This is a genomic window from Hydrogenibacillus schlegelii, assembly GCF_001653195.1.
GTDB lineage: Bacteria > Bacillota > Bacilli > Thermicanales > DSM-22653 > Hydrogenibacillus > Hydrogenibacillus schlegelii.
Genome location: NZ_JXBB01000009.1, coordinates 1 through 48,687, shown reverse-complemented (window position 1 = coordinate 48,687; position 48,687 = coordinate 1). Strand labels below are relative to the sequence as shown.

The 48,687-nt window shown below is 66.7% G+C and carries 41 protein-coding genes and 2 pseudogenes; 29 read left to right on the top strand and 14 right to left on the bottom strand.

Going from position 1 to position 48,687, the window contains the following annotated elements; genetic code table 11:
• Positions 1–115: 115 nt before the first annotated feature.
• The 16 genes and pseudogenes from SA87_RS03880 to SA87_RS03810 all read left to right on the top strand — a co-directional run bounded on the left by SA87_RS03880 (position 116) and on the right by SA87_RS03810 (position 18,256).
• Positions 116–964 carry a 2-keto-4-pentenoate hydratase gene (locus SA87_RS03880; protein ID WP_082910465.1) on the top strand — a complete coding sequence of 283 codons (849 nt, stop codon included), beginning with the start codon at positions 116–118 and terminating at the stop codon, positions 962–964.
• Positions 961–1,758 (top strand): 2-keto-4-pentenoate hydratase, encoded by a 798-nt coding sequence (locus SA87_RS03875; protein ID WP_066199488.1) that lies wholly within the window; start codon positions 961–963, stop codon positions 1,756–1,758. Before SA87_RS03880 ends, SA87_RS03875 begins: the two co-directional genes overlap by 4 nt.
• A 138-nt stretch (positions 1,759–1,896) precedes the next feature.
• On the top strand, positions 1,897–2,205 hold the full coding sequence (locus SA87_RS14285) for a 2-hydroxymuconate tautomerase (protein ID WP_066199482.1): 309 nt from the start codon (positions 1,897–1,899) through the stop codon (positions 2,203–2,205).
• A gap of 47 nt (positions 2,206–2,252) precedes the next feature.
• Complete coding sequence (locus SA87_RS03865) at positions 2,253–2,735, top strand: flavin reductase family protein (RefSeq protein ID WP_066199480.1); 483 nt, start codon at positions 2,253–2,255, stop codon at positions 2,733–2,735.
• Between the two features lie 575 nt (positions 2,736–3,310).
• Positions 3,311–5,143, top strand: coding sequence for an acyl-CoA dehydrogenase family protein (locus SA87_RS14220; protein WP_066199477.1), 1,833 nt, complete (start codon positions 3,311–3,313; stop codon positions 5,141–5,143).
• A 63-nt stretch (positions 5,144–5,206) separates the two neighbouring features.
• Positions 5,207–6,094, top strand: coding sequence for an NAD(P)-dependent oxidoreductase (locus SA87_RS03855; protein WP_066199474.1), 888 nt, complete (start codon positions 5,207–5,209; stop codon positions 6,092–6,094).
• Between the two features lie 5 nt (positions 6,095–6,099).
• Positions 6,100–7,560, top strand: a complete 1,461-nt coding sequence (locus SA87_RS03850; protein ID WP_066199472.1) for a CoA-acylating methylmalonate-semialdehyde dehydrogenase — start codon at positions 6,100–6,102, stop codon at positions 7,558–7,560.
• Positions 7,561–7,903: 343 nt separating this feature from the next.
• Positions 7,904–8,686 carry an enoyl-CoA hydratase-related protein gene (locus SA87_RS03845; RefSeq protein WP_066199501.1) on the top strand — a complete coding sequence of 261 codons (783 nt, stop codon included), beginning with the start codon at positions 7,904–7,906 and terminating at the stop codon, positions 8,684–8,686.
• A complete protein-coding gene (locus SA87_RS03840; RefSeq protein ID WP_245637640.1) occupies positions 8,683–9,942 on the top strand; it encodes an enoyl-CoA hydratase/isomerase family protein in 1,260 nt (419 codons plus the stop codon). Before SA87_RS03845 ends, SA87_RS03840 begins: the two co-directional genes overlap by 4 nt.
• Before the next feature lie 151 nt (positions 9,943–10,093).
• Positions 10,094–11,746, top strand: coding sequence for an acetate--CoA ligase (locus tag SA87_RS03835; RefSeq protein WP_066199469.1), 1,653 nt, complete (start codon positions 10,094–10,096; stop codon positions 11,744–11,746).
• A 201-nt stretch (positions 11,747–11,947) separates the two neighbouring features.
• Complete coding sequence (locus tag SA87_RS13035) at positions 11,948–12,151, top strand: hypothetical protein (protein ID WP_156423490.1); 204 nt, start codon at positions 11,948–11,950, stop codon at positions 12,149–12,151.
• 69 nt (positions 12,152–12,220) lie between these two features.
• Positions 12,221–14,035 carry a peptide ABC transporter substrate-binding protein gene (locus tag SA87_RS03830; protein ID WP_066199466.1) on the top strand — a complete coding sequence of 605 codons (1,815 nt, stop codon included), beginning with the start codon at positions 12,221–12,223 and terminating at the stop codon, positions 14,033–14,035.
• Between the two features lie 176 nt (positions 14,036–14,211).
• A complete protein-coding gene (locus SA87_RS03825; protein WP_066199463.1) occupies positions 14,212–15,141 on the top strand; it encodes an ABC transporter permease in 930 nt (309 codons plus the stop codon).
• 9 nt (positions 15,142–15,150) lie between these two features.
• Positions 15,151–16,068 carry an ABC transporter permease gene (locus SA87_RS03820; protein ID WP_066199458.1) on the top strand — a complete coding sequence of 306 codons (918 nt, stop codon included), beginning with the start codon at positions 15,151–15,153 and terminating at the stop codon, positions 16,066–16,068.
• Between the two features lie 71 nt (positions 16,069–16,139).
• A pseudogene (locus SA87_RS03815) lies at positions 16,140–17,302 on the top strand (ABC transporter ATP-binding protein).
• Positions 17,295–18,256 (top strand): annotated as a pseudogene (locus SA87_RS03810) (ABC transporter ATP-binding protein). The pseudogenes SA87_RS03815 and SA87_RS03810 overlap by 8 nt, the downstream one beginning before the upstream one ends.
• Positions 18,257–18,477: 221 nt before the next feature.
• Here the strand turns inward: SA87_RS03810 and SA87_RS03805 are convergent.
• Positions 18,478–18,984, bottom strand: a complete 507-nt coding sequence (locus tag SA87_RS03805; RefSeq protein WP_066199453.1) for a hypothetical protein — start codon at positions 18,982–18,984, stop codon at positions 18,478–18,480.
• A gap of 234 nt (positions 18,985–19,218) precedes the next feature.
• On the opposite strand from SA87_RS03805, the gene SA87_RS03800 reads away from it, so the two are divergent.
• From SA87_RS03800 to SA87_RS03765, 8 genes are all read left to right on the top strand, one after another.
• Positions 19,219–19,626, top strand: coding sequence for a DUF6385 domain-containing protein (locus SA87_RS03800; RefSeq protein ID WP_066199450.1), 408 nt, complete (start codon positions 19,219–19,221; stop codon positions 19,624–19,626).
• A 97-nt stretch (positions 19,627–19,723) separates the two neighbouring features.
• On the top strand, positions 19,724–20,449 hold the full coding sequence (locus tag SA87_RS03795) for a DUF6385 domain-containing protein (protein ID WP_066199446.1): 726 nt from the start codon (positions 19,724–19,726) through the stop codon (positions 20,447–20,449).
• Between the two features lie 53 nt (positions 20,450–20,502).
• Positions 20,503–22,380, top strand: coding sequence for a glycosyltransferase (locus tag SA87_RS14215; RefSeq protein ID WP_066199441.1), 1,878 nt, complete (start codon positions 20,503–20,505; stop codon positions 22,378–22,380).
• A 311-nt stretch (positions 22,381–22,691) separates the two neighbouring features.
• On the top strand, positions 22,692–24,302 hold the full coding sequence (locus SA87_RS13660) for a glycosyltransferase family 2 protein (protein ID WP_066199439.1): 1,611 nt from the start codon (positions 22,692–22,694) through the stop codon (positions 24,300–24,302).
• Positions 24,262–25,665 carry a tetratricopeptide repeat-containing glycosyltransferase family 2 protein gene (locus SA87_RS03780; RefSeq protein WP_066199436.1) on the top strand — a complete coding sequence of 468 codons (1,404 nt, stop codon included), beginning with the start codon at positions 24,262–24,264 and terminating at the stop codon, positions 25,663–25,665. Before SA87_RS13660 ends, SA87_RS03780 begins: the two co-directional genes overlap by 41 nt.
• Positions 25,647–26,465 (top strand): GDSL-type esterase/lipase family protein, encoded by an 819-nt coding sequence (locus tag SA87_RS03775; protein WP_082718358.1) that lies wholly within the window; start codon positions 25,647–25,649, stop codon positions 26,463–26,465. The genes SA87_RS03780 and SA87_RS03775 overlap by 19 nt, the downstream gene beginning before the upstream one ends.
• A 181-nt stretch (positions 26,466–26,646) precedes the next feature.
• Positions 26,647–27,675 (top strand): ABC transporter ATP-binding protein, encoded by a 1,029-nt coding sequence (locus SA87_RS03770; RefSeq protein WP_169793314.1) that lies wholly within the window; start codon positions 26,647–26,649, stop codon positions 27,673–27,675.
• The gene (locus SA87_RS03765) at positions 27,672–28,658 is read left to right on the top strand and encodes an ABC transporter permease (RefSeq protein ID WP_066199431.1); all 987 of its coding nucleotides are present in this window, start codon (positions 27,672–27,674) and stop codon (positions 28,656–28,658) included. Before SA87_RS03770 ends, SA87_RS03765 begins: the two co-directional genes overlap by 4 nt.
• 18 nt (positions 28,659–28,676) lie before the next feature.
• Here the strand turns inward: SA87_RS03765 and SA87_RS03760 are convergent, their stop codons facing one another.
• Complete coding sequence (locus tag SA87_RS03760) at positions 28,677–31,073, bottom strand: bifunctional diguanylate cyclase/phosphodiesterase (protein ID WP_066199426.1); 2,397 nt, start codon at positions 31,071–31,073, stop codon at positions 28,677–28,679.
• A gap of 401 nt (positions 31,074–31,474) precedes the next feature.
• Here SA87_RS03760 and rarD point away from each other — a divergent pair, with 401 nt between their 5' ends.
• On the top strand, positions 31,475–32,350 hold the full coding sequence (gene rarD / locus SA87_RS03755; RefSeq protein WP_245637639.1) for an EamA family transporter RarD: 876 nt from the start codon (positions 31,475–31,477) through the stop codon (positions 32,348–32,350).
• Between the two features lie 134 nt (positions 32,351–32,484).
• Complete coding sequence (gene murJ, locus SA87_RS03750; protein WP_066199422.1) at positions 32,485–34,038, top strand: murein biosynthesis integral membrane protein MurJ; 1,554 nt, start codon at positions 32,485–32,487, stop codon at positions 34,036–34,038.
• A 232-nt stretch (positions 34,039–34,270) separates the two neighbouring features.
• Here murJ and SA87_RS03745 read toward each other — a convergent pair whose 3' ends face one another.
• From SA87_RS03745 to SA87_RS03735, 3 genes are all read right to left on the bottom strand, one after another.
• Positions 34,271–35,674 (bottom strand): GH1 family beta-glucosidase, encoded by a 1,404-nt coding sequence (locus SA87_RS03745; protein ID WP_066199417.1) that lies wholly within the window; start codon positions 35,672–35,674, stop codon positions 34,271–34,273.
• Positions 35,675–35,817: 143 nt separating this feature from the next.
• Entirely contained in the window at positions 35,818–36,303 is a 486-nt protein-coding gene (locus SA87_RS03740; RefSeq protein WP_066199415.1) for an NUDIX domain-containing protein, read from the bottom strand.
• A gap of 36 nt (positions 36,304–36,339) precedes the next feature.
• Positions 36,340–37,470 carry an NAD(P)/FAD-dependent oxidoreductase gene (locus SA87_RS03735; RefSeq protein ID WP_169816897.1) on the bottom strand — a complete coding sequence of 377 codons (1,131 nt, stop codon included), beginning with the start codon at positions 37,468–37,470 and terminating at the stop codon, positions 36,340–36,342.
• A 13-nt stretch (positions 37,471–37,483) separates the two neighbouring features.
• Between SA87_RS03735 and SA87_RS03730 the strand changes: the two genes are divergently transcribed.
• Complete coding sequence (locus tag SA87_RS03730; RefSeq protein ID WP_066199411.1) at positions 37,484–37,876, top strand: hypothetical protein; 393 nt, start codon at positions 37,484–37,486, stop codon at positions 37,874–37,876.
• A gap of 151 nt (positions 37,877–38,027) precedes the next feature.
• Here SA87_RS03730 and SA87_RS03725 read toward each other — a convergent pair whose 3' ends face one another.
• The gene (locus tag SA87_RS03725) at positions 38,028–38,243 is read right to left on the bottom strand and encodes a hypothetical protein (protein ID WP_066199409.1); all 216 of its coding nucleotides are present in this window, start codon (positions 38,241–38,243) and stop codon (positions 38,028–38,030) included.
• 175 nt (positions 38,244–38,418) lie between these two features.
• On the opposite strand from SA87_RS03725, the gene SA87_RS03720 reads away from it, so the two are divergent.
• Positions 38,419–39,267 (top strand): Cof-type HAD-IIB family hydrolase, encoded by an 849-nt coding sequence (locus SA87_RS03720; protein WP_169793315.1) that lies wholly within the window; start codon positions 38,419–38,421, stop codon positions 39,265–39,267.
• A 36-nt stretch (positions 39,268–39,303) separates the two neighbouring features.
• Positions 39,304–40,398, top strand: a complete 1,095-nt coding sequence (locus tag SA87_RS03715; RefSeq protein ID WP_066199493.1) for a glycoside hydrolase family 130 protein — start codon at positions 39,304–39,306, stop codon at positions 40,396–40,398.
• Here SA87_RS03715 and SA87_RS03710 read toward each other — a convergent pair.
• From SA87_RS03710 to SA87_RS03675, 8 genes are all read right to left on the bottom strand, one after another.
• On the bottom strand, positions 40,359–41,393 hold the full coding sequence (locus SA87_RS03710; RefSeq protein WP_066199404.1) for an ABC transporter ATP-binding protein: 1,035 nt from the start codon (positions 41,391–41,393) through the stop codon (positions 40,359–40,361). The genes SA87_RS03715 and SA87_RS03710 overlap by 40 nt on opposite strands.
• Before the next feature lie 129 nt (positions 41,394–41,522).
• The gene (locus SA87_RS03705; protein ID WP_066199402.1) at positions 41,523–42,533 is read right to left on the bottom strand and encodes an ABC transporter ATP-binding protein; all 1,011 of its coding nucleotides are present in this window, start codon (positions 42,531–42,533) and stop codon (positions 41,523–41,525) included.
• A 78-nt stretch (positions 42,534–42,611) separates the two neighbouring features.
• Positions 42,612–43,865, bottom strand: coding sequence for an NAD(P)/FAD-dependent oxidoreductase (locus SA87_RS03700; protein ID WP_211264147.1), 1,254 nt, complete (start codon positions 43,863–43,865; stop codon positions 42,612–42,614).
• Positions 43,866–43,888: 23 nt separating this feature from the next.
• A complete protein-coding gene (locus SA87_RS03695; protein WP_066441845.1) occupies positions 43,889–44,434 on the bottom strand; it encodes a helix-turn-helix domain-containing protein in 546 nt (181 codons plus the stop codon).
• Positions 44,435–44,557: 123 nt separating this feature from the next.
• Complete coding sequence (locus SA87_RS03690; protein ID WP_245637638.1) at positions 44,558–45,217, bottom strand: ABC transporter permease; 660 nt, start codon at positions 45,215–45,217, stop codon at positions 44,558–44,560.
• Between the two features lie 129 nt (positions 45,218–45,346).
• Positions 45,347–46,348, bottom strand: a complete 1,002-nt coding sequence (locus SA87_RS03685; protein ID WP_066199396.1) for an ABC transporter permease — start codon at positions 46,346–46,348, stop codon at positions 45,347–45,349.
• A gap of 26 nt (positions 46,349–46,374) precedes the next feature.
• The gene (locus tag SA87_RS03680; protein ID WP_066199392.1) at positions 46,375–47,997 is read right to left on the bottom strand and encodes an ABC transporter substrate-binding protein; all 1,623 of its coding nucleotides are present in this window, start codon (positions 47,995–47,997) and stop codon (positions 46,375–46,377) included.
• Positions 47,981–48,547: a M15 family metallopeptidase gene (locus SA87_RS03675; RefSeq protein ID WP_082718363.1), complete on the bottom strand. Its 567-nt coding sequence runs from the start codon at positions 48,545–48,547 to the stop codon at positions 47,981–47,983. Before SA87_RS03675 ends, SA87_RS03680 begins: the two co-directional genes overlap by 17 nt.
• Between the last annotated feature and the right edge of the window lie 140 nt (positions 48,548–48,687).

The window sequence follows — 48,687 nt, the reverse complement described above, 5'->3', positions numbered from 1 at the left end:
GGCGGCCAGGAAGACATGATCCTCGACGTCGCCCTGGCGCTCAAAAAACAAAAAGAAGCCGCCGCCGCCCGCTGAGGGCGGCGGATGAGTTCCCGCGGCCGATGGAGGGGAACCGATGACCGACCTTAAAGCCCTCGCCGATCGCCTGTGGGAGGCCGAGCGAACGAAGACGGCGATCCCGCCGCTTACGGCCGACCATCCCGAGCTTACGCCCGACGACGCCTACCGCATCCAGCTCCTCAACATCGGGCGCAAAACGGCCTTAGGCGCCCGCGTCGTCGGGAAGAAGATCGGGCTCACCTCCAAAGCGATGCAGAACCTCCTGGGCGTGGACGAACCGGACTACGGCCACCTCCTCGACACGATGCAGGTGGTCGCCGGATCGCCGGTGCCGTGGGCGCCGCTCTTTCAACCGAAGGTCGAAGGCGAGATCGCCTTCATCATGAAACGGACGCTGAAGGGTCCGGGCGTGACGTATCTGGACGTTCTCGACGCCGTCGAGGCGGCCGTCCCGGCGATCGAGATCGTCGACAGCCGCATCCGGGACTGGAAGATCAAGCTCCAAGACACGATCGCCGACAACGCCTCGTCGGGGCTCTTTCTTCTCGGGCGGGCGGCCCGGCGGGTGGAAGACGTCGATCTGGCGGCGGTGGGCATGGCGCTTTACAAAAACGGGACGCTCGTCAACACCGGCGTCGGCGCCGCGGCCCTGGGGCATCCGCTTTATAGCGTGGCGTGGCTGGCGAACTTTCTCGGCCGCTTCGACATCGCCCTGGAAGCCGGGGAGATCGTCCTGTCGGGGGCGCTCTCGGCGGCGGTGGACGCCGCCCCGGGCGACCGGTTCACCGTCGCTTTCGACGGATGGGAGACGCTGGAGATGACATTTGCTCCGGCGGAGGAAGGAGCCCCTTCCGGTGCCGGAGCCGCGGCGGCCGAGGGGGGCGAAGGGAGGCGCGGCGGATGACCGAAGCGTGGACCGAAGAGGGCGGCGCGGCACGGGCGGTTGAGCATCTGCGGGCGGCGGTCCTCCGGCGACGGCCGATTCCGCGCCTTACCGAAACGATGGCGCTCTCGCTGGATCAGGCCTATGAGATTCAAAAGCGGTTGATCGAGGTCGATCTCGCCGCAGGCGCCCGCCGGATCGGCTATAAGATGGGGCTGACGAGCCCGGCGAAGATGAAGCAGATGAACGTCGACGTTCCGGTGTTCGGGCAGCTTCTCGACCGGATGCTCCTTCAGGACGGGGCTCCTTTGCGAAGGGAGGAGCTCATTCACCCGCGGGTGGAGCTCGAAGTGGCGGTCATCCTCGGCGATGGGGTGGACCCGGACCGGGTGAAGACCGTCGACGACGTCGCTTCGCGCATCCGGGCGATGGCCGTCGCGCTGGAAGTCATCGACAGCCGCTACGAGGGATTTCGCTTTACCCTGCCGGACGTCGTGGCCGACAACGCTTCGGCGGCCCGGTTCGTCCTCGGTTCGGCCTTCGTTCGGCCTTCGAAGGACGTCCATCTCTGGGGGGCGCGGCTTTTTAAGAACGGCGAAGCCGTCGGATTCGGTACGCCGGCCAACGTCCTCGGACATCCGTTTGCGGCGGTGCTGGCGCTGGCGCGGCTTCTGGCCGAACGCGGCTTTCCGCCGCTCGCCGCCGGCGACGTCGTCCTCACCGGGGCGATCGGCGAGGCCGTTCCGGTGGAGGCCGGTGACGTGGTGGAAGGCGTGCTGGATCACGCCGGAAGCGTGCACCTTCGCCTCGTCTGATCGGGCCGGGGGCGGTTTCAGACGGGCCGTGCCTCCTTTAGGCGAGCCGTGCAGGGGGCTCCGCGGGGCGCGGTCGGGAAGATCCGGGTTCGGGTCGCGAGGCTGTTGAGGATAGAATCGGAGGGGAGCGTTCAAACGATGCCGCTTATTCAGATCACCTTGCTGGAAGGGCGCACGGAAGCCCAGAAGGCGGCGCTCATCAAGGCGGTGACGAAGGCCGTCGTCGAGGCGATCGGCGCGCCGCCGGAAAGCGTTCGCATCGCGCTGTACGAGCTTCCCCGCACCCACTGGGCGGTCGGTGGCGTCACCAAAGCCGAGCTCGAGGCCAGAGCCCAGGCGGCCGATGCCGTCCCCGGCGGGGCGGAAGGCGAACGGGCGGATCGGTTGCGGGCGGGGGCCGGCGAAGCACTCCCGGACGCCGACGAGGCGCTCCCCGCCCGCCGCTGAAGCGGTTCGAGCAGGAGCTTCGTGATCTTCGAAAGGATGGATGGCCCATGTTCGATACGCGCGATCTCCGATACGCTTTCGGCCGCTTTGCCACCGGCATCACGGTCGTCACCTATCGGACGGACGACGGTCCCCGGGGGTTTACGGCCAATTCTTTCACGTCCGTCTCGTTGGATCCACCGCTGCTTCTCATTTCCGTCGACCGGAAGATCCAGGCGGCCCGGTACCTGCCGGAGACGCCGTTTGCGGTCAACATTTTAAAGGCCGAGCAAAAGGCGCTGTCGGATCAGTTCGCCGGCCGCGCCCGCGAGCCGGTCGCCGTTCCGTGGACCGAAGGGGCGTGGGCGCCCCATTTGAGCGAAGCGCTGGCGGTGTTTGAGTGCACGCCGTGGCAGACGTACGACGGCGGGGATCATCTGCTCGTCGTCGGCGAAATCCGCCGCTACGCCTACGGCGATGGGGACGCCCTGACGTACTTCTGCGGCCGCTACGGAACGCTCCCTCAGCCGGAAGAGGCCCGAAAGGGGTAGGCGCGCGTCGATCTTTTCGATTTGCGCTTCTCCGCCGACCGATCTCCGCGGGAGAAACGGACGGCGGTTTTTTGCGCTTGCGGTCGAGCGAGCGCTCGTATACAATCGTTAATGAAGAAATGTCAAATGAGTTCGGCGCCGCACGAGGCGTTGCGAGCGCGATCGGTGACGAAGCGAGGGGTGGCGATGTGACGGGAGGGAGAGGGGCGGGGTCCATCCCGTTGATCGAGCGAGCGCTCGGTTGCCGATGCCGGCGGAGGCCGGGGCTTGCGCCCGACCGTCCGATGCGGACGCGCCGGGACGCCCGCCGCTCCGGCAGCCGATCCTTGCGTCGGAGGAATGCACCGGCGTGAGCCGGAACGTTTGGCGTTCGTGGAAGCGTTCGTAAACGGGGTTGCGAAAGCGTTCGGGCAAACGTCCGCGACAACGTTCGCCGAATCGTTACCAGAGGGTTCGCCGAAGCGGTTGCGGGCGTCTCACAGCAGACGTCCCGCCGCGGGAAGCGCTCCTTCCGGAGGGCATCTGCGCCGCCGGAGCGACCGGACGGCCGCCGGCGGCCGAAAGGGGGAGAGATGATGGTGCAGGCGTCGCTTTCCGGACCGGTTCACCCGCTCGTCCGCTCGATCCTCATCCCGGAGGCGAAGACGTCGGAGCACCAGCTCATCGAAACGACGGCCCGGTCCTTCGTCGAAGAGCGCGTGCTTCCGCACCTTCCGGCGCTCGAAGCCCACGACGACGCCCTTTTGAAAGCGCTTTATCGGGAGGCCGGCGAGCTCGGCCTTGCCGGCGTCGACGTGCCGGAGGCGTACGGCGGCCTCGAGCTCGACGCCCTGTCCGTCCTCCTCGTCACCGAAGCCCTCGGCGAGGCCGGCGGCTTCGGCGTCTCCTTCAACATCCACAGCGGCGTCGGCACCCAGCCGATTCTCTTTTTCGGCACGGAAGAGCAGCGGCGCCGCTACGTCCCCGATCTCGCCGCCGGGGTGCGCATCGGCGCTTACGCCCTCACCGAGCCGAACGCCGGCTCCGACGCCTTAAGCGGCCGCACCCGGACCCGCTGGGATCCGGCGGCCGGCGTCTTTCGGCTGAGCGGCGAAAAGCAGTGGATCTCGAACGCCCGGGTGGCGGACGTGTTCATCGTCTTCGCCCGGCTGGAGGGGGAAGGCCTCACGGCGTTTATCGTCGAGCGGGGGAGCCCGGGGCTTTCCGTCGGGCCGGAGGAGCGGAAGATGGGCATTCATGCGAGCCCGACGGCGTCCCTCATCCTCGACGAGGTGCCGGTGCCGGAGGCGGGCCTCCTTGGCGCCCCCGGCGAGGGGCACCGGGTCGCCCTGTCGGTTCTGAACCTCGCCCGGCACAAGATGGCCGTCTACGCCCTCGGCCAGAGCCGTCGGGCGCTCCGCTTCGCCGTCCGTTTTGCCAAAGAACGAAAGCAGTTCGGCCGGCCGATCGCCGAGTTCGGCCTCATCCGGGAAAAACTGGCCGAGATGTTCCTCCGGCACGCGATCGCCGAAAGCATGGTCTACCGCACCGGCGGCGAGCTCGACGGCGACAAGAAGGCGATCGTCGCGGATCTTTCGGCCGACGGCGGCGCGCCTCCGTCGTCGGGCACCCCCCTGCCTGAGGGCGTCCGTCCATCGGAAGCGGACCGGGCGGCCGTCGTCCGGCGCCGGGCGGCGACGCTGTCGCAGCGGATTGCCGCCTGCGCCTTGAACAAAGTGCTGGCCACCGAAGCGCAGGGTGAGAACGTCGACGAAGCGGTGCAGATCCACGGCGGTTACGGTTACATGGCGGAGTACGAAGTCGAGCGCCTCTACCGGGATGCCCGCATCACCCGAATCTTTGAAGGGACGAACGAGATCAACCGCCTGGCGGCGGTGCGGGATCTCATCGGCAAAGACGGGGCGCCCAAGCCGTGGCCGTCGCCGGAGACGGCGGCCGCCGCCGCAGGGGACCGGCGGCCGTTTGCTGATCCGGCGCTCGCTTCAGCGGTGCGGGAGGGGGCGGCGGTCGCCGAGGCGGTGCTCTATACCGGCTCGGCACGGTTTTCCGCGCTCTTCGAGGCGGCCCGGCGCCGCTTTGGACCCGCGCTCCCGGAGGCGCAGGCCGTTGTCCGGCGCCTCGCCGACGCCCAGGCGGCCCTTTACGCCCTCGAGTCGACCCTCGCCCGAACGGTGAGGGCCCAGGCGGCCGGGGCCGGCCTTCCGGCGGATGCTGCCGGAGCGCTTCTCGCCCTCGCCGGGGCGTGGGCAAGCCGGACGCTCCGGACGAATATGGATGAACTGGAGCGGCACCTGGGCGCATCATCCGCGGCCCCGCCTCCCGCATCCGGCGGCGAGGGGACGGCGCCGGTCGACGTCATCCGGGCGGCCGAGACGCTGGCCGACTACGTCCTTTCGGCCCGGCTGTGAACGCAAGCGAGGGTGCGACTCTCCGTTGAGGGATGCGACATTTACTCTGAAGGAGGCTTCGCCATGGAAAAGCCGACGATCGGCTTCATCGGCCTCGGCAAGATGGGTCGGCCGATGAGCTCGAACCTCGTCGAAAGCGGCTACACCGTCACCGGCTACGACGTCGTGCCGGCGGCGATTCAGGCCCTCGTCGACGCTGGCGGCCGCGGCGCCGGGAGCATCGCGGAGGCGGCACAGGCGAGCGACGTCATCCTCACCAGCCTCCCGTCGCCGGTCGAGGTCGAGGCGGTTTACCTCGGCGAAGGGGGCGTCCTCGCCCACGCCCGCCCCGGCACCCTCGCCGTCGACTTCAGCACCGTCTCGCCGAAGGTCTACCACCGGGTGGCGGAGGCGCTCCGGGAGCGGGGGATCGATTTTCTCGGCGCGCCGGTCTCCGGCGGCGTGGAACGGGCCGTCGACCGGTCGCTCACGATCATGGTCGGCGGGCCGAAGGCGGCCTTCGAGCGGGGGAAACCGATCTTCGAGGCCCTCGGCCAGAACATCTTCCACATCGGCGAAGACGTCGGCCTCGGCGCCGTGGTGAAGCTCACGAACAACTACTTCATCGGCTATTACACGCTGGCGGTGGCCGAAGCCCTCACCCTCGCCGGCGAGGTGGGCATGGATCTCGATCAGCTCTTTGAAATCATGAAGGTGAGCTACGGCCAAAGCCGCATCTACGAGCGGAATTACGGCCTGTTTATCGCCAAGAACCGGTACGAACCCGGCTTTACGACGAAACTCCTCGTCAAGGACCTCAAGCTCGCCAAGGCGATGGCCGAGGAGGCGGGCCTCAAGCTCCCGATGACCGACGTCCTCATCGCGCAGTACGAGCGGGCGATCGAGGCCGGTTACGGCGATCTGGACATGGCGGCGATGTACCGGTATATTCAAGACATTACAAAGGGATGAGGACCATGACGATGGTGCATGAAAAGACGGTCCTGAAAAACTTCATCGGCGGCCGCTGGGTCGACGCCGAGGCGGCGGGGACGGCGCCGGTGTACAACCCGGCGACCGGCGAGGTGATCGCCGAGACGCCCCTTTCGACCGCCGCCGACGTCGCCAGGGCCGTCGAAGCCGCCAAGGCGGCGTACGAGCGCTGGCGGAAGGTGCCGGTCATCAAGCGGGCGCGGCTTCTTTACGCTTACCTGGAACGGCTTCGCCGGGAACGGGAGGCCCTCGCCCGGATGATCACGACCGAGCACGGCAAAAGCCTCGCCGATGCCCTTGCCGAGGTTGACCGGGGCATCGAGAGCGTCGAGCACGCGACGGCGGCGCCGACGCTCATGATGGGCGATGCCCTCGCCGAGGTGGCGGAGGGGCTGGAGCAGACGACGTACCGCTACCCCCTCGGGGTGGTGGCGAGCATTACGCCGTTCAACTTCCCGGCGATGATCCCCCTCTGGGTCATCCCGTGGGCGGTGGTGACCGGCAACGCCCTCATCTTAAAGCCGTCGGAGCAGACGCCGATGACGACGCTCCGGCTCGTCGAACTCCTGCACGAGGTCGGCCTGCCGGACGGCGTCGTGAACGTCGTCAACGGCGCCAAAGAAGCCGTGGACGCCCTCCTCGCCCATCCGGACATCGTCGCCGTGAACTTCACCGGCTCCCAGAAGACGGCCGCCTACGTCTACGAGACGGCGGCCCGCTACGGCAAGCGAGTGCAGGCCTTCTCCGGCGCGAAAAACCACGCCGTCGTCCTCGAGGACGCGGTGCTCGCGCCGACGATCGACGGCATCCTCCGGGCGGCCTTCGGGAACGGCGGGCAGCGCTGCATGGCGACGAGCGTCGTCGTGGCGGTCGAGGGGATCGCCGACGACCTCGTCGAACGCCTCGCCGACGGCGCCCGGAAGCTCAAGGTGGGAAGCGGCTTCGAAGAAGGGGTGGAGCTCACCCCGCTCATCCGGGAGGAGCACCGCCGGCGGGTGCTTTCGTACATCGAAGAAGGAGAAAAACAGGCCCGCCTCGTCGTCGACGGCCGGGAGGCGATGTCCCGCTTTCCGCGAGGCTTTTACCTCGGGGCGACGGTCTTCGACCGCGTGACGCCGGAGATGCGCCTCTGGCAGGAGGAGATCTTCGGGCCGGTCCTTTCCGTCGTCCGGGTGCGGGATCTCGACGAGGCGATCGCCGTCACCAACCGCTCCCGCTACGCCAACGGCGCCATCCTCTACACTCAAAGCGGCAAGGCCGCCCGCCGCTTCCGGGAGGAGATCGACGCCGGGATGGTCGGCATCAACGTCAACATCCCGCTCCCGGTCGCTTTCTTCCCGTTTGGCGGCCACAAAGATTCGTTCTACGGCGTCATCGGCGAAAACGGCAAGGACATCGTCCAGTTCTTCACCCGGAAAAAGACCGTCTCGAGCCGGTGGTTCTGAGCGGACGGTCCGGGGCGCCGTCGGCCCGCGGCGGAAAGGGCCGCTTTGGGTCGCCTCTGCCGGCGAAGGCGCGCGTTCGTCGGCGGAGGACGCCGTCGGCCGTGGGCGGGCCCGGTTGGGGCCGGAGCCGGAGACTGGACGTCGCGGCTCCGACGGATGGGAGGCGGCGACGCCGACGGATGGACGACGTCGACGGATGGGGGGTGACGCCCACGGCGGCGCTGAAGCGGTTCGACCCCAACCGACGCGATTCGGAGGGCGATTCGGGATCCGGGGAAACGCGAACCAGGGAAAGGAGGTGACGCCCTGCGGAGCCGCCGGACGGCGGACCGCAGGGCGGACGGTGAGCGAGGGGCTTCGCATCGAACGGGACGGCCGGGTGGCGATCGTGACGATCGACCGCCCGCCGGCGAACGCGCTGTCGCAGGGGCTTTTGCAGGAGCTCGACGAAGCGTTTCAAGAGCTCGCGGCCGACCCGGCGGTGAAGGCGGTCGTCGTCACGGGAAGGGGGAAGTTTTTCTCCGCCGGAGCGGACCTCAAGGAGATGCAGGGCGCTTTGGGCGACGCCACCCGGGGTCGGGCCCTCGCCGAGCGGGGCCAGCGAACGTTTGATCAGATCGAAGGCCTCCCGAAGCCGGTCGTTGCCGCCGTGAACGGCTTTGCGCTGGGCGGCGGCATGGAGCTTCTTCTCGCCTGCCACGTCCGCTTCGCCGCCGCGTCGGCGAAGGTCGGGCTTCCCGAGACGAACCTCGGTCTCATCCCGGGCTACGGCGGCACCCAGCGCCTCGCCCGGACGGTCGGCGCCGCCACCGCCCTCGATCTCATCCTGACGGGGCGGATGATCGACGCCGCCGAGGCGCACCGCCTCGGCATCGTCCAGCGGGTCGTCCCGGACGAGGCGCTTCGGGACGAAGCGCTCGCCTATGCCCGGGCCCTCGCCGAAGCAAAAAGCGCCGTCTCCCTCGCTCGGGCGCTTCGGGCGGTCCTGGCCGGCCGGGAGCGGCCGCTTGCCGAAGGGCTCGCCCTGGAGGCGGCGCTGTTCGGCGAACTGTTTGCTTCGGCGGACGCCCGGGAAGGGGTCGGCGCCTTCGTAGAGAAGCGAAAACCCACCTTCCAGGACCGATGAGCTTTCGAATCGAGGGGAAGAAAATCCGCGATGCGGAAGGCCCCGACGTCCAGGCCGCTTGGGCGATCGAGGACGAAGCGAGACGGAAGGGTGAGCGGATCGAGATGGCGGAGACGAACGCCCATCCCATCGCGACGGACGACGTGCGGGCGGAAATCGCGGACGGCATCGGTTGGATCACCCTCAACCGGCCGAAGCAGCTCAATGCCCTCAACCTCCCCATGATCCGGGCGATCCGCACGGCCCTGGAAGCCTTCGAGGCGGATGAGGCGGTGCGCCTCGTCGTGTTTGAAGGGGCCGGCGAGCGGGGATTTTGCGCCGGGGGCGACATCCGGGCGCTGTACGCGGCGCGGGAGGAGCCGGATCGGGCGACCGCCCGGACGTTTTTCGCCGAGGAGTACGCCGTCGATCACTACGTCCTGACCTATGCGAAGCCCGTCGTTGCCTTCCTCGACGGCATCGTCATGGGGGGCGGGGTGGGGCTTTCGTACGGGGCGACGGTGAAGATCGTGACCGAACGCACCCGCTGGGCGATGCCGGAGGCAGGGATCGGCTTTTTTCCCGACGTCGGGGCGTCGTATTTTTTAAGCCGCCTGCCGCACCACGCCGGCCGCTACCTCGCCCTGACCGGCGAGGCGGTCGGCGCGGACGTCCTCCTTCGGTTGGGGCTTGCCGACTGCTTCCTTCCGTCGGCGGCGTGGCCGGCGGTCAAGGCGGCGCTTCGGGAAGCGGGCGCCGCCGGCGCCGACGCGCCGGCCATCCTGACGGCGCTCCGGGAGCGATGCCGCCGGAGTCCGGGCGAGGCCGGAGCGGGTCCGGTCGGCGGGGCGCCGGCCGAGGGCGCCGGCAGCGGGTCTCAGGACGTGGATGGGCTCTTCGAGCGGACGGCGCGGTATTTCGCCGGCGAGAGCGTCCCGGCGATCGTGGATGCCCTCGAGGCCGGCGCCGAGGCGGGGGACGCGTGGGCCCGGGAGACGCTGGCGGTGCTCAGGGGCCGTTCGCCGACGTCGCTTTTGGTCATCTTCGAAACGCTCCGGCGGGGGCGGACGAGCACGTACAAGGAGGCGCTCGTCCGGGATCTCGGCGTCGCGGATGCCTTTTTGGCGCACGGCGATTTTTACGAAGGCATCCGGGCCCAGGTCGTCGACAAAGACCGCCGCCCCCGCTGGCGGCCGGCGTCCCTCGCCGAGGTGACGCCGGAGGCGGTCGCGGCGTTTTTCCGCGACCCGCCCCGTCCGATCCCGTTCGTCCGCTGACGAGCCCGGCCGGTGGAGCGCTTCGCTTCCGGAAGGTGCAGGTTTTTGAAAAGTCCCGATCCCGTTCGTCCGCTGGCGAGAGGGCGCCGCCCCGCCCTTTTCTCCGCCCAAGGTTTAGAAAACGATGAAAAATAATTCATGAAGCGGAGGGATGACGATGACGGACGCCTTTCGGGCGCTCCTCGCCCCGGAGCGGTTCAACATCGCCGAGGCGCTCCTCGCCCACGATCCGGCGAAGCCGGCGCTCCTTTGGGAAAACGACGCCGGCGACACCCGGCGGGTGACCTACGGCGAACTCCGGGACCTTTCGGACCGCCTGGCCCGGGCGCTTGAGGAGCTTGAACTCGTCAAAGGCGACCGGGTGATGGTCCTCATGCCGCGGCTTCCGGAGACGTATGTCGTCTACCTCGCCCTCCTCAAAAACGGCCTCGTCGTTCTCCCGGGGTCGGAGCTCCTCATGCCGGCGGACCTCGACTACCGGCTGAACCATGCCGAGGCCCGGGCGGTGATCGCCCACGAGACGCTCGCCGAGCGGGTCGACGCGGTGGCGGAGAAGACGCCGAGCCTCGCCGTCCGGATCGTCGTCGGCGGGCCGCGGCCCGGCTGGATGACCCTCGCCTCCCTCGTCGAAGACGCCGTCGGGGCGCCGGAGCCGGTCGAGACGTCGCGGGACGACCTCGCCTTCCTCTCGTACACGTCCGGGACGACCGGCTACCCGAAGGGCGTCATGCACACCCACGGCTGGGCGTACGCCCATTTTACGATCGCCGCCAAGCGCTGGCTCGACATCCGGCCGGACGACGTCGTGTGGGCGACGGCGGCGCCGGGGTGGGCGAAGTGGATCTGGAGCCCCCTCGTGGCGACGCTCATGAGCGGCGCGACGGGCTTCCACTACCTCGGCCGCTTCGATCCGGAGCGGTATCTCGACCTTTTGGAAAAGTACCGCATCAACGTCCTCTGCGCCACGCCGACGGAGTACCGGATGATGGCCAAAGTCGACGGCCTGGAGCGGATTCGGCTCGATGCGCTCCGGAGCGCGGTCAGCGCCGGAGAGCCCTTAAACCGCGAGGTGATCGACACGTTCCGGCGCGTCTTCGGCGTCACCGTCCGGGACGGCTACGGCCAGACGGAAAACACCCTCCTTGTGGCGACGACAATCGACGTCGAGCTCCGGCCGGGGTCGATGGGGCGGCCGACCGTCCCCGGGGCGGTGGAGATCGTCGACGAGTTCGGCCGCATCGTGCCGCCGGGCGTCGTCGGCGACATCGCCGTGCGGCGGGATTTTCCGCCCCTGTTCAAAGGGTACTTCCGGGACCCGGAGCGGACCGAGGCGGCCTTCCGGGGCGAATGGTACATCACCGGCGACCGGGCGAAAAAGGACGACGACGGTTACTTCTGGTTCGAGGGCCGCGCCGACGACATCATCATCTCGAGCGGGTACACGATCGGGCCGTTCGAAGTGGAAGACGCCCTCGTCAAGCACCCGGCGGTCAAAGAAAGCGCCGTCGTCGCGAGTCCGGACGAAGTCCGGGGTGCGATCGTGAAGGCGTTCGTCGTCCTGAAAGACCCGGCGCTCCTCGAGGCGGTCCGCGCCGACGCGGCCCGGCGGGAGGCCCTCGTCGCCGAACTGCAGGAGCACGTCAAGCGCATCACCGCCCCGTACAAGTACCCCCGGGCGATCGAATTCGTCGACGATCTTCCCAAGACGGTCTCCGGCAAGATCCGCCGGGTCGAGCTTCGGCAGCGGGAGTGGGCGAAGGTGAAGGAAGTGGGACGATCGGCGGAAGACTCCGCGTCAAACTAAAAATACAAAAAAAGAACGTTTTGCAGCGCCGGATTTGCTCCGGCGTTTTTATTTTGCGTTGCGGTGCGGCTTGTTCGGTTTATTGGCGGCACGATCGAATTCAGCATACTGACTTACGGCACCACCCTTTGTGTGGACAGGTGTTGGTGCATTACATTCGTTTAGTCGACGTTTTCCCCACGAAGGAGAATCTAACCGGACGTGCAAAGCGGCTTATTTACCAATCAAGCTGAAAATAGATATGTTCGTGCAGTTCTTTTACGGCCTTTGAAAATCATTGTTCGACTGACAGATTTGGATCGCATGAGCGGACCCTTTTGCGAGCAAAAGAAAAACGAAAATAAAAACGAACACATAAAACACGGAAAGGTATATCAAGCAAATATTACATTGGGGATCAGTTGAAAAAGACACAAATTCAATTTATGATTATCTCGATTTAGATCGCTCAGCGTGAGAGAAGGGGGTAACTGCATGCAGCGGCGCTTCCGGGGCGTGTCGCTCGCCCTTGCCGTCGTCTTCGCGCTGTCGATGGCGCTTTCGGCGTGCGGCGGCGGAAAGAGCGAGAACACGCCGTCGAATCAGCCGGCGGCCGGCGGGGCCGCCCAGGAACTTCACCTCATGATCGGCGACGAGCCTCCGGCGCTGGACGCCCAGATCACGACCGACAACATCTCCATCCTCATCCTGAACGCCGTGCAGGAAGGGCTCGTCCGCCTCAATCCGGACGGGTCGATCGGGCCCGGCATGGCGGAGTCGTGGGACGTGAAGGACGACGGCAAGACGTACGTCTTCCACCTCCGGAAGGACGCGGTCTGGTCCGACGGCACGCCCGTGACGGCGCAGCAGTTCAGCGACGCCTGGGAGCGGGCGGCAAACGGTGAGACTGCCTCCCAGTACGCCAACCTCATCACCGACTACATCCAGGGTGCCGAGGAATACTACCGGTATACGAGCTACCTCGCGGCGAAGAAACTCTATGAGACGGACAAAAAGGCGTATGAAGAGGCGTACAAGAAGGAAGACGGCACCGTGCCGCCACCGGATGTGGCCGTCTACGGCAAGCCGATGTCCGACATCAAGCCGGTGACGTGGGACGACGTCGGCGTGAAGGTGATCGACGACCACACGCTGGAAGTCCGCCTGAAGCAGGCGGTGCCGTACTGGCTGGAGCTCACGCAGTTCCCGACGTATCTCCCGTTCGTGAAGGAGTTCTACGAGAAGAACAAGGACAGCTACGCGACGGAGCCGGATAAGCTCCTCTACAACGGCCCCTTCATCATCGACCAGTGGCTCCACGACGCGAAGGTCGTCCTGAAGAAGAACCCGAATTACTGGGACAAGGACACGGTCAAACTCGAGACGATCACCCTCGACGTCGTGAAGGACTCGAACACGGCGCTCAACCTCTACCTCGCCGGCGAGGTCGACCGGACGGGGCTGGCGCGGGAGCAGGTGCCGCAGTACAAGAACGATCCGAACTTCCACACCTTCCCGGATTTTTCCGTCTTCTACCTCGAATTCAATACGACGAAGAAGCCGTTTGACAACCCGAAGGTCCGGAAAGCCCTCTCGATCGCCCTCGACCGGAAGGCGTACGTCGACACGGTCCTGAACAACGGCTCGATGCCGGCGTACGGGCTCATCCCGCCGGGGTTCAGCGCTTACTCCGGTTCGACGAAGACGTTCCGGGAAGTCTCGAAGGAGCTCTTTGGGGAACCGCTCTTTCAGGACAACCGGCCGGATGAGGCGGCGAAGCTTCTCAAGGAGGGCCTCGAGGAAAGCGGCATCCACCCGAACGGCTGGACGTTCCGCCTCCTCGGCGACGACTCCGACACCGCCCGCAAGGGGAACGAATTCCTGAAGGCGATGTGGGAGCAGGCGTTCAAAGACCTCGGCGTCAAGGTCGAGCTCGACCAGGTGCCGTTCAAGGAACGCCTGAAGCGGTCCCGGAGCGGCGACTTTGAGGTCGTCATGGCCGGCTGGGGTCCGGACTACAACGATCCGGACACCTATATGTTCGTCTTCGAGACCGGCGGCGCCTACAACGACGGCAAGTGGTCCAATCCGGAGTACGACCGGCTCGTGAAAGAAGCCCGGGCGGCGACGAACCTGGACGAGCGGGCGAAGAAGTTCGCCGAGGCGGAGAAGGTCCTCGTCGACGACACGGGCGTCGCGCCGATGTACTGGCGGGTGATCGCTTATCTCCAGCAGCCCTACGTCAAGGGCCTGGTCGAACGGGGCATCGGCGCCTCCCTCGAGTTCAAGTGGGCTTCCGTCGAGAAGTGATGACATCGAACCGTAAGCCCGACGAACCTTGGGAGCGAACGGCCCCGATGATCGTCGGGTGCGATTCCGCGGATCCGACGGCATCCTGATCGGGATGCAAAAAACAAGGATGTGGCGGCGTCCACACGCCGCCCTCCTTGTTTTTTTGAGTTTCGGGCTGAAAAGGAGGGGCCCCGGTGCTCCGGTATGTTTTGGAAAAATTCTTCCTCATGCTGTTTACCCTTTTCGTCATCGCGACGCTGACCTTTTTCATGGCCCGCGCCCTCCCCGGCGGTCCGTACCAGAACCCGGAAAAGCTCACGCCGCAGGTGAAGGCCCTCTTCGACATGAAGTACGGCTTGAGCGATCCCCTGCCGATCCAGTACCTCCGCTACTTGAACAACCTCCTTCACGGGGACCTCGGCCATTCGTTCAAATACCTCAACCAGTCCGTCAACGGCATCATCGCCCAGACGTTCCCGGTTTCGGCCCGCCTCGGGCTGCAGGCGCTTCTCTTTGCCCTGCCGCTCGGCCTCGCCTTCGGCATCGTCGCCGCCCTGTTCCGGGGCCGGCTGCCGGATTACGTCCTCGTCTTCATCGCCGTCCTCGGCGTCTCGATCCCGAACTTCGTCCTCGCCGGATTTATGCAGTACTGGCTCGGCGTGCAGTGGAAAGTGCTGCCGGTTGCCCGCTGGGGGACGTTTCAGCATACGATCATGCCGAGCCTGGCCCTCGGCATCGGCATCCTCGCCCTCATCACCCGCCTCATGCGGACGTCGATGCTGGACGTCCTCGGCTCGGACTATTTGCGGACGGCCCGAGCCAAGGGCCTGAGCCCGACGGCGGTCGTCGTCCGCCACGGCATCCGAAACGCGCTTCTTCCCATCATCACCATCGTCGGCGTGCTGATGGTCGACCTCATCACCGGCTCGATCATCATCGAGCAGATCTTCGTCATCCCCGGCATGGGGAAGCACTATGTGAATTCGATCAACACGAACGACTACATGCTCATCATGGGGCTGACGATCTTCTACAGCGCGCTTCTGGTCCTGGCCATCTTCATCACCGACGTCCTCTATGGGGTCGTCGATCCTCGCATCCGCGTGGCCGGACGAAAGGAGTGAGCGTTTGCCGTGCAGGGGGAGCTGACCGAACGGGATTTTTTGCCGCTCCGGGAAAAAGAAGAAGCGGAGCGGATTGCCGGCGAGAGCCTTTCGTTCTGGCGCGACGTCTTTCGGCGACTTCGGAAAAACCCGGTGGCGATGGGGGCGCTCGTCTTCCTCCTCGTCATGACGGCGCTCGCGATCTTGGCGCCCATCCTGAGCCCCTACGCCTACGACGAGCCGAACCTTACGGATGCGAACATGCCCCCGGGAGCCAAGCACTGGTTCGGCACCGATGAGTTCGGCCGGGATCTCTGGGTGCGGGTGTGGATCGGAGCCCGGATCTCCCTCTTCATCGCCCTGATGGCCGCCCTCATCGATCTCGTCATCGGGGTCGTCCTCGGCGTGCTCGCCGGCTACAAGGGCGGCTGGGTCGACAACGTCATCATGCGGACGATCGAGATCCTCTCCGGCATCCCCTGGCTCATCATGGTCATCCTGCTCATCATCGTCATGGGCAGCGGCATGGCCACCCTGATCATCGCCATGGCCATCACCGGCTGGGTGGGCATGGCCCGCCTCGTCCGGGGTCAGGTGATGCAGCTGAAGGTGCAGGAATTCGTGCTTGCCGCTCGAACGCTCGGCGCCGGGACGTGGCGGATCATGTGGAAACATCTGATCCCGAACGTCCTCGGCATCGTCATCGTCCGGCTGACGATGAACATCCCAGCGATCATCTTCACCGAGGCGGTGCTGAGCTTTCTCGGCATCGGCCTCAAGCCGCCGCTCGCCTCGTGGGGCGTCCTCGTCAACGACGGGTACAAAATGCTCGGGTCGTTCCCGTGGAACTTCTGGTTTCCGGCGCTGGCCATCAGCCTGACGACGCTGGCCTTCAACCTGCTCGGCGACGGCCTTCGGGACGCCATCGATCCGCGGCTTCGGCGCTGAGCCCGTAAGGCGCCGTTCGTCCGCCGGCGCTTCAGTTCAAGTTCGGATGGGGTCAGAAAGGAGGTCGATCGATGGCCGAACGGCTCCTCGAGGTGGAAGACCTCGTCGTTTCGTTCCGGACGTATGCCGGCAAAGTGCACGCCGTGCGGGGCGTGTCGTTTGCGTCGATGCCGGCGAGACGCTGGCGATCGTCGGCGAATCGGGGAGCGGAAAAAGCGTCACCGTTCAGGCGGTGATGCGGCTGCTTACGACGCCGCCGGCGGTCATCGAACGCGGCCGCATCCGCTACGGCGGCCGAGATCTCCTCGCCTTAAGCGAGCGGGAGATGCAGGACGTCCGCGGCCGGGAGATCGGCATGATCTTCCAGGATCCCATGACGTCGCTGAACCCGACGATGACCGTCGGCCGTCAGATTGCCGAAGGGGTCATCCGGCACCAGAAGCTTTCCCGATCGGCAGCGCTCGAGGAAGCCGTCCGCCTTCTGGGGGAGGTCGGCATTCCGAACCCGGAGGTGCGGATCAAGCAGTATCCGCATCAGTTTTCAGGCGGGATGCGCCAGCGGGCGATGATCGCGATGGCGATCGCCAACCGGCCGAAAATCGTCATCGCCGACGAACCGACGACGGCCCTCGACGTGACGATTCAGGCGCAGATCCTCGAACTGCTCGTCGAACTGCAGCGGACGCACGGGATGGCGATCATCCTCATCACCCATGACCTCGGCGTCGTGGCGAAGATGGCCCACCGGGTGGCGGTCATGTACGCCGGGCAGATCCTCGAGGCCGGGTCGGTGGACGACCTCTTTTATCGTCCTCGGCATCCGTACACCTGGGGGCTTCTCAACTCCATCCCGCGGATCGACGCCGGGGAGCGAAAGCCCCTCGTCTCCATCCCGGGTTCGCCGCCCAATCTGATCGATCCGCCGAAGGGCTGCCCGTTTGCGCCTCGCTGCCCGTATGCGATGGAGATCTGCGTTCGCCGGATGCCGAAGGAGACGCCGGTGCCGCCGTCCGGCGTGCCGCTTTCGAAGGCGGGAGCCCCTGAAACGGTCGGCAGGACGGCCGCCGATGCCAGGTCGTCGGGCGATGCCGATGCCTCCGACCGCCCGACGGCCGTCCGAAAAACCGGCCGGTCGGCTGCCGGCGCAGGGCACACCGTCCGCTGCTGGCTGATGCACCCGATGGCGCCGAAGGTCGAACCGCCGATCGCGGCGGGGAGGGAATCCCGTGTCTAAACCCACACCGATCCTCGAAGCGGAACGTCTGAGCAAACACTTTCGTCTTCGCGGCGGCGCCGTCGTCCGGGCCGTGGAGGACGTGAGCTTTGTCGTCTACGAAGGAGAGACCTTCGGTCTGGTCGGAGAGTCCGGCTCCGGGAAATCGACCCTCGGCCGGACGCTCATCCGGCTGTACGAACCGACGTCGGGCCGGGTCCGCTTCCTCGGTGAAGACGTTCATCGCCTGCGGGGGCCGGCGCTCCGGCGATTTCACCGGCAGATGCAGATGATCTTCCAGGACCCGTACGCCTCGCTGAACCCGCGGATGACGGTGGCGGACATCGTCGCCGAGGGAATCGACATCCACGGCCTGGCCAGATCCAAAAAGGAACGCATGGAACGGGTCTACGCCCTCCTCGAGACGGTCGGGCTTCTGCCCGAGCATGCCGGCCGTTTTCCGCACGAGTTTTCCGGCGGGCAGCGGCAGCGGATCGGGATCGCCCGGGCGCTGGCGGTCGAACCGAAACTCGTCATCGCCGATGAGCCGATCTCGGCGCTGGACGTCTCGATTCAGGCGCAGGTCGTCAACCTCTTGAAAAAACTCCAGCAGGAAAAAAGCTCACCTACCTCTTCATCGCCCACGACCTGTCGATGGTGCGCTACATTTCCGACCGCATCGGGGTGATGTACCTCGGTCAGCTGGTGGAGCTCGCCGGCAGCGACGAGATCTACGCGCGTCCGCTCCATCCGTACACGCAGGCGCTCCTTTCGGCGGTGCCGATTCCCGACCCGGCGAAAGAGCGCACCCGGGAGCGGATCGTCCTCGCCGGCGACATCCCGTCCCCGATCAACCCGCCGAGCGGCTGCCGGTTCCGCACCCGCTGTCCGCACGCGATGGACGTCTGCGCGGCGCAGGTGCCGGAATGGAAGGAAGTCGAACCGGGGCACCATGTCGCGTGCCATCTGTACTGAATTCTGTCCTCTGCAATTGTGGGTACGAAACGGCGAAAACGGCCATCCATCCGGCCGCGTTCCGACGGGAACGGCGGCGATCATTCGATTCGGTCAGATGACAACGGGCGGGCCGGCCGCATTTGCGGCCGGCGTTTTCATGCCGCGCTCTGTGAGCCGCGTTTTTTGCCATGTTCTTCCGTGGTCGTAATTTTTCCGGTCTGAGGACAAATGGCGACCGTTTAAGGTTCGAGCGCGGTGAGGGCGAGGAGGAGCGACAGCAAAAAGGCCCATGCTCCGGCGAGCATAAGGCGGATCGCCAGCCGTTCGTTGGCGCGCCGGCGGTCTTGGGCGGCCTTGTCGTCGTCTTCGTCGACGGCTTCGCGGCGGGTGACGCCGGAGGGGGGGCCGGTCGTCTTTTCGCAGGCCGGATGGCCGGCGACCCTTTGGCGCCCGGCGCTCGGCAGGCCGAGGCGCTTTTCGTGCGGCGGGGTCGTCGGGTGAAACAGCCCTTGAAAGGCGAAGACGATGAGGTCGAAAACGCCCCGGGCGGCGATCCAGATGACGGCGCCGAGGAGGAACACGCCGAGGCCGGCCATGGCGAGCCGATCGACGATCGACCGAAGGGGATCGTCGATGTCCGGCCCGAGCACGGTCCAGGCGATGACGATCAGGGCGATGAGGCCGGAGAAGGCGAAGCCTTGGGCCAGCAGTCGAACCGCGCGCCGGAGATTCGCGTTCGGAATCATCGCGACCTCCTGAGAAAGGTGAGATTTCCTGGGAAAGATGAGATTTTCACAGCATCGGTGCGGGTCGTCGGTCGGGGCCGTTTGGCCAAAAGAGGGATCGCCGGACGAACGCGGACGGGGTTCGCCCTTTTTTGATTTTTAGCGACGGAAGGGAGACAAACATCCCGGACAGGCCGGTGTGCGGCTCATACAGATAGTATCGCAAGGCCGATGCGGCCGGAAGGGGGTGAGGCGATGGGGGCATGTCGGAAACCGAAACCGTGCCGGCCCGTCCGGCGGGTCCGACAGGTGAAGATCATCGTCTGCATGCCGAGCCGGGCGCCGGTATTTACCGAGGCGGTGTACCGAAACGTGCGGGTGAGGGGTCAGCCGATGGCGCTTCCTCGGCAGAACACGGCGCGCCTGCAGAGGTATTCGTACGCCGTCGTGAACGCCGGGCCGGCGGAAGTCGAGGTCCGCCTCGAGGTGAGCCCGGACGGCGTGCATTACGCGCCGGATGCGTCGATGCGGGTGGAAAGCGGGAAGACCGGCGTCATCGTGCCGAACCGCTATCTTCGGTACACGCGGCCTACGCTTCGGACCGTCGAGGCCGGCGCCACGGCGACGGTGGACGTTTTCTTCCAGGCGCAGTCGGCCGGCTGAAGCAGGCGATGGATCACGGGGACGGGGATCAGAACGAAGATCGATGGGCGGAACCGACCACGAGGATCGGTCCGCGGAAAAGGGGAGGTAAAAACGGATGCCGAACTACTCGGTGTTTCAGGCCAATCCGGAAGAACTGAAAGCGCTCATTTTCGGTTCGGACGGAACGACGGCGCGGCCGCTGGCGGTGAATGCCAGCGCCGAGCTCCTCGTCGGCGGCGCAACGGTGACCGGCGGGACGCTGGATGCGGTGTCGGCGGCGACGATCGCGGGCGGGACGCTGGACGCGGTGTCGGCGGCGACGATCGCCGGCGGGACGCTGGATGCGGTATCGGCGGCGACGATCGCCGGCGGGACGCTGGATGCGGTATCGGCGGCGACGATCGCCGGCGGGACGCTGGATGCGGTATCGGCGGCGACGATCGCCGGCGGGACGCTGGATGCGGTATCGGCGGCGACGATCGCCGGCGGAACGCTGGACAGCGTCACGTCGATCTCGCAGCGGAGTTTTCTCGAGATCGCCAACACGGATGTCGCCACCGGGGATACGCTGACGGCCCTGCCGGCGGTGACGACGGCCGTCCTCGGACATTATTCGTATTTCATTTACAATGCCGGCGCCAACGACGCGGTGGCCCAGGTGGAAATCAGCGCCGACGGGACGCACTGGTACACGGATATTCCTTCGACGACGGTCGCGTCTGGTTCGGTGGCGGTGCTCGTGCCGACGCGCTTTTTGAAGTACACCCGGCTGGCGTACGCTTCGGCGGTGGTCGGCGCCGCGACGACGATCGACGTGTACTTCAACGCGCAGGGGACATAACCGCCGGGGACGGGCGTTGATCGACCGGCGGTCGAGAAAGGAGACGGTCGGCGATGGAGGATCGACCGCGACGCTCCGGTGCCATGCTCTTGGGAGTGCACATTTTGGCGAAGAATGAGGCCGCGCGGCTTCCGGCGGCTCTCGAAAGCGTACGGGAGATCGCCGACGAGATCATCGTCATCGACACGGGTTCGACGGACGGGACGCCGGAGGTGGCCCGCGCCTTCGGGGCGCGGGTCCTTTTTGTGCCGTGGCAGGACGATTTTGCGGCGGCCCGAAATGCGGGGCTTGAGGCGGCCCGGACGGACTGGGTGCTCGTCCTCGACGCCGATGAGCGGGTCGTCGCCGGGCGGAGGGTTCTGCGGTCGCTCATTCGGGAGACGGAAAATGAGGCTTTCACGGTCGAAATTCAAAATGCGATCGGTTCCGATCCGTGGGCGCGCGTCGTCTTTCGCCCGGTGCGCCTGTTTCGGCCGTCCGCCTTCGGCGGCCTTCGCTTCTTAGGTCGCATTCACGAACAGCTCGTCACCCCGGACGGCCGCCCGGCGCCGTTTCGGCCGGCGGCGTCGCCGCTCGTGATCGAGCACGTCGGCTACCGGCCCGACGTGCTCCGGGAAAAGGGGACGGCGGAGCGAAATGCTCGCCTCCTCGCGCGATGTCTGGAGGAGCGACCGGACGACCCGTTTTACCGCTACCACCGGGGTATCACGTTGGTGCAGCTCCGGCGGCTTCGGGAGGCGGCCGCCGAACTCGAACGGGCGCTTGAAACCGCTCCGAAGTCGGCGCCGTATCGCCCGTCGCTCGTTCGGACGCTGTCGCTTGTGTATGAAGGGTTGGGGCGGCCGGAGCGGGCGCGGACGCTGCTTCAGGCGGAGGCCCCCGACGTCGAAGGACAGCCGGAGCTTTGGCATCTTTTGGGGGAATCGTTTCTGGCGGCGGGCTGGGTCAGGCCGGCCGAAGCGGCCTTTCGGGCGGCCCTTGCCGCGGCCTTAAGGGCCGATCCAAGCGACGACAACGTCCGGACGTTCGGCGTCGGCGGCTTTCGGACGCGGACCCGCCTGACGGAGGCGCTTGCCCGGCAGGGGCGGTGGGCGGAGGCGATGGAGGCGCTGCGGGCGGCCCTTCTGGAGCGGCCGGATTTTGCTCCGGCGCGCCGGCTGCTTGAGGCGCTGGTCGAACCGCCGGCGTTGCCGAGCCGGCCGGCGGATCGGGCGTCTCAAGGGGGGCGGAGGGAGCAGGACGCGGCGCCGGAGGCGGCCCGGGCCTCGCCGGCGCCGGAGGCGGCGGGACGAAGGCCGAAGACGGCGGCGGAGGCGTGGGCGATGTATCGGGCGGGGGCGGTTCGGCCGGCGGCGGAGTTTTTCCTCGAATCCCTCGGGGACGGCACCCTTACGGCGGAAGGGGCGTATGCCCTCGGTGAACTGCTTTACGAACGGGGGCACGGGGCGGCGGCCGAAGCGATGTTTGTCCGGGCGATCGCCCTGGCGGAGGCGGCCGAAGGGCGGAGGCGCGTTCTTCAGGCGGACGAAAGCGGGGGTGACGTTCCGCCGGCGGCGGACAAAGGGCCGGGCGGTGCCGGCGAGGGGGCGTTCGGCCCGGCGGGGCTTTCGGATCGGGCGCGCGTCGGCGCGGCGCTTTCGCGACTGGACGATCTTCTGGCCGGCGTGGCGCGCGCGCTTCGGCGGGCGGACGAAAGAGCGGCGTCGGCGGTTCGGCGGGTCGAAGAGGGTCGGGACGGGCCATCCCCTGGCCCGGCGGCGGTCGTCCGCCGGTGGACGGCGGCCGAAGCGGCGCTCCGACGGATGCACCATCGCCTCGCGGAGGCGCGAACGGCGCTTGCCGGACTGCCCTGGAGGGTTCGGATGATCGGAGACCGCGGAGGAAGCGGGGAAGGGACTCGGAGGACGGAAGGAGCGGAAGGGGCGGATTGAGCGGCTCGGGGGAAGGAAGCGGCGGATGGGACGGCTCGGGCGGCTCAGGGAACGGAGGCGGCGAAGGAGGCGGCTCGGACGGCTCAGCGTACGGAGGGGGAGAGGGCAAATCGGCGCCGGAGACGCCGGAGGGGCCGGTGGGACGGCGGAAGCGGCGGCGGGGAAGGGGCGGACGGAGGAGAGGAAGAAGGCCGTTCAGGCGATGGGGAAGGAAAGGGCGTTTCAGGGGGGACGGGCGGCGGAAGCGATCGAGGGTCGTCTCGGACGACGGAGGAGGCGAAAAAGAACGATGGAAAGGAGGAGCGGCGGGGATGGTGCGGCTTACGCTGGCGATGATCGTGCGCAATGAAGCCGGGCGGCTTTCGCGGGCGCTTCAAAGCGTCCGGGACGTCGTCGACGAGATGATCGTCGTCGACACCGGCTCGACGGACGGGACGCCGGAGATCGCCCGGGCGCACGGGGCGCGGGTCGTCGCCGTGCCGTGGCAGGACGACTTTTCCGCCGCAAGGAATGCCGGGCTCGAGTTCGCGCGGGGAGACTGGGTGTTCGTCCTCGATGCGGACGAATGGCTGGAGCCGGCCGATCGCGGGCGGCTGAAGGCGCTTCTTTGGTCGCCGGCGCTGGCCGCCTATGAGGGGGGGTTCGTCCAGATCTGGAACCGGCTTGGCGACGGCCGGGAGGGGGTGGCGGTGCATCCGGCGCTCCGACTTTTCCGCAACCGGCCGGAGCACCGGTTTTCCGGCCGGGTGCATGAACAGATCGCGGCGGCGATTTTCCGGCGGAAGCCCGATGCGGCGTTATTCGTGAGCGACATCCGGGTGCATCACGACGGATATCTCCGGGACGTCGTGCGGCTCAGGGGAAAAATCGAGCGCAATGAGCGGCTCCTCCGCCAGGCGCTCCTGGCGGCGCCGGACGATCCGTTTCTCTGGTACAACCTCGGCGTCGAGGCGCTTCGGCGGGGAGCGGCCGCGGAGGCGGCGCAGGCGTTTGTTCGCGCTCGGGAAACGATGGCGCCGGCGGTGAGCTTTGCGCCGCTCGTGTACAAATACGAGGCGCTGGCCCGGCGGCTGGCCGGCGATCCGGACGGGGCCCGGGCGGTGCTCGAAGCGGGGTGCCGGCGGTACCCGCATCATCCGGACCTCTGGCATCTTTGGGGCGAGATCGAGGCGGCGGTCGGGCGACTCTGGGCGGCGGAGGCGGCCTATGCGACGGCGTATGCCCTCGGACCGGCGCCGCCGGGGGTGCCCACCGAGGCGGGCGTCGGCGGCGCCCGGACGGCGGCGGCGCTTGCCCGCCTTCGGGCGGCGCTGGGGGACCTCGCTGGCGCCCGGCGCTGGGCGGGGGAGGCGCTCCGGCAGGCGCCGGGGGACGGGCGGGCGCTCGGGCTTCTCATTCGCCTGGCGGTCGTCGCCGGTGGGGAGCGGGAGGCGGTCCGGACGGCCGTCCGCCTGCTTCGGGTGCGGGACGCTCAGGCGGCGGAGCGGGTGGCCGGGGCGCTCCGGGCCGCCGGAGCCCCCCGGGCGGCGGCCGTCTACGTCCGCTATGTTCGGCGCTTCGGTTCGCCGGCGGTGCAGGGCGCACGGCCACCGGTCGGTCGGCCGCCCGGCGGCCGGCTGTGGGCGGTGGAACGGTGGCTGGCCGGCGTGCGGCACCCGGCTTGGCGGACGGGGACGGTGCTGGCGGCGCGGCTTTCGCTGTTCGACGGGGCGACGCCTTGGATCGAGGGGGCGCATGGGGCCGAGGATTCGCCGGTTGCCGGCGGGCCTCCGTCCGGGGAGGATCGGTCCGGCGGGCTCCCTTTGTCCGGACGGGTTGCATGGGACGGCGGGCGGCCGGGCGTTCCGGCGGCGGGCGTGCGGAAAGAAGGGGGGATGGGCGGTGCGGCCGACGATTTCGCTCGCGATGATCGCGCGGGATGAGGCGGCGTCGATCGGGCGGGCGATCCGGTCGGCGGCGCCGATCGTCGACGAAGTCGTCGTCGGCGATACGGGTTCGACGGACGGGACGCCGGCGGTGGCCCGGGCGCACGGGGCGCGGGTCATCGCCGTGCCGTGGCAGGATGATTTTGCCGCCGCCCGCAATGCGGTGCTCGAGGCGGTTCGGGGAACGTGGGTGTTCGTCCTCGACGCCGACGAGGGGGTGGTGTCGGTCGACCGCCCGGCGCTGGAGGCGATGCTCGAGCGCCCGGACGTCTTCGGCGGGGTGGTCGAGATCCGGCACCACCTGGGGGCCCGGCCGGGGGCGATGCTGGCGACGGATGCGGTGCTCCGGTTGTTTCGCCGGGACCCGCGGATCCGCTATCGGGGCCGCATCCACGAAGACGTCACGCCGTCGATCACCGCCCTCCCCGGCGCTCGCATCGTCCGGGCGCCGGTGGTGCTGGAGCACTTCGGCTACCTCGAGCCGGCGGTGGCGGCGAAGCGGAAAAACGAGCGGAACCTCGCCCTCGTGCTCCGGGCGATCGCCGACGCGGGGGACGATCCGCGCCTCTGGTATGCCCTCGGCACGGAGTGGTTTCAGCGGGGAGACGTCGTCCGAGCCGCGGCCGCGCTCGAGCGCGCGTTCCGGATGGCGCCGCCCGCGGCCGGGTATGGGCCGGATCTGGCGATGAAGCTTTTGTTTTCGCTGCGGCAGGCGGGACGGCTGGAGGAGGCGCTCCGGCTCACAGGCGAAGTGCTGGCCCGCTATCCGGGATCGCCGGAGCTTTGGGCGCTTGCGGCGGAGCTATTGCTTTCCGCCGGCCGGCCGGCGGCGGCGCTTCGGGCGGTTCGGGCCGCCCGCGAGGCCGAAGCGGCGCATCGGTCGGCGGAATCGGTCGGCGGGTGGTCGGCCGGGCGGATGGTCGGAAGCGGGACGTTTGTGAGCGATGTGCTGGCCGGTCAGGCGTGGGAGGCGCTCGGTCGGCCGTCGTGCGCGCTCCGGCACTACCTTCGGGCCGTCCGGGAAAACCCGCGGTTTTTGCCGGCGTGGGGGCGCTTCGCGGCGTTCGGTGTCCGGATGGGGCGCGTGGGGCCGCTCGTGCGGGCGATCCGCCGTTACCGGGATCGATGGGCGCCGGAAGACGGAATTCCGTCCGCGATCCTCGCCGCCTGCCGGACGGCGGCCGGGACCGATCCGGCGGCGTACGCCGCGATTCGGCAGGCGCTCGGAAAAGCGCTGGGGGAGCCGGCGGAGGCTCCGGAAGAACCGACGCCGAAGGGGAACCGGGGATTCGCTGAAGGGAAGGGCGGGGCCACGGTCGGGGAAAAGGCTATAATGAGAGCATGGGACGAAGATGGGTGATCGGGTGGATGGCGCTGGCGGCGCTCGTGAGCGCCGTCTGGCTCGTCGGGTTCGTCGCGGCGGCCATGGAGCTCCTCGGACCGGGCCGGACAGGCCCGGCGTCGCCCGCTCGGCCGGGGACGGTGACCGACGAGGCGGGACCTTCCCGGGGGCCGGAGGCCGGACCGCTTCGCCTCGTCGGCCTCGGCGATTCGATCCTGCGGGGGATCGGCGACGGCGAAGGCGGCGGCGTCTTCCGGCGGTTCGGGGAAAGGCTGGCGGCGGCCGATCCGGGCCGGCGGCCGCCGGTGATGGTGAATCTGGCGGTGGCCGGCGACACAAGCGCCGATCTTGGGCGCCGCCTCGCGCTCCCCGAATTTCGGACGGCGGTCCGGGCGGCGGACGGGATCGTCCTTTCGATCGGCGGAAACGATGCGTTTCCGAGCGTCGATGTATTGAAGCGGCCGGCGGCGTACGCCGATCCGGAAGCGATCTCCGCCTTTCAGGCGACGATGGAAACGGTTTTGCGCGCCTTCCGGCAGGACAACCCGAAGGCGCCGATTCTCTGGCTCGGGCTGTACGATCCGTTTTCCGATGTGCCGGGGCTTTCCGGGGCGGCGGAGGCGGCCCTCGACCGGTGGAACGCGGCGATCCACGCGGCGGCCCGGAGCGCGCCGGGGGTGATCGTCGTGCCGACGAACGACCTCCGGCAGGCGGCGGGGGCGGCGTTTCTCGCGGGGGATCATTTTCACCCGAGCGCGGTCGGCCATGCGCTCCTTGCCGGGCGGCTGGCGGAGGTGTGGGCGGCGCTCCGGCGGTAAGGGGAGGCCCGGGCGAGGCGAGGTCGGGAGCGGGGAAAAAGGCGGTGTCGATGGCCGGGGCCGCGCCAAAACCGGGTTGAGGGCCTCGGAGCGTCTGCGGCGAGAACCGCGGCGAGAACCGATGAAGATTCATGATGGTGGGATGGTCGGGCACGGAAAACGACGGCCGGGAGGGGTGGCCGTGAGCGGCGAAAAAGCATCGGACGAAGCGGCGCCCGAGGGAGCGGCGACCGGCGGAGCGGGGTTCGGCAGGGCGGAGGCGCCGGCGCTCGCGGTGCGGGGGCTCACGGTGCGCGCCGGCGGCCGGGTGCTCGTCGAGGACGTGACGTTTGCCGTCCGGCCGGGGGAGGTGTTCGCCCTTCTCGGGCCGAACGGCGCCGGGAAGACGACGACGCTCCGGGCCGTCCTCGGCCTGATCCGGCCGGCCGCCGGCGAGGTGTGGCTTGCCGGGCGGAAGCTCTGGCCCGGCCGGCCCTCGGCGCTTCGGGCGGTCGGCGGGCTGATCGAGGCGCCGGCGGTCTATCCTTACCTGACCGGGTGGGATCATTTGAAACACGTGGGGCGGATGCGGGGGGTGTTCGATCCGGCGGCGCTTTATGCCCTCGCCGAGCGGACCGGCATCGCGCCGCATCTTTCGGCCCGGGTGGCGACGTATTCCCTCGGCATGCGGCAGCGGCTGGCCCTCGCCCTCGCCCTCGTCGGCCGGCCGGCGGTCGTCGTGTTGGACGAGCCGATGAACGGCCTCGACCCGCCGGGGATGCGGGATTTTCGGATGTTCATCCGGGAGCTGGCGGCGGAAGGACAGGCGGTGCTTTTTTCCAGCCACCTCCTCGCCGAGGTGGAGGCGGTGGCGGATCGGATCGGGCTCATGGCCGGCGGCCGGCTCCTCTGGTCGCGATCGGTCGCCGATGTCCGGCGGGCCGCCGGCCGGCGGTACCGGATGGTTCTCCGGCCGCCGGAGGCGGGGGAGGCGCTCCTTCGGGCGGCGCCGGAGGTGGTGCGCCTGGAGCCGGTGCCGGACGCACCGCCGGGGACGGTCTGGGTGTGGCTCGCGGACGAAACGAAGGCGCCGGCGCTCATCGCCCGCCTCGCCGGCGCCGGCGTCGAGGTCCGGGCGGCGGCGCCGGATGTGCCGCCGCTTCAGGAGTTGTTTTTCGCCTGGACGGAGGCGGACGGGCAAGCGTATCCGAGGGGACGGGCGGAGCGATGACGGCGTGGTTCTGGCTCGTCTATAACGAAGTGGAAAAACTTCTTTTCCGCCGCCGGATGGCGGTGGTGGTGGGCCTCCTCGCGGTGCTCATCCCGCTTTTTGTCTACGCCCAGCACAAGCAGCTCGAGACCGTTCGGGCGCGAATGGGGACGGACGACTGGCGGCTCTGGACGGCGCAGCTCATCGCCGACAACGAAAACCGCCTCGCCGCCTCCCGCCTGCCGGAGGAGTGGCGCCGGTGGCTCCTCGTCCGCAACGAACAGCTCCGGGCGTATCTCGCCGCCGGCGTCGACCCGAACGCGCCGGGGGCGGCGGGGTTTCTTCGGAGCTTCATGGAGGCGGGGATGCCGCTTTTCGTGCCGCTCTTTGCCTTGATCGTCGGGAGCGACATCATCTCCGGCGAGCGGTCGGCGGGGACGCTCCGGCTCCTTCTTTCGCAGCCGGTCGGGCGGCTCCGGCTCGCACTGGCCAAAGTGGCGGCGCTTTGGCTTTCGGTCGGGATGATTTTTTTCTGGATCGCCGTGCTGGGGACGCTCGTTTCGGGGCCGGTGTTCGGCTTCGGCGGCTTTCAGGTGCCTCAGCTCGTCGGCTTTCGCGTAAGCGGCGAGACGCTCGATCTCGGCGGCGTTCGGCTCATCCCGATGTGGCAGTATCTGCTCATGCTGTTCGGCCTCGGCTGGTACGCGAGCACGGTCGTGGCGCTCTGGACGTTTTTCGCGTCCAGCGTCGCCCGCTCGACGGCGGCGGGGATGGGGGCGGGCTTCGCCTTTCTGCTCGCGGGGAGCGTGCTGGCCAATTACGCGAGCGGCTGGCGGGGGGCCAAGTGGGTGGCCAGCACGAACCTCGATCTCGGGCCGTACCTTGCGGGGCTCAGGCCGCCGATCGAGGGGCTTACGCCGGCGTTCGCCCTCGGCTACCTCGGCGCAACCGGCGCTTTGGCGCTCGGGCTTGCCCTCTGGCGTTTGACCCGGGATGTGGCGTAAACGGCGTTCGACCGGCGCCTAAAACGGCGCGATGAGGGAGGCGCTCCCCGGCCGGCGCTTGACTTCCCGCTTCAGGGCGGCGGCCCGTTCGGCGAGCGTCTCGGTCGAAAGGCCCCGGGGATCGCGGACGATGACGACGGCGACGGAGACGCTGACGCGCTCCGCCAAGGAGGCGGAAGCGGCCTCCGACCGGGGAAGCCCGTCGGACGGTGCGTCAGACGGCACCTCGGGCGGCGCGGACGCCGCCGGAATTTCGGGCGGGATGGGCGTCCGGTCGAGGCCTTCCGGCGCTTCGCGCTCCGGCGGATCGATCGGTGATGCCGCGTCGCTCCGGTGACGTGTCGTGCCGCCGTCCCGGCCGGAGGCCATCGGCGCCGGCGCCTCCTGGCAGTAGAAGCCGATGCCCCGGTCGAACGCCGCGACGATGTCGAAGGCGAGGGGCTCGGCGGCGTCCGGCGGGGCGACGAGGACGAAGTCGTCGCCGCCGATGTGGCCGACAAAGACGTCCGCCTCCGGCCGCCGGGCGGCGGCGTCCTTGAGCACGTCGGCGAGGAAGCGGATGACCTGATCGCCCCGCTGGTAGCCGTATCGGTCGTTATACTGTTTAAAACGATCGAGGTCGACGTACAGGAGGGCGAAGGGGAGGTTTTTTTCGATCTTTTCCCGCACGGCCAGGTCGATGGCGTGGTTCCCCGGAAGGCCGGTGAGGGGGTTCGCCAGCCGGACGGCTTCCATCTTGACGTTGGCCAGGTAATTCAAGATCGCTTCGATGGAGACGACGCCGATGAGGCGGCCTTCGTCGGCGACGATGATGTAGTCGTACGCCTTGTCCGCCGGCCGGGCCATCGCCAGCCGGGCGACGACGTCGATCGGGGTCTTCGGGTCGACGACCAGCGGGTCGAAATCGGTGACCAGACCGATCGGCCGGCGGCTGTAGAGGGAGGCGCCGTACTGGGTGGCGAGCACCTGCAGGAGCTTCTCCCGCATGACGAGGCCAACGATCCGGCCGCCGTCGGTGATGACGACGCCGCCGTCTTTCGTTTCTTCGAGGTACTGCCGGACGAGGGCGGTGATCGTCCGGCGGTCGAAGGTGTGCGCCGGGGCGGTGATGAGCTCGACGGCGTCTTCCTGCCGCCGCTGGAGGGCGAGGATGCGCCGGTGGCGGAGGATGGCTTCGACGGCGTCTTTCGGTGGGGTGTCCGGCGGCCGGCGCGTGGGGCGGGCGAGGTAAAAGCCCTGGGCGGCGTATACGCCGAGGCGGATGAGCTGGACGAGCTCGCCGGCGGTCTCGACCCCTTCGGCGATGATGCGGCTTCCGACCTTGGTGGCGAAGAAGACGAAACTTTCGAGGAGGCTCTGCTTGACCGGGTCGGCGTCGAGCCCGGCGATGAGCGAGCGATCGACCTTGATGAACTCCGGCCGGAGGGCGAGGATCGTCTGAAAGGAGGCGTACCCGGCGCCGGCGTCGTCGACGGCGATGCGGAAGCCCTGGCGGCGGTAGTGGTCGATGATCTCCCGGAAGCGGCGAAAATCGTCGATCGCCTGCTGCTCGGTCACCTCGAAGACGGTATCCGAGACGGAAAGCCCTCGCGCTTCGAGAAGCCGCCGCGTGTGGCCGGGGTGAAAGGCGGGGTCGTGGACGACGGCGGGGCTGACGTTCAGAAAGAGCTTTTCGCCCGGCCGGAGAAAGCCGGCGCCGGCGATGGCCGTTTCCCGGGCCAGTTTCTCCAGGAGATAGAGGAGGCCCTCTTCTTCCGCCCGGGTGAAGAGTTTAAGCGGCGAGTGCAGCGGGCTTCCCTCCGGCCCGCGGGTGAGGGCCTCGTAGCCGACCACGGAACCGTCGGCGAGGGAAAAAATCGGCTGGTAGACGACGGAAAGCTCCCGCCGGGACAGGAGGCGAAGGAGCGCCTCCCGCTCGGCGAGGTCTTCCGGCGCCGGACGGCGCTTGGCGAGCTTCAGGGCGAGCTTGATCGCCCGGTAAAACTGCCGCTCCGCTTCCTCGCTTCGTTCCGGGAGGGTGACGGCGCTCAGATGAAAGGCGAACCGGTCGACGAGGGACGGGAGGGCCGCTTCGGCGGCCGCGACGAGGCGTTTTAACATTCTCCCGCCTCGGGCATAAGCCAGCGGCGGGATGTGCTCCGGCGCCGCGGCGTCCAGCCGCAAGAAGACGAGATAGTCGTCGCCGAAGGCCCGGCCGGCGGCAAGCACGTCCGGTTCGAGGGTGACCAGCTCGGCGACGGCCCGGTCGAGGGCGTCGAGAACGCGCCGGGCGGCTTCCTCGCCGTACCGCATTTCTATTTCAGTAAAATTCTGTATATCGAAAAAGAGCATCGCGTTGGCGCCCCGCTCGAGGAGGTCGGCAAAGCGGGCCGGCCACCGTTCGGTCGAAGGGCCAAAGGTTCGGCGTTCCGACATGAGGCCTCCTCCTTTGCCTCGATTCCTTCGCCGTCCGGGAGCGCCTCGCCCGAGGGCCGCCTTCGGGACCGTCCCGGAGCTTCGATGCCGTCTTGGTGGGGCCGCCGCTCTCCCGAGGCCGGAAGCGCAGCCGGGCGGCGGTTCGGAGAACGGAGCTGTGCCGGCGTCGACCGGTCCCCCCACCGTCGCCGCCGGCGACGCGCTTCGACACGATCGGACGGGTACCTCGAGTTTACCGTTTTTTGTCACGCGGAAGGTAAAGGCGACGTTAAGAAACCGTAAAAATTTGATGAATAAAGAAGCAAACGCGATGCAACATCGAAATTTCCGCAATCCAAGCCGATCATTTGAGCCTCGAAAGAAACGGCGGTAAAATGGAGCGAGGAAAGGGGTCGGCTGGAATGGGCTATGCGCTGGCGGCGTTTTTGCTCTGGGGGCTTCTTCCCCTCTACTGGAAACACCTGGCCGGCATCCCGGCGCTGGAACTGCTCGCCCATCGGTTTCTCTGGTCGTTCGTCTTCGTCGCCGGCTGGCTCGGCGTCCGCCGGCGCCTCGGCGAGCTCGGCGCGGTGTTTGCCGACCCCCGCCGGCGGCGGCCGCTTTTTCTCGCCGCCGTGCTGATCGCCGTCAACTGGGGGGTGTACGTCTGGGCGGTCACCGGCGATCACCTCATCGAGGCGAGCCTCGGCTATTACATCAATCCGCTGGTGAGTGTCGCCCTCGGCGTCCTCGTCCTCGGCGAGCGGCTCGGGCGGCGGCAGTGGGCGGCGGTGGGGTTGGCGGCGGCGGGGGTCGTGCTCTTTGCGCTGGAGGTGCGGGGGCTGCCCTGGATCTCGCTGGCTCTCGCGTTTTCGTTCGGCTTTTACGGACTGGTGAAAAAAACGCTCCATCTCGACGCCCTGACCGGTCTGGCGGCGGAGACGGGGATGCTGGTGCTTCCGGCGGCCCTCACCCTCGCCTGGATCGAAAGCGCCCGGGGCTGGCCGGCGCTCGGGTACACCGCCGAGGTGTGGCTCCTTTTGCTCGGCGCCGGAGTGGTGACGGCGCTCCCGCTCCTCTGGTTTGCCGAGGCGGTGCGGCGGGCGGCGCTCTCGACGGTCGGCCTCATCCAGTACGTGACGCCGACGATGAAGCTTTTGTTCGGCGTGTTTTTGTATCATGAACCGTTTACGCCGGCCCACCTCGCGAGCTTTGCCCTCATCTGGGCCGCGCTGGGGCTGTATACGACCACCTTCTTTCGCCGCGCCGGCGCCGCACCGGCGACGGTGGAAAAGTAGTCTGAGAGGCCGAAACGCGCGTCCGGGTGGGGCTTCAAGGAGAAGCCGCACCGGCGGGGGAAAAGAGTCACAGAGGCTTCTCCGAGGCGCCGTCCGGAGGAAGCGCATCGCCGGGCGGAAGAAAGGAGCCGGTTATGCAGCGCGGTGTGGTCTTTACGACGGCGGCCATCATGGCCATCACGCTCTTAAGCCGCCTCCTCGGCTTTGTCCGGGAGACGGCCATCGCCGCTTATTTCGGGGCGAGCGTCGAGTCGGACGCGTATTTTATCGCCTACTCGATCCCGGGCGTCCTGTTTGCGGCGATGGCGGCGGCGATCGGGACGACGTTCATCCCGGTCTACCAGCGGCTGGAAGGCGCCGAGCGGGAGCGGTTTATGCATAATGCGACGACGGTCATCGGGCTCGTTTCGCTCGTGACGAGCGCCGTCGCCTTCGTCTTTGCGCCGGGGCTTGTCCGGCTGTTCGCTCCCGGTTTCGGGCCGGAGGCGGCGGCGCTCACCGCCGATCTGAGCCGCATTTTGCTTTGGATGATCGTTTTTTTGACGCTCAATGCGATCTTCACCGCGTACCTTCAGAGCCGGGGCCGCTTTCTTGCCCCGGCGGCGGTCGGCATCCCGTTTAACGTCGTCGTCGTCGGCTACCTCCTCATCTTCGGCCGGTCCCTCGGCATCGCCGGGTTTACGTGGGTGACGCTTCTGGCGGTGGCGGTGCAGGTCGTCTTTCTCCTGCCGTCGATGGTCCGGGAAGGGTACCGCTACCGCGTCGTCTTCGATCTCAAGGAGCCGGGGATCCGACAGGTCGTCGGCCTTATCGGCCCGGTGATGATCGGGACGGTGGCGGCGCAGCTCAACATCGTCGTCGACCGGATGCTCGCCTCCGGCCTGAGCGAGGGCAGCATCTCGGCTTTGAACTACAGCAACAAGGTCGTCCAGCTCGCCTACGGCATCGTCGTCCTCTCGGTCCTTTCGGTGCTTTATCCGCGCTTTTCCCGTCAGGCGGCCGACGGCGACCTTGGGGCGCTCCGGGAAAGCGTCGCCCGGTCCTTTGCCGCCCTCATGCTCATCCTCGTTCCGATCACCGTCGGAAGCCTCCTCCTCGCCCGGCCGATCATCGCCGTCCTCTTCGAGCGCGGCGCTTTTGACGCCCGGGCGACGGAGCTTACGGCCGGCGCCTTTTTCTTTTTCAGCCTCGGCCTCATCGGCCTTGGGACGCGGGAGCTCTGGACGAAGGCGTTTTACGCGCTGCAGGACACCCGGACGCCGATGCTAAACGGCGTCATCGCCATCGTCCTCAACATCGCCTTGAATCTCCTCCTCGTCGGGCCGATGCAGCACCTCGGCCTCGCCCTGGCGACGTCGATCGCGCTCACGGTCGCCAGCCTCATGCAGTATGTCTCGCTTCGGCGGCGGATCGGCGGCGTCGGTCTGCCGGCCGTGCGGAAGTCCCTCGCTCGCTCGGCCCTGGCCTCCGCCGGGATGGGAGCGGCGCTCTGGCCGATCGCCGGGAGCCCGCTCCTCGGCGAAGGCTCGGCCGTCTGGCGGGCGCTCGTCCTCACGGCCGTCATCGCCGGCGGGGGGCTTTTGTACGCCGGGCTCCTGTCCCTCTTCCGGGAACCGCTCTGGCTGGAGGCGCTCGCTCGGGCGCGCGGCGCCTTTCGCCGGCGGGTGGCCGCGCTCCGGCGCTCGTAGCCGGCCTCCGGCGCTCACGGCGCGATTTGCTTCGAACTTTTTTCGGGCGTCTAACGTCGGGGGCGCGGCGCCTCTCGCCGATGGCCGCCGGTCTTCCGGCGGCCGCAGCGGCTTTCGGCCGTCGACGTTTGCACCGCTGGCGCGGTGCTTTTTGCCGCCGCTGCGGCGCTTGCGTCGATGGTCGGCGGCCTTCCGGCGGCACGAAACCGGCCCGGCCGGAGCCGGGCACGGTTTATGGGCCGCGGCGGGCGGCGATCAGGTCCCGGTACGCGTAGAAGCTCGCCTTCGGCGTCCGCCGCTGGGTGCCGTAGTCGACGTAGAGGAGGCCGAAGCGCTTCGTGTAGCCGTGGGCCCATTCGAAGTTGTCGAGGAGCGACCAGTAAAAGTAGCCGGACACCGGGACGCCGCCCTCGATGGCCTGCCGGACGGCGTCGACGTGGGCTTCGAGGTAGCGGATGCGGGCGGGATCGTCGATGCGGCCATCGGGCTGGGGCGCATCGTCGTAGGCGGCGCCGTTTTCGGTGATGACGATCCTTTCTGGCCGGTAGCGCTCCTTGAGGTCCCGGAGGACCGCGATCAGGCCGTCCGGAGCCACTTCCCAGCCCATCGCCGTCCGCTCGACGCCCGGCGGTTCGACGAAGTCGAGGAAGTCGAGGCCGCCCCGCGGGCCGCCCGCCCGAAAGGCGATCCGGGTCGGGAAGTAGTAGTTGACGCCAATGAAGTCCGGGGGCCGCACCCACCGGGTCGCTTCGGCCTGCATCGCCTCCAGCGCCGCCTTCGGATCGCCGGCCTCGGGGGGCCAAAGGGCGGCGGGAAGGAGGGAAAGGAGCGTCACCGGCTCCTCCGGGTAGCGGCCGAAATAAAACGGATCGAGAAACCAGCCGTTTTGCAGCCGCTCGAAGGCGGTCGCGAGGGCGACGTCGAGGTCGGCGTTTTGGCTCGGGGTGACTTTGGTCATCAGGTTGGTCAGGCCCACCCGGGCGTTTCGGGTTTCGGCCCGGATGGCCTGGTCGGCTTCGAAATGGGCGAGGTTCAGGTGATGGGCGACCCGAAAGGCAAGCCGAACATCCTTCAGGCCCGGCGCGTGTTCGCCGGTGAGGTGGCCCATCACGGTGACGACCCACGGTTCGTTTAAGGTGATCCACCAGCGAACGGCGTCGCCGAGGCGCCGGACGACGGCCGCTGCGTATTCGGCGAACCGGTGGGCGGTGTCGCGATTCGCCCATCCCCCCGCCTCCTGCAGGGCGAGGGGGAGGTCCCAGTGATAAAGGGTGACGACCGGGGTGATCCCGGCCTGAAGGAGGCGTTCGATCAGCCGGGCGTAGAAGGCGAGGCCCCGCTCGTTGAGGGGGCCGCGTCCCTCGGGAAAAAGGCGCGGCCAGGCGACGGAAAATCGATAGGCGTTCACGCCGAGGATCTCCATCCAGCGGACGTCTTCTTCCCACCGGTGATAGTGGTCGCAGGCGACGTCGCCGGTGTCGCCGCCGGCGACGGCGCCGGGTCGGCGGACGAATGCGTCCCAGATGGACGGCCCCCGGCCGTCTTCGGCCGCCGCTCCTTCGATTTGATAGGCCGACGTCGCCACACCCCAGAGAAAATCTCTCGGAAAGGCGGCCATCGCCATCGCCCTTTCCATAATCTTTAAGCGCAAAGCTCTTTAAGCTCAAAGCGCGACGCGAGAGAACGCAGGCACGATCCGTTCGGCCGACGTCCCGCTCAAGCCGCGTCGACCGGACCGGCGGCCAGGCGCCTCCGGGTTCGAGGGCTCGGCCGGGACCTCTACGCCTGCCGCCGTTCGCCGAGGAGCCCGAGGACTTCCAGCAGGCGGGGATAGACGTCGTCCTGCATGTAGGGGGAAAACCGGGGATCGTCCCGCACTTCGACCGGAAGGACGTCGAAGAGCACCGGCCCTTCGGTGTCGGTCGTAAATGGCCGAGGTTCCAGGGCTTCGACGTCGGCCCGGTAGATCGACTTGACGAGGCGGCCGCCGTCCGGATCGTCGACGACGTACTGGCCAATGAGGGCGATCGATCGGAGGCGGGCCCCGGTTTCTTCGTACGCTTCCCGGACGGCGGCCTGAAGCGGCGTCTCGCCGGGCTCCACCTTGCCGCCGGGAAGTTCGATCCCCCGCTCCCGGTGGCGGGTAAAGACGATCCGGCCCCGGTAAAACGGCACGACGAGAACGTGGCCGGCCGGGAGAAAATCGGCCGGATCGAAGGTCAGGCGGACCGTCCGGCCCAATCGATCGCGAAAGACTTCGTGCATCGCGTTTCGACTCCTTTGGTTCTCCTTCGGTTCGCGTCAACCGCCGGCCTCGGGGGCGTCCGCTTCGGAGAGAATCTCCTGCGCTTCCAGCCAGAGGACGGCCCGCTTCGCCGCTTGCATGCCGCTGCCGACGGCGGCGGCGACGCTCCGCTCGCTGGCCGGAAGCGCCGCGTCGCCGGCGATCCAGATGCCTTCCGGCACGGTCTTCTCCGGCATCGCTTCGTCGGCCGCCCAAAAAACGTCCTCGGCCTGCGCTCGGCCGGGCTCGGAGGCCTCCGTCCAGATCGGCGGGAGGACGGGCTCCATGCCGATGCGAAGGAGGACGTCGTCGGCGATCAGGACCGGCGGAAGGCTTTCCACCGTCCTCCCGGCGCCCGCTTCGGAGGGGGGGGCGTCCGAAGCGGCGAGCAGGAGGCGATAGCGCGGGCCGGAGCCGCCTGAGGCTTCGATCCGCCGGATGACGGTCCGGTAGAAGATGCGGATGTTTCGGTGGGACGGGAGTTTTTGCCGCAGGGCGCTGCGCGCCTTGAGCGCGGCCCCCCGGACGAGGAGCGTGACAACCGCGGCGTGGGGCGCGACGTTCAGCGCCCCCTCGACCGCCCGGTCGCCTCCGCCGACGATGACCACGGCCCGGCCGCGAAAGCGCTCGGCGTTCCGACTGGTGGAACTCCAGGCGCTTTCGGCGATGAGCGCTTCTCCGGGGACGCCGAGACGCCGGGGGCGGGTGCCGGTGGCGAGGATGACGGCCCGGGCGCAGAGCACGGAGGCGCCTCCGTTTTTCCGGTCGGTCGACGCCGGGGCTCCGGCATCGGGGGGGCCGGTTTTTCTTCCCGGCACGAGGAGAAAGTGCGGTCGGGGTTCCGTCCGGGGGAGGATGCCGGCGATCGGGACGCCGAGGGCGATCGAGACGCCGGCCTGCCGCAGATGGGCCAGGAAATGGCGGATGAGTTCCGGCCCGTCGCGGACCGGAAGCCCCAGGTAGTCGATGACCGGTTGATGGACCGCCTGAAGCTGGCCGCCCGGCCGATCGGCGGCTTCAAACACGGCCGGCATCCAGCCGAGGCGGGCGGCCCAGAGGGCGGCGGAAAGCCCCGCCGCCCCGGCGCCGACCACCGCCAGGGGCCGGCAGGGGCGGTCTTCCTTCATCGCCGTTCCGTCCTTTCGCATATAGATGAAATGAATGCCGGTAAAAGCCGGCCTCGGTGAAGGGTTCCGGCGCCGGCCGGCGAAGGAAGGAGGGGCGGCGATGACGGTCAACCAGGTGGCCCTCGAATGGGTGCCGGTGATCATGGCCCTGGTCACCCTGACCAAGCGCTATCTTCCGCGGGCCTATGCCCCGCTTTATGCGATCGGCTACGGCATCTTGCTTTCGCTGGCGCTTCAGTATCCGGACATCCGGGCGGATAATGGGGTCAATGTCCTTCTGCAGGGGATCGTTCTGGGCCTCGTGGCCAGCGGCCTCTACGAAGTGCCGGGGGTGAAAAAATACGAGTATCTGCTCCGGTCCTCAGGCAATAGCGACCCGCCGGGCGGATCGACCGGACCGGAAAGTCCGCCGCGGCCTTCGGGGTGACCGTTGACGCGGTCTTTTAATCCGCTCCGCTCGCAGGCCCGCTCGGGACAAGGGCGTTCGACACGCCCCGGGACCGTCCGAGCCCCGGCCGGACGCCCGGATCGAGGAAATTCCCGGGATAAGCGCGACGGAAAGCGGCCGGCGGGCCGTCTTACGACGGCCGGTGCCGGCGGCGGATCGCTTCCCGAGCCCGCCTGAGTTCCGTCGGAGGCCAGGGGGAGCTTTTGCCGCGGGCGTAGCGACGGACGTCCCGGTCCTGATGGTGGTGGGCGAGAAGAAGCTGCCGCTTCATAAAGTAGACGCCCAGATAAAACCCGATGATCCCCGCCGCGACCGATGCTATAATGACAAGGAAGATCCAGAACATCCCCCGTCAGGCCCCCTCTTCGCATCAGCGATGCTTTCATTGTATCATTCCGGTGCCGGCGGTAAAACTCCTGTCAATGCGAAAACTCCGGTCTCTCCGCCGGAAACGCCGAAGCCGGACGATGTCCGAGCGGCCGGACCGGCGGGCGAGACCGGCGCCGGTAGGGAGGGTGAACGTGGCGAGGGATTTTCGCATGGTGCTCGTCGACCTCGACGGCACCGCCCTCACGACGGAAAAGACGATCACGCCCCGGACGCGTTCGATCCTCACCCGGCTGGAGGCATCCGGCGTCCGGGTCGTCATCGCCACCGGGCGGGCGATTTACTCCGTCCGGACGTTGTTTCAGGACGTTCCGTTCCGGGGGCCGGTCATCGCCTTAAACGGCGCGGCGATTTTTTCCGGTCTTACGGGACCGCTCTGGCACGTCGAAGCCATCGACGCCGAGGCGCTGGATCTGGCGATGGCGGTGCTCGGTCGGGAGCGACGGATCCGGAATCTCCTGTTTGAAGCGCCGGATGCGTATTTTGTCTCCCGGTTCGACGACGAGGTGCGGACGACGTTTGCCGATTACCGGAACCTGGAACCGCATCCCCTCGAACCCGAACGGGTCCGACGGGCGCCGGTGACGAACATCCTCGTCCGCCCCGAGGAGCCGGATAAAGAAGCGGTGCACGCTTACTTGAGCGCGCTTCTCGGAGCGCATGTCCGCTTCATCCGGACGACGTGGACGTGGCTCGAGGGGCTCAAGGCCGGCGTGACGAAAGCGACGGCGATGCACGTTCTGGCCCGGCGGTTTGGCATTTCGCCGGATGAAATCGTCGCCGTCGGCGATGAGTGGAACGACGTCGAGATGCTCCGGGAAGCGGGGCTCGGCATCGCGATGGCGAACGGCAGCGACCTCGCCAAAGCGGCGGCCGACGTCATCGCCCCGCCGAACGACGAAGACGGCCTCGCCCGGGTGCTGGAAGACGTGTTTGCGGTCCGTCTGAAGGACGGCGCCGGCCGGGGAACCGCTGGGGGCTGAATGGTTGAACGGTCGGAAGGAGGCGATCGGAAGGGAATGGGGGCGGTGTTCGAACGGTGCGGTCCGGCGCCGCTTCTTCGGCCGGACGACGTGCCGCCGGTCGTCCCGGGGGATGAGGTGATCGGCGTCTTCAATCCGGCGGCGGTCCGGTGGGAAGAGGGCTTCCTCCTCGTCTTCCGCAGCGCCGAGCGTCCGCGTTCTTCGGCGGGGCTCCTTCGGGTCCCGGTCTACGAGGGAAGCGCTCCGACGCCGGAGGGCGGTGGAGGAAGCGCCCGGCAGGTCCGAATGTTCCGGCTCGACGACGATCGGTACGACTTTTCCGACCCTCGAGTCGTCGTCGAGCGGGACGGCCGGCGGATCGTCGCCCTTACGTCGTTTTCGTTCTTGCGGCGGGCCGTCCTCCGGCCGGACGGGCAGGTGGAAGTCGACCCGCGGCCGATCCTCTGGCCGTCGGACCCGGCGGAGGCGTGGGGAATGGAAGACCCCCGCCTCGTCGCCGTCGAGGGCCGGCTCGTGCTCTCGTATGCGGCGGTGTCGGCCCGGGGCATCGTCGTCATGCTGGCGGCCTCCCGGGACGGGCGGACGTTCGAGCGGCTCGGCGCGGCGCTCCCGCCGGAGAACAAAAACGCCGTCCTCTTCCCCCGCCGCTTGGGCGGCCGCTACGTCCTCCTGCACCGGCCGGTGCCGGCCGGCATCGGGACGCCGGACGTCTGGTCCGCCGTCTCGCCGGATCTCCGGCACTGGGGTGAGCACCGGCCGGTCTTTGGCGTTCGGCCGGGAGCGTGGGACGAGGCGCGGGTCGGCGCCGGCGCGCCGCCGATCGAGACGGAGAAAGGCTGGCTCCTCTTCTACCATGGCGCCGATCGCCGCAACCGCTACGCCATGGGGGCGGTGCTTTTGCACCGGGACCGGCCGTGGGAAGTCCTCGCCCGGACGGCGGCGCCGCTTCTGGAACCGGAGGCCCCCTACGAGCGCCGGGGCTTTTTCGGCGGCGTCGTCTTTCCCACGGGCGCCGTCCTCGACGAGGACGGCACGGTGACGGTGTTTTACGGCGCGGCGGATGAAGCGATCGGCTGCGCCCGGGCGCCGCTTCAGGCGGTGTTGGAGGCTCTTTGGACGTCCAATAAATGACAGGCGACCGCGTGGCCGGGGCCGACCTCCCGAAGGGGCGGCCGAACGCTCCGGCAGACGTCCATCGCCTTCGGACAGCGGGGGTGAAAGACGCAGCCGGACGGCGGCCGGACGGCGCTTGGAATCTCGCCGCTGAGGAGGATCCGCTCCCGCCTTCGCTTCGGGTCCGGCACCGGAACCGCCGCGAGAAGCGCCTGGGTGTACGGGTGAAGCGGGTCAGTGAACAGGCTTTTTTTGTCGGCCAATTCGACGAGATGGCCGAGATAAAGCACGCCGACGCGGTCGGAGATGTGTTTGACGACGCTGAGATCGTGGGCGATAAAGAGGTACGTCAGCCCGAACGCTTCCTGCAGATCCATCATCAGATTGATGATCTGCGCCTGGATCGACACGTCGAGGGCGGAGACCGGCTCGTCGGCGATGACGAGGCTCGGGCGGATCGAGATGGCCCGGGCGATGCCGATCCGCTGCCGCTGGCCGCCGGAAAATTCATGCGGATAGCGGTTCGCGGCATCCGGCGGAAGGCCGACGATCGCAAGCAGGCGGCGGACTTCGTCCCGCCGCTCCTTTTTTCCGAGGTCGGTGTGCAGCATCAGCGGCTCTTCGATGAGGGCGCCGACGGTCATCCGGGGATTGAGGGAGGCGTAGGGGTCCTGAAAGATCATCTGGATGTGCTTCCGGTACGGCCGGAACTGGGCCGGCTTCAGACGACCGATGTCGGCCCCGCGGAAGCGGATGGTGCCGTCCGTCGGATCGTGCAGGCGGACGATCAGACGGCCGAGCGTCGATTTGCCGGAACCGGATTCGCCGACGAGGCCGAACGTCTCTCCGGCGCGCAAGGTGAAGCTCACGCCGTCGACGGCCCGGATGGCGCCGGCGGGGCGGCGGAAGAGGCCGCCTCGGATCGGGAAATATTTTTTTACGTTTTCGACTTCAAGGAGCGGTGAAGCGGCATTTTTCTCCGCGACGACGGCCGCCGGCAGGGGATGAGGCATGGCCGGCTTCCTCCTTTTCTCCATCGAGGGATTTGGGGAACGCGCTTTCGAGGCATGTGGGAACGCGTCGTTTCGAAGCATCTTGGGAAAGCGCCGCCGATGCCGAAGCGGCGGTCGCACCGGGCCGGTTCATCCGTTTGAGGCGGCCGCCGCCGGTTCGACGGGCAGCGTCTCGGCGAGGTGGCAGCGGACCCGGTGGCCGTCCTCCGGCCGGCCGAACGGTCGAAGCGCCGGCATCGCCGCGCACGCTTCGGTCCGGAAGGGGCAGCGGGGAGCAAACCGGCAGCCGGGGGGAAAGGCGTGCGCCGGCGGAACGGTGCCGGGGATCGGCTCGAGGCGGGGCCGGTCGTCGTCGAGGCGCGGCATGGAGCGGATGAGCCCTCGGGTGTAGGGGTGCCGGGGATCGTCGAAGAGGCGTTCTGCCGGCGCTTCTTCCACGATCTGGCCGGCGTACATGACGGCCACCCGATCGGCCATCTCGGCGACGACGCCGAGGTCGTGCGTGATGAGAAGGAGCGCCGTGTTCGTTCGGCGTTTGAGCTCGCGCATGAGGTCGAGGATCTGGGCCTGAATGGTCACGTCGAGGGCCGTCGTCGGCTCGTCGGCGATGAGGAGGGCCGGTTCGTTGATCATCGCCATGGCGATCATCACGCGCTGGCGCTGGCCGCCGGAAAGCTGGTGCGGATAGGCGCGAAGCATCGCCTCCGGCCGGCCGATGCCGACCCGTTCGAGCCACGTCGCCGCCAGCCGCTCGGCTTCGGAACGCCTCATGCTCCGGTGCACGCGGACGGCCTCGACCAGCTGCTCGCCGATGGTAAAAACGGGGTTTAAGGCCGTCATCGGTTCCTGGAAGATCATGGCGATGCGGCGTCCGCGGATGCGGTTCATCTCGCGCTCGCTGAGCGAAAGGAGGTCGCGCCCTTCAAACCGGATTTCGCCTGCGACGATTTTCCCCGGCGGGTCCGGGATGAGGCGAAGAATCGAAAGGGACGTGACGCTTTTGCCGCTCCCCGACTCGCCGACGAGGGCGAGCGTCTCCCCGGAGAAGATGTCGAGATCGACGCCGTCGACGGCCCGGGCCGCCCGGCGACCGCTCGTAAACATCGTGGTCAAGTTGCGCACCGAAAGAAGCGGCTCCATCGTCCCCCTCCTCCGTGGATCGGTTCGGTCCGCCTTGGGCGATCGGGCGGATGCGGCGGGCGCCCCGATGCCCGCCCGCTAACGCAGCGGGTCGAACGGTCGAAGTTCCGCCGGGATGTTCCCCGTCGTCACCGCTTCGGTCACGAGCTTTCCGGTCACCGGTCCGAGGAAAATGCCCCACATGCAATGTCCGCCTGCCACGAACACGCGCGGCGAGGCCGTGCGGCCGATGAGCGGCAACCCGTCCGCCGTGCAAGGACGCGATCCCACCCATTCATCGCGGCGATCGGCAAAGTCCGCTCCTTCCAGGAGCGGCGCGACGGCCCGGATGATCGCGTCGATCCGGCGCGGATCGAGCGGTTCTTCGGGGCGACGGAATTCCATCATTCCGGCGACCCGAAGCCGGTCCCCCAGCGGCGTACAGGCCACCCGCTGGACGGGAAAATAAACGGGTCCGGCAGGAAGACGTTTGATCGGGATGCTGAAACTGTAGCCCCGTCCGGCTTGCACGAAGGTGCGGACACCGAATCGTTTGGCCAACCGGGAAAGATCGGCGCCGGTGGCGATGACGACGGCGTCTGCCGTCAGGCGCTCGCCGTTTTCGAGCACCACGGTCGCCTGCGCGTTTTCATCGACCACTTCGCGAGCCGCCGTGCCTTCCCGAATGTCTCCTCCCCGATCACGGACCGAGCGGGCCAGGGCGTCTAGGTAACGGCCCGGGTGGATGAACCGCTGCCCATCCAGGCGCACGGCGGCGCGGACCCGGCTCGACAGGGCGGGCTCCAGGCGTCGGGCATCTTCACCGGTGAGGCGTTCATACTCGACTTCGATTCCTTCTTTCCGGAGGGATTCGAGTTCATCGATGAGCTCTTGGGCTTCCTCCGTCGTCCGGAACCCGGCCAAAAACGGCTCGGCGTCGACCACCGGTTCGCTGATGCTTTCGGCCAGCGCGCCGTAAGCCGCGTAGGCCCGGCGGATCATCGGGGCGAAAGCCCGGACCCCCGCCGCCCAGCGGGCATGGGTGCTGTGGCGGGCAAAGCCGAGCAAAAAGCGAAACAGGCTTAAGCTCGGCCGGATCGGCACGTAAAGGGGCGAGTCCGGACGAAAGAGGGCCCGAAGCCCGAACCGTAACACCGACGGATGCGGAAGCGGGGCCGTAAGGCCCGGCGTCAGCCAGCCGGCATTGCCCCATGAAGCTCCGGCGGCGACATGCCGGCTTTCGAGGACCGTGACGTCGACGCCCCGCTCCAGGAGAAACCAGGCGGTCGAAAGCCCGACCATGCCGGCGCCGACGACGACGACGCGGCGGGGTTGGCCGTTCCTCGTGATCACCATCGCTCCTCCTCAGATGTTCCTTAGGGCATTTTGCGTTTGATCATCACCCAAAGCGATATACTGACGTCAGTTCCGGGGTTCGCGTACCGATGCGGAGTCGAGCTGATGAACCGGATGCTGTCGCCGGGATACAGGCGTTCTTCTCGATCCGGAAAGACGACGCTCAATTCTCCTTGCAAAACATATCCTATTTCTTCACCCTCGTGGGTGATCAACTCGCGGTCGATCGACTCCCCCGGCTCCATACGCACTTCGATGATTTCGACCCTTTCATCGAACGAGGCGTGAATGGGAATATATTCCGATCTTTTTTCCTTGAACACGAAAGATCGTCTTTCCTGGGCCCGGACAATGTGCTGCTGTCGCGTCATAGGGTCGACCAAGAGAAGCGTTGCCGGAACTTCCAGGGCATTGCAGAGCTTCCAGAACGTGGTCACCGTCGGGTCGACTTCGCCCCGTTCAATCTTTGAGATGAGGCTTGGGCTAAGGCCGGACCGCTCGGCCACCTGCCTCAAGGTCATTTTCTTTTGCAACCGGATTTCACGGAGTTTGACTCGATCGAGCAAGGGACAGACGCTCCTTCATGGATCGGTCCGTGCTTTGGGGTCCAGGATATCTTGCAGCCCATCTCCGATCAAGTTCAACGCTGTCACCGACAAGAACAAAAACAAACCGGGAAACGTCGGAATTCACCAGTGATCCATTAGATGTTTCCAGCCTTGACTGATCATCGCTCCCCACTCCGGGCTGGGCGGCTTGGCGCCAAGACCGAGAAATCCGAGCGTGGAGATCAGGAGGATGGCTTCTCCAATGTCAACGGTCATTTGAACGAAAATCGGCGTCACCGCATTGGGCAGAACGTGGCGGAAAATGATGCGAAAGGGCGGGTTGCCAAACGTCACGGCCGCCAGCACGAAGAGACTTTCTCGTAAGCGCAGAACTTCGGCGCGCGCGAGACGAAGGTAAACGGGAATTTTGATGATGACGATGGCCAAAACAGCGTTGAACAATCCGGGCCCGAGGGCCGCCGAAAGGGCGAGGGCCAAAATAAGCGGCGGAAAGGCCAGCATGATGTCCACCACGCGCATCATCACGCGGTCCAACCAACCGCCAAAGTAGCCGATCAATACGCCAAAGAACAGCCCGATTCCGCCGCTCAAAAGGACGACCGAAGCGCCGGCGGTCAAAGAAAGGCGTCCTCCCGCAAATACCCGGACAAAGAGGTCCCGCCCAACCTCATCGGTGCCAAACCAGTGTTCCGACGAAGGCGGCGAAAATCGTTCTTTGGGGGAGATTTGATCGGGCGGATGGGGAGAAAGGAGGGGAACGATGAGAAACCCGATCCCCATGAGCGACAATAGGACGAGACCCCATCGGATCAGTCGATGCTGCCACACCCGATCGACAAGAAAAGAAAAAGCCCGTTCGTGCGTTGCCTCCATCGCTTCTCCTCCTGTTTGGAGGTGGTTTCTCCCGACTTAGAGGCGAATCTGAGGATCCAACAGGGTATAGATCCAATCGACAAGAAAGTTGAGGATCACGTAGCCGACGGACACGATGAGCGTGAAGCCCATGATGGCCGGAAAATCCAGATATCCGATCGCTTCCACGACATATTTTCCCATTCCCGGCCAACTGAAGATGGTCTCGGTGACCACCGCTCCTGCGAGCAAAGCCCCGATCGCCAAGCCGACGACCGTCGTCGTGGGGATGAGGGCATTTTTGAGGGCATACCGAAAGTAAATTTTTCGGCTCGGGATGCCGAGGGACCTTGCGGTACGGATATAATCTTGCCGCAATACTTCGATCATGGCCGCCCGGGTCTGCTTTACGATCAAGGCCAACTGCGCAAAGGCAAGGGTAATCCCCGGCAAAACAAGGTGTGCCAGCGAACTTTTGAAGGCTGCCCAATTTCCTTCCAGGAGGCTATCGATCACGTACAATCCCGTGATCGTCGCCGGCGGTGAAATCGACGGATCGATTCTTCCTCCGGAAGGAAGCAAGTCTAATTTGCCGTAAAAAATAAGGATAAGGACCAAGCCGTACCAGAAAACAGGGATCGAGATTCCGGAGACGGCCAGCAAGCGGATCAGGGCATCGATCACCGTGTCTTTGCGAGCGGCCGCATAGACCCCCAGCGGAATCCCGACGAAGAGCGCCAAAAGAAAGGCAAACAGCACCAGCTCCAAAGTGGCCGGAAAGTAGTGGCGCAGGTCGTCGAGCACCGGTTGCTGCGTTCGAATCGAGGTTCCAAGATCTCCCTGCAGTAATCCCTGCAAAAAAAGAAGGTACTGGGCCCAGATCGGGCGATCCAGGCCCAACTGAGCGCGAATTTTTGCATAGACTTCGGGTGAGGCTCGCTGCCCGGCGATCATTTGGGCGGGGTCGCCTGGAATCAAATGGGAGATGATGAAGGTGACAAAGGTGACCCCCAACACGACGAAGACGAGAAAGAAAAGGCGGGAGACCAACACTTTCATCGCCAAACCTCCACGGCGAGGCACCTTTAATTCGGCTTTTTCATAGATTCCAGGTTATAAATTCCTTCGAGCATCGGGTTGTAAACAAATCCTTGGATTTCTTTCCGCATCGGAAGAACGAAATCTTTCTGGTAGAGGTAAATATATGGAGCTTCTTCGATGACGATCTTCTGGGCTTCCCGATACAGCCGTTCTCGCTCGGCTTGATCGTTGATCGTGGCGGCTTTTCGGATCAGTTCGTTCACTCGATCGTTCTTATAGAAGGCCCGGTTTCCAGCGAGACCGAAATTGTTTGAGTCAAACCAGTAATTCATGAACATGTACGGATCGCCGAAATCCGGGCTCCAGACGCCGAGGCTCAAATCGAATTCACCGCGATCAAGCATTTCACGCATGGTCGCATAGGCCACTTTCTTGAGTTCGACCTCGACGCCGACGGCCTGGAACAACGCTTGGAGGGTGATCGCTTCGGTCTCCCACCACGGTTTGTTGTCGGAGTACAAGAGCGTCAATTTCAAACCGTGCACGCCGGCTTCTTGCAGCAGCTGCCTGGCTTTTTCGGGGTCGTACGTGTATTGCATGGCCGAAGGATCATGACCCCAGAGCCCTTTGGGGATGGGACCCCGCATCTGGGTGGCGTTCCCTTGTTGAACGACGTCGATGATCGACGGATAGTCGACGGCGTAGCTCAAGGCTTGGCGCACCCGAACATCTTTCAATGCCGGATTTCCGCGGCTCGTGTTGATATAGACGTAATCGACCAAAAGGCTCGGTTCGCGGACCACCGTGACCTGCGAAGCGTCAAGGTTGTCGATCTGCTCGATGGGGATGCCTTCGGCGATGTCGATTTCGCCTTTTTCGAGTTGTAAACGTTGGGCGGCGGCATCGGGAACGATCTTAAAGAGGACCGTATCGAACGCGATCTGGTCGCGATTGGGATGGTGGGGGTTTTTTTCGAGTTTGTAGTACTCTCCCTTGCGCCATTCGCTCAGCATGTAAGGACCGCTTCCGGCGGTGTGGCCGGAGAGGTAGCCTTGCGCCAAGTCGCCGTCTTTTTCATGTTCCATGACTTTCGGATTTACAATGCTGGCATAGTTGGTCGCCAGGGTAGAGAGAAAGGGAGGGAAGTTTTTTTTCAGGGTAAACTGAACGGTGTAAGGGTCAACAACCTGGATTTGCTGGATGACACCGAACAGCTCGGCCGGACCTTTTCCGAGCTTCAGCGTCCGCTCGAAGGAAAACTTCACCGCCTCCGCGTCAACCGGAGTTCCGTCGCTGAATCGATGCCCCTCTTCCAGTTGAAAGGTCCACGTTTTTCCGTCTTCCGAGACGCTCCACGTTTTGGCGAGGGAAGGTTTGATTTCTGTGGTTGCCCCATCATAGGCGACGAGGCGCTCGTATGCCGGATATGTGATTTTCCAGGCACTGTTGTCCATCGTTACCCCTGGATCGAGCGTCGCCTGTTCGGCATTGATGGCGACGATCAGTTTGTTTGCTGGAATCCGCAAGGTCGGATTGCCCGGAGACTGGTCGTTCGCTTGATTCGCATTCGGCGTCTGGCTGGTCTGGTTTTGCCCGCATGCTGAAAGCCATGCGAACGAGCCGAGCATCAAAAACGCAAAAATAAACGGTTTAATTTTCCTTGACATCCCCAAATGCCTCCTTTTCATTCCAGATGGCTCCGTATAGCGGTTCTCTGCCGAGGCGTTTGGCCCAGGAAAGATTCCCGAAATCAAAGTGCCACCATTCGAGGGGATAGTTGACAAACCCCGCTTTTTCCATCGCCGAACGTAAAATTTTCCGATGTTCGGCGATCAGTCGTTCGTGAGGGGTCAGGGATGATTTTTGTTCGTACCAGTCGGTGGCAGATTCTGCGGTAAAATCATCGAACGAGGTTCCCATCTCCACTTCGGCGCCGGCAAAGATGAGCGTGACGTCCACCGCTCCGCCGGTGGTATGCGGCGGAGGATCATCGGGATCGCGAATCGGCGGGGCAACAAATCGTTGCAGCCATTGCTCGAGATTGACGTCATGACGCTGGAGATCTTGGTGCGCCGCGAGAATTTTCTTATAAAATTCGTAAAGCTCATGCTGAAACTCAAAACTGCGCCAGCCGTCGTATACCATGAGGCCATATCCTTCCGGAAGGAAGTCGGCGGCCAAATTCAATCTTTTTAATACTTCTTCGCGAACATAAATCCTTTGCGGGGCTAGTCGTGTCCGGTATCATGTGTAAAAACGGATGGTCCAGGTAACATAAAATGAGCCATCCGGCCCTCTTTGGTAGAATGTGAGACGGAGAAGAAACCACTTCACCAGGAGGGATACCGGATGGCTCA

Excerpts from the sequence above, each read along its gene's own strand:
- SA87_RS03705 (WP_066199402.1), bottom strand. The coding sequence starts at position 42,533 with ATGGAGCCGCTTCTTTCGGTGCGCAACTTGACCACGATGTTTACGAGC.
- SA87_RS03680 (WP_066199392.1), bottom strand. The coding sequence starts at position 47,997 with ATGTCAAGGAAAATTAAACCGTTTATTTTTGCGTTTTTGATGCTCGGC.
- SA87_RS03865 (WP_066199480.1), top strand. The coding sequence starts at position 2,253 with ATGTTCGATACGCGCGATCTCCGATACGCTTTCGGCCGCTTTGCCACC.
- SA87_RS03735 (WP_169816897.1), bottom strand. The coding sequence starts at position 37,470 with ATGCGAAAGGACGGAACGGCGATGAAGGAAGACCGCCCCTGCCGGCCC.
- SA87_RS03830 (WP_066199466.1), top strand. The coding sequence starts at position 12,221 with ATGCAGCGGCGCTTCCGGGGCGTGTCGCTCGCCCTTGCCGTCGTCTTC.
- SA87_RS03875 (WP_066199488.1), top strand. The coding sequence starts at position 961 with ATGACCGAAGCGTGGACCGAAGAGGGCGGCGCGGCACGGGCGGTTGAG.
- SA87_RS03850 (WP_066199472.1), top strand. The coding sequence starts at position 6,100 with ATGACGATGGTGCATGAAAAGACGGTCCTGAAAAACTTCATCGGCGGC.
- murJ (WP_066199422.1), top strand. The coding sequence starts at position 32,485 with ATGCAGCGCGGTGTGGTCTTTACGACGGCGGCCATCATGGCCATCACG.
- SA87_RS13660 (WP_066199439.1), top strand. The coding sequence starts at position 22,692 with ATGGTGCGGCTTACGCTGGCGATGATCGTGCGCAATGAAGCCGGGCGG.
- SA87_RS03840 (WP_245637640.1), top strand. The coding sequence starts at position 8,683 with ATGAGCTTTCGAATCGAGGGGAAGAAAATCCGCGATGCGGAAGGCCCC.
- SA87_RS03685 (WP_066199396.1), bottom strand. The coding sequence starts at position 46,348 with ATGAAAGTGTTGGTCTCCCGCCTTTTCTTTCTCGTCTTCGTCGTGTTG.
- SA87_RS03880 (WP_082910465.1), top strand. The coding sequence starts at position 116 with ATGACCGACCTTAAAGCCCTCGCCGATCGCCTGTGGGAGGCCGAGCGA.
- SA87_RS03725 (WP_066199409.1), bottom strand. The coding sequence starts at position 38,243 with ATGTTCTGGATCTTCCTTGTCATTATAGCATCGGTCGCGGCGGGGATC.
- SA87_RS03690 (WP_245637638.1), bottom strand. The coding sequence starts at position 45,217 with ATGGGGATCGGGTTTCTCATCGTTCCCCTCCTTTCTCCCCATCCGCCC.
- SA87_RS03805 (WP_066199453.1), bottom strand. The coding sequence starts at position 18,984 with ATGATTCCGAACGCGAATCTCCGGCGCGCGGTTCGACTGCTGGCCCAA.
- SA87_RS14220 (WP_066199477.1), top strand. The coding sequence starts at position 3,311 with ATGGTGCAGGCGTCGCTTTCCGGACCGGTTCACCCGCTCGTCCGCTCG.
- SA87_RS03800 (WP_066199450.1), top strand. The coding sequence starts at position 19,219 with ATGGGGGCATGTCGGAAACCGAAACCGTGCCGGCCCGTCCGGCGGGTC.
- SA87_RS14285 (WP_066199482.1), top strand. The coding sequence starts at position 1,897 with ATGCCGCTTATTCAGATCACCTTGCTGGAAGGGCGCACGGAAGCCCAG.
- SA87_RS03745 (WP_066199417.1), bottom strand. The coding sequence starts at position 35,674 with ATGGAAAGGGCGATGGCGATGGCCGCCTTTCCGAGAGATTTTCTCTGG.
- SA87_RS03835 (WP_066199469.1), top strand. The coding sequence starts at position 10,094 with ATGACGATGACGGACGCCTTTCGGGCGCTCCTCGCCCCGGAGCGGTTC.
- SA87_RS14215 (WP_066199441.1), top strand. The coding sequence starts at position 20,503 with ATGGAGGATCGACCGCGACGCTCCGGTGCCATGCTCTTGGGAGTGCAC.
- SA87_RS03740 (WP_066199415.1), bottom strand. The coding sequence starts at position 36,303 with ATGCACGAAGTCTTTCGCGATCGATTGGGCCGGACGGTCCGCCTGACC.
- SA87_RS03775 (WP_082718358.1), top strand. The coding sequence starts at position 25,647 with ATGGGACGAAGATGGGTGATCGGGTGGATGGCGCTGGCGGCGCTCGTG.
- SA87_RS03730 (WP_066199411.1), top strand. The coding sequence starts at position 37,484 with ATGCCGGTAAAAGCCGGCCTCGGTGAAGGGTTCCGGCGCCGGCCGGCG.
- SA87_RS03765 (WP_066199431.1), top strand. The coding sequence starts at position 27,672 with ATGACGGCGTGGTTCTGGCTCGTCTATAACGAAGTGGAAAAACTTCTT.
- SA87_RS03760 (WP_066199426.1), bottom strand. The coding sequence starts at position 31,073 with ATGTCGGAACGCCGAACCTTTGGCCCTTCGACCGAACGGTGGCCGGCC.
- SA87_RS03795 (WP_066199446.1), top strand. The coding sequence starts at position 19,724 with ATGCCGAACTACTCGGTGTTTCAGGCCAATCCGGAAGAACTGAAAGCG.
- SA87_RS03710 (WP_066199404.1), bottom strand. The coding sequence starts at position 41,393 with ATGCCTCATCCCCTGCCGGCGGCCGTCGTCGCGGAGAAAAATGCCGCT.
- SA87_RS03715 (WP_066199493.1), top strand. The coding sequence starts at position 39,304 with ATGGGGGCGGTGTTCGAACGGTGCGGTCCGGCGCCGCTTCTTCGGCCG.
- rarD (WP_245637639.1), top strand. The coding sequence starts at position 31,475 with ATGGGCTATGCGCTGGCGGCGTTTTTGCTCTGGGGGCTTCTTCCCCTC.
- SA87_RS03855 (WP_066199474.1), top strand. The coding sequence starts at position 5,207 with ATGGAAAAGCCGACGATCGGCTTCATCGGCCTCGGCAAGATGGGTCGG.